Annotated in this window: 41 protein-coding genes, 4 pseudogenes and 1 CRISPR repeat array; of the genes and pseudogenes, 30 read left to right on the plus strand and 15 right to left on the minus strand. The window is 59.3% G+C overall.

Translation table 11 applies throughout. The features are described from left to right. Positions 1-330: pseudogene (locus GUI70_RS18430) on the plus strand (secretion protein HlyD); the annotation flags it as partial. Positions 331-464: 134 nt separating this feature from the next. Next, complete coding sequence (locus tag GUI70_RS18435; RefSeq protein ID WP_161883785.1) at positions 465-1232, plus strand: IS701 family transposase; 768 nt, start codon at positions 465-467, stop codon at positions 1230-1232. A gap of 250 nt (positions 1233-1482) precedes the next feature. On the opposite strand, the pseudogene GUI70_RS18440 reads toward GUI70_RS18435, so the two are convergent. From GUI70_RS18440 to GUI70_RS25065, 3 genes and pseudogenes are all read right to left on the minus strand, one after another. Next, positions 1483-2190 (minus strand): annotated as a pseudogene (locus GUI70_RS18440) (IS6 family transposase). A gap of 1123 nt (positions 2191-3313) precedes the next feature. Continuing rightward, a complete protein-coding gene (locus GUI70_RS18445; RefSeq protein WP_161883786.1) occupies positions 3314-3574 on the minus strand; it encodes a hypothetical protein in 261 nt (86 codons plus the stop codon). A gap of 642 nt (positions 3575-4216) precedes the next feature. Further along, positions 4217-4423, minus strand: a pseudogene (locus tag GUI70_RS25065) (DUF3761 domain-containing protein); the annotation flags it as partial. Between the two features lie 311 nt (positions 4424-4734). On the opposite strand from GUI70_RS25065, the gene GUI70_RS18455 reads away from it, so the two are divergent. Continuing rightward, positions 4735-5397, plus strand: coding sequence for an SGNH/GDSL hydrolase family protein (locus tag GUI70_RS18455; protein WP_368733638.1), 663 nt, complete (start codon positions 4735-4737; stop codon positions 5395-5397). On the opposite strand, the gene GUI70_RS18460 is transcribed toward GUI70_RS18455, so the two are convergent. Then, positions 5394-5678: an SH3 domain-containing protein gene (locus GUI70_RS18460; RefSeq protein WP_161883788.1), complete on the minus strand. Its 285-nt coding sequence runs from the start codon at positions 5676-5678 to the stop codon at positions 5394-5396. The genes GUI70_RS18455 and GUI70_RS18460 overlap by 4 nt on opposite strands. 423 nt (positions 5679-6101) lie before the next feature. On the opposite strand from GUI70_RS18460, the gene GUI70_RS18465 reads away from it, so the two are divergent. After that, the gene (locus GUI70_RS18465; RefSeq protein WP_161883789.1) at positions 6102-6467 is read left to right on the plus strand and encodes a hypothetical protein; all 366 of its coding nucleotides are present in this window, start codon (positions 6102-6104) and stop codon (positions 6465-6467) included. A 408-nt stretch (positions 6468-6875) separates the two neighbouring features. Here the strand turns inward: GUI70_RS18465 and GUI70_RS24510 are convergent, their stop codons facing one another. Further along, the gene (locus tag GUI70_RS24510) at positions 6876-7073 is read right to left on the minus strand and encodes an HD-GYP domain-containing protein (protein WP_161883790.1); all 198 of its coding nucleotides are present in this window, start codon (positions 7071-7073) and stop codon (positions 6876-6878) included. On the opposite strand from GUI70_RS24510, the pseudogene GUI70_RS18475 reads away from it, so the two are divergent. Together GUI70_RS18475 and GUI70_RS18480 are read left to right on the plus strand one after the other, a co-directional pair. Beyond that, positions 7053-7190 (plus strand): annotated as a pseudogene (locus GUI70_RS18475) (IS6 family transposase); the annotation flags it as partial. The gene GUI70_RS24510 and the pseudogene GUI70_RS18475 sit on opposite strands and share 21 nt — an antisense overlap. Positions 7191-7557: 367 nt before the next feature. Beyond that, positions 7558-7701 (plus strand): hypothetical protein, encoded by a 144-nt coding sequence (locus GUI70_RS18480; RefSeq protein ID WP_161883791.1) that lies wholly within the window; start codon positions 7558-7560, stop codon positions 7699-7701. Between the two features lie 24 nt (positions 7702-7725). Here GUI70_RS18480 and GUI70_RS18485 read toward each other — a convergent pair whose 3' ends face one another. Beyond that, positions 7726-8976, minus strand: a complete 1251-nt coding sequence (locus GUI70_RS18485) for an MFS transporter (RefSeq protein WP_161883792.1) — start codon at positions 8974-8976, stop codon at positions 7726-7728. A gap of 111 nt (positions 8977-9087) precedes the next feature. After that, positions 9088-9966 (minus strand): AraC family transcriptional regulator, encoded by an 879-nt coding sequence (locus tag GUI70_RS18490; RefSeq protein WP_161883793.1) that lies wholly within the window; start codon positions 9964-9966, stop codon positions 9088-9090. A gap of 157 nt (positions 9967-10123) precedes the next feature. Here GUI70_RS18490 and GUI70_RS18495 point away from each other — a divergent pair. Together GUI70_RS18495 and GUI70_RS18500 are read left to right on the plus strand one after the other, a co-directional pair. Continuing rightward, positions 10124-11133 (plus strand): IS630 family transposase gene (locus GUI70_RS18495; protein ID WP_161883794.1). Its coding sequence is split into 2 segments (ribosomal slippage): positions 10124-10610 and positions 10610-11133, totalling 1011 coding nucleotides; the frame shifts between segments, so codons are not numbered across the junction. Between the two features lie 1033 nt (positions 11134-12166). Beyond that, a complete protein-coding gene (locus GUI70_RS18500) occupies positions 12167-12625 on the plus strand; it encodes a response regulator (protein WP_237725027.1) in 459 nt (152 codons plus the stop codon). Between the two features lie 130 nt (positions 12626-12755). Here GUI70_RS18500 and GUI70_RS18505 read toward each other — a convergent pair whose 3' ends face one another. Both GUI70_RS18505 and GUI70_RS18510 read right to left on the minus strand, forming a co-directional pair. After that, positions 12756-14909, minus strand: a complete 2154-nt coding sequence (locus tag GUI70_RS18505) for a PAS domain-containing sensor histidine kinase (RefSeq protein WP_161883795.1) — start codon at positions 14907-14909, stop codon at positions 12756-12758. A 57-nt stretch (positions 14910-14966) separates the two neighbouring features. Continuing rightward, a complete protein-coding gene (locus tag GUI70_RS18510; protein WP_161883796.1) occupies positions 14967-16808 on the minus strand; it encodes a GAF domain-containing protein in 1842 nt (613 codons plus the stop codon). 148 nt (positions 16809-16956) lie between these two features. Between GUI70_RS18510 and GUI70_RS18515 the strand changes: the two genes are divergently transcribed. From GUI70_RS18515 to GUI70_RS25270, 12 genes are all read left to right on the plus strand, one after another. Further along, positions 16957-17667, plus strand: a complete 711-nt coding sequence (locus GUI70_RS18515; RefSeq protein WP_161883797.1) for an IS6 family transposase — start codon at positions 16957-16959, stop codon at positions 17665-17667. A gap of 227 nt (positions 17668-17894) precedes the next feature. Continuing rightward, on the plus strand, positions 17895-18935 hold the full coding sequence (locus GUI70_RS18520; RefSeq protein ID WP_161883798.1) for an ABC transporter permease: 1041 nt from the start codon (positions 17895-17897) through the stop codon (positions 18933-18935). 27 nt (positions 18936-18962) lie between these two features. Continuing rightward, on the plus strand, positions 18963-19973 hold the full coding sequence (locus GUI70_RS18525) for a sugar ABC transporter substrate-binding protein (RefSeq protein WP_161883799.1): 1011 nt from the start codon (positions 18963-18965) through the stop codon (positions 19971-19973). Positions 19974-19991: 18 nt separating this feature from the next. Continuing rightward, on the plus strand, positions 19992-21545 hold the full coding sequence (locus GUI70_RS18530) for a sugar ABC transporter ATP-binding protein (RefSeq protein WP_161883800.1): 1554 nt from the start codon (positions 19992-19994) through the stop codon (positions 21543-21545). Next, the gene (locus GUI70_RS18535) at positions 21542-22516 is read left to right on the plus strand and encodes a catechol 2,3-dioxygenase (RefSeq protein WP_161883801.1); all 975 of its coding nucleotides are present in this window, start codon (positions 21542-21544) and stop codon (positions 22514-22516) included. The genes GUI70_RS18530 and GUI70_RS18535 overlap by 4 nt, the downstream gene beginning before the upstream one ends. Positions 22517-22539: 23 nt before the next feature. Beyond that, positions 22540-23211, plus strand: coding sequence for a GntR family transcriptional regulator (locus GUI70_RS18540; protein WP_161883802.1), 672 nt, complete (start codon positions 22540-22542; stop codon positions 23209-23211). A gap of 55 nt (positions 23212-23266) precedes the next feature. After that, positions 23267-24202, plus strand: a complete 936-nt coding sequence (locus GUI70_RS18545) for a DUF6282 family protein (RefSeq protein ID WP_161883803.1) — start codon at positions 23267-23269, stop codon at positions 24200-24202. Further along, positions 24199-24909: a PIG-L deacetylase family protein gene (locus GUI70_RS18550; RefSeq protein WP_161883804.1), complete on the plus strand. Its 711-nt coding sequence runs from the start codon at positions 24199-24201 to the stop codon at positions 24907-24909. The genes GUI70_RS18545 and GUI70_RS18550 overlap by 4 nt, the downstream gene beginning before the upstream one ends. Further along, complete coding sequence (locus GUI70_RS18555) at positions 24903-25535, plus strand: 4-carboxy-4-hydroxy-2-oxoadipate aldolase/oxaloacetate decarboxylase (protein ID WP_161883805.1); 633 nt, start codon at positions 24903-24905, stop codon at positions 25533-25535. The genes GUI70_RS18550 and GUI70_RS18555 overlap by 7 nt, the downstream gene beginning before the upstream one ends. A 2-nt stretch (positions 25536-25537) precedes the next feature. Further along, positions 25538-26329 (plus strand): DUF1932 domain-containing protein, encoded by a 792-nt coding sequence (locus GUI70_RS18560; RefSeq protein WP_161883806.1) that lies wholly within the window; start codon positions 25538-25540, stop codon positions 26327-26329. Positions 26330-26542: 213 nt separating this feature from the next. Next, positions 26543-28252 carry a tannase/feruloyl esterase family alpha/beta hydrolase gene (locus GUI70_RS18565; protein WP_161883807.1) on the plus strand — a complete coding sequence of 570 codons (1710 nt, stop codon included), beginning with the start codon at positions 26543-26545 and terminating at the stop codon, positions 28250-28252. Positions 28253-28324: 72 nt separating this feature from the next. Further along, the gene (locus tag GUI70_RS25270; protein ID WP_161883822.1) at positions 28325-28450 is read left to right on the plus strand and encodes a DUF3500 domain-containing protein; all 126 of its coding nucleotides are present in this window, start codon (positions 28325-28327) and stop codon (positions 28448-28450) included. A 132-nt stretch (positions 28451-28582) separates the two neighbouring features. Here GUI70_RS25270 and GUI70_RS18575 read toward each other — a convergent pair whose 3' ends face one another. Genes GUI70_RS18575 through GUI70_RS18585 form a run of 3 tightly spaced genes read right to left on the minus strand, consistent with a single transcriptional unit; the run spans position 28583 to position 31516 of the window. After that, the gene (locus GUI70_RS18575) at positions 28583-29557 is read right to left on the minus strand and encodes a helix-turn-helix transcriptional regulator (RefSeq protein ID WP_161883808.1); all 975 of its coding nucleotides are present in this window, start codon (positions 29555-29557) and stop codon (positions 28583-28585) included. Then, positions 29554-30507 (minus strand): CRISPR system precrRNA processing endoribonuclease RAMP protein Cas6, encoded by a 954-nt coding sequence (gene cas6 / locus GUI70_RS18580; RefSeq protein ID WP_161883809.1) that lies wholly within the window; start codon positions 30505-30507, stop codon positions 29554-29556. Before cas6 ends, GUI70_RS18575 begins: the two co-directional genes overlap by 4 nt. A gap of 25 nt (positions 30508-30532) precedes the next feature. Further along, a complete protein-coding gene (locus GUI70_RS18585; RefSeq protein WP_161883810.1) occupies positions 30533-31516 on the minus strand; it encodes a Fic family protein in 984 nt (327 codons plus the stop codon). A 216-nt stretch (positions 31517-31732) separates the two neighbouring features. Here GUI70_RS18585 and cas3 point away from each other — a divergent pair, with 216 nt between their 5' ends. The 10 genes from cas3 (at position 31733) to GUI70_RS18635 (ending at position 43882) form a co-directional block, all read left to right on the plus strand. Further along, positions 31733-34282, plus strand: a complete 2550-nt coding sequence (gene cas3, locus GUI70_RS18590; protein ID WP_161883811.1) for a CRISPR-associated helicase Cas3' — start codon at positions 31733-31735, stop codon at positions 34280-34282. After that, on the plus strand, positions 34279-36003 hold the full coding sequence (locus GUI70_RS18595) for a hypothetical protein (RefSeq protein WP_237725028.1): 1725 nt from the start codon (positions 34279-34281) through the stop codon (positions 36001-36003). The genes cas3 and GUI70_RS18595 overlap by 4 nt, the downstream gene beginning before the upstream one ends. After that, a complete protein-coding gene (locus GUI70_RS18600; protein WP_161883812.1) occupies positions 36000-36929 on the plus strand; it encodes a DevR family CRISPR-associated autoregulator in 930 nt (309 codons plus the stop codon). The genes GUI70_RS18595 and GUI70_RS18600 overlap by 4 nt, the downstream gene beginning before the upstream one ends. Then, on the plus strand, positions 36926-37609 hold the full coding sequence (locus GUI70_RS18605; protein ID WP_161883813.1) for a hypothetical protein: 684 nt from the start codon (positions 36926-36928) through the stop codon (positions 37607-37609). The genes GUI70_RS18600 and GUI70_RS18605 overlap by 4 nt, the downstream gene beginning before the upstream one ends. Positions 37610-37716: 107 nt before the next feature. After that, a complete protein-coding gene (gene cas1, locus GUI70_RS18610; RefSeq protein ID WP_161883814.1) occupies positions 37717-38727 on the plus strand; it encodes a CRISPR-associated endonuclease Cas1 in 1011 nt (336 codons plus the stop codon). Between the two features lie 4 nt (positions 38728-38731). After that, the gene (gene cas2, locus GUI70_RS18615) at positions 38732-39028 is read left to right on the plus strand and encodes a CRISPR-associated endonuclease Cas2 (RefSeq protein WP_161883815.1); all 297 of its coding nucleotides are present in this window, start codon (positions 38732-38734) and stop codon (positions 39026-39028) included. Next, on the plus strand, positions 39018-39602 hold the full coding sequence (cas4, locus tag GUI70_RS18620) for a CRISPR-associated protein Cas4 (RefSeq protein ID WP_161883816.1): 585 nt from the start codon (positions 39018-39020) through the stop codon (positions 39600-39602). The genes cas2 and cas4 overlap by 11 nt, the downstream gene beginning before the upstream one ends. Before the next feature lie 267 nt (positions 39603-39869). After that, positions 39870-41897: a CRISPR direct-repeat array (repeat unit 37 nt; unit sequence GCTCCACCGACTTCCCCGAACGTTAGGGGACTGAAAC). Positions 41898-42308: 411 nt separating this feature from the next. Next, positions 42309-42578, plus strand: coding sequence for a helix-turn-helix domain-containing protein (locus GUI70_RS18625; protein WP_161883817.1), 270 nt, complete (start codon positions 42309-42311; stop codon positions 42576-42578). Positions 42579-42592: 14 nt separating this feature from the next. Then, positions 42593-43252 carry an IS630 family transposase gene (locus GUI70_RS18630; protein ID WP_237725030.1) on the plus strand — a complete coding sequence of 220 codons (660 nt, stop codon included), beginning with the start codon at positions 42593-42595 and terminating at the stop codon, positions 43250-43252. A gap of 402 nt (positions 43253-43654) precedes the next feature. Then, entirely contained in the window at positions 43655-43882 is a 228-nt protein-coding gene (locus GUI70_RS18635) for a hypothetical protein (RefSeq protein WP_237725029.1), read from the plus strand. A gap of 385 nt (positions 43883-44267) precedes the next feature. On the opposite strand, the gene GUI70_RS18640 is transcribed toward GUI70_RS18635, so the two are convergent. The 3 genes from GUI70_RS18640 to GUI70_RS18650 are packed head-to-tail and all read right to left on the minus strand — an operon-like array spanning position 44268 to position 48279. Then, positions 44268-44819: a hypothetical protein gene (locus tag GUI70_RS18640; protein WP_161883818.1), complete on the minus strand. Its 552-nt coding sequence runs from the start codon at positions 44817-44819 to the stop codon at positions 44268-44270. Further along, positions 44816-47776, minus strand: coding sequence for a site-specific integrase (locus GUI70_RS18645; RefSeq protein ID WP_161883819.1), 2961 nt, complete (start codon positions 47774-47776; stop codon positions 44816-44818). Before GUI70_RS18645 ends, GUI70_RS18640 begins: the two co-directional genes overlap by 4 nt. Positions 47777-47781: 5 nt before the next feature. Beyond that, positions 47782-48279 carry a hypothetical protein gene (locus tag GUI70_RS18650; RefSeq protein ID WP_161883820.1) on the minus strand — a complete coding sequence of 166 codons (498 nt, stop codon included), beginning with the start codon at positions 48277-48279 and terminating at the stop codon, positions 47782-47784. Positions 48280-48412 lie beyond the last annotated feature (133 nt).

The raw sequence follows: 48412 nt of genomic DNA on the forward strand, positions 1-48412 counted from the left end.
GAGAAGTTGCCCCCGCTCGGCGCAGTGGGCACGGTGCAGTACATCTCCACGGTGGGCAAGGGCACGCTGGTGCCCACCACCGCCCTGCAAATCGACAACGCCACGACCTCGGTGTATGTGGTTACGGGCGGCAAGGCCAAAATTCAGAACGTAACGGTGATCGGCCAGACGGGTGACACCGCCGTGGTCAGCGGGCTGAAGGCGGGGTCACAGGTCATCACCCAGCCGCCCGCCGGACTCATCGACGGCGCGAGCGTGAGCACCGATGCGGCGTTCGGCGGGGGCCAGGGTGCTCCGGGCGGCTTCGGCGGCCCCCCGGGTGGACCGTGAGCGGGGAAGGCAAATCAATCCCGGGACACGCTGGAGACCATCGTCGGCGACTTCGGGAAAAGGCATGATTCTGCAATTTTACCCTTGACTCTCAATGGCTCAGCTGGACTTTGGCCATTGACAGGGGGAGCAGCATGCTGCTTCCCCTGTCAGACTTGAGCATGACACTGCTCCCAAAATGGTTTACTGGAGTGTTGGAAGGATTTGCTCCACTGTTTTCGGCGCGCATCTGGCCGCGGGTCCAACTCCTGGTCGTCGGGGCGCTGCTCTCTCCTGGAAAACGGACAGTGACAGCGGCGTTACGGGTGCTCGGGTTGGCGGACGATCCGAGGTTCGGGAGGTTTCACCGCCTGTTGAGTCGGGCGCGCTGGTCGAGTCTGCAAGCCAGTCGGGTGCTCCTTGGCCTGCTCCTCGTCGCCTTCGTTCCCTTTGGGCCGTTGGTTCTCGGCCTGGACGACACGATTGAACGACGAACCGGCAAAAAGGTCAGCGCCCGAGGCATCTACCGCGACCCGGTGCGGTCCAGCCATGGACACGTTGTGAAGGCCGGCGGTCTGCGCTGGCTGAGCCTGATGCTGCTGACGCCCATCCCCTGGGCCAATCGCATCTGGGCGTGTCCGTTCTTGACGGCACTCGTGCCGTCACAGCGCGACAACGAAGAACGCAACCACCCACACAAGACCTTGACGGACTGGGCCCGGCAGATGCTGCGTGTGGTGCAGCGTTGGTGTCCCGCAAGAGCGTTGATCGTGGTCGCGGACAGCGCGTACTCGGTCATCACCTGGCTCCACGCCCTCCAGCAGGGCCGTCCAATCACCGTGATCATCAGACTCCGCCTGGATGCTGCACGCTACGAGCCTGCCCCTGAACGACAGGCCGGCCAGAAAGGCCGGCCCAAATGAAGGGCCAGCGCCTCCCGTCCCTGGCATCCGTGGTCGAAAAGAAAAGGACCGTGCCAATGAACTGCTGGCACAGTTGTATCTGACCCGGGAACGACACCGCCTAGGTCAAGACTCCTCAGGATTCGAACACTTGATGACAGAGGTCAAGGCCTTGGCAGAGCCGGGCGTGCTCCTGGCAGCCAGCAAGATCCAACAGGTTCTGGCAACTTAACCACGAGCAGGCCAACTCTCCCCAGCGGCGGTCTGAACTTCAGATCGGCGCACTAACGGCGTGCTGCCAGGCCAGATGAGCCTTGGACTGATTCCTTCTTCGATTGCGCGCAGTGACAGTGGTTCGGGTGTGCTGGTGAAGGTTCGAAACGCGGGCATGCAGGGCCAGAAATTCTTGTGCCCGTCTTGGCTTCTTGAAGCCTGGCTGACTTCGCTCCTGTTCCCGGGTCGGGCGATGCGATTGTCTAGGGCAGAACGGCACCCGTATGGGGCCTGCCCGCTGTTCAATCAGGTTATTGCAGCGCGCAGAAGAGATCACCTGGAGCTGCTCCACGCCGTGGAGCACAGGAAGAGCTCGAATAGCCGCCCCGTAACTCCACAGCTTGTCAGTGTAAATGACGTCTGGAACGTCGTAATTCACCAACAGCCTTTCGAAAAAGGTCTTGGCTGCGTCCGTATCCCGGTGAGGCTGCAAAAGGATATCCAGCACCGCGCCGGTTTCATCGACGGCCCTCCACAACCAGTATTTCCTGCCACCGATCTCGACGCACATCTCATCCAGGAACCACCGGGAACCCCGTCGGGGTTCCCGGTGGCGCAATTCCTACGTGAGGAGCGGCGCGAACTTGATGTTCCACTGACGGAGGGTTTCATGGCTGACCTCAATGCCGCGTTGGTGCAGCAATTCCTGGACATCGCGCTCACTGAGGGGAAACCGGTGGTAAAGCCAGAGGGCATGCTGAATGATGCTGAGCGGAAAACGGTGTCGGTCACACGTCGTACAGTGCCGCGTCTTCCGGTAAACACCACTTTCCCCACCTCGGCCAGCGAAGCCCAGCCAGGTCACGCGGCCCGCCCGCCGCAGGGACCGCAGCGCCCGGCGGGTACTTTCGCTGCTGGTCCCGGCGGGCAGGGACAGAGTGAAGGTATCGAGCGCCGCAACGCTCAGCACGTCCAGAATGACGCGCTGCATCCGCCCCGGTCCTCGGCTTATGGCCTGAGCCTAGCTGCCCGCCGGAACCCCATGACAGTTGGGTGTTTCCGCAGCAGCGGAACACTTAAAGGGAAAGTCAGCGCAGGGCCACAACGGCAAGAATTGGCCCATCCGCACAGCTTCGAAGCCTGGCAGACGTGGGGCCAGTGGGCCGCATTCCAGCATCTTCCTTCGTCGGAGCCGGGGCGCAGGATTCAGTAAGCGGTTGGAAAAAATAGGAAAGCTGCGCCCAGACATGATCTAAGCCAGGTCAAGGGAGTGAAAAGAGCCTCAAACGTTCCGATTTTTTCCAGGCTTTCTGACCCTTTCCACGTTGGCCACACCGCGCCGTCCGCCGGAACCCCATGCAAACTGCATCCTTTCGCAGCAACGGAACACTTAAGCGGGGCAGAGAATCTCTAAATATCCCGTCTGGGCGGCCCTGTAGACGTGAGGAAGCTCCCCCGTGCAGGCACTCGCCCTTCGCCGAAGGGCGAGTGCCGGTGGGCGAAAGTTACGAAAAAAGGGAAAGCCCGCACCCAGACAGACTCAAGGCCAGGTCAGACGCGGAAAAAGAGCCTTCAACCTTCGCGACTCTTCGCCGCGTTTTTCTTGCTTTACAGCGCGGCGTCTTCGAGCAGCACGCGGGCCAGCGCCGCATACAGCGCCCAGGCTGCCCGCACGTGGGAAACTGGCTCTTCTTTCGCGGCTTGATCTGTTTATTCAGCGTCATCCCTTTTCTCGTCATGGATGCACTCATTGCCGGGTTGCCGAGCAGCGGCAGACCGTTTCAAGAAGGTGACCCAACTGGTTTTTCATGCCCTCAAGGTCCCATGCATGGACTGACAATGGGCTTTCAGCAACTATTAATTAAGCATTCCAGACCGCCAGCATGCGCTCACGCTTCTTCCCAGCCGAGCGGCTCGTATGGCGTGATCTCGACGTGGATCGTGTAGGTCTTGGTGCTGGTGTCCTCTAGTGTCTGGTACACCAGATCGAGGTTTTTGTTGAGGCGGAACAAAGGCAGCGGCATTTGAACCGTCAAGGTCACCTCGTTGAAATAACCTTCTTGTTCGACCTTGACGACAGGGTCGCCCACGATGAGCAACTGTTCTTGCAGGTCCAGGATGGCCTGAAGGGTCCCTTCAGTCAGGATCATGCTGCTTGCCTCCTTGGCGCTCTTCACGCCCCCTCCCATCAAAGAGAATCATCCGTCACCCGCTTGCCCTGCTCGGGACGTTCGAAAGTAAGGACCATCGGGCACGAGCAGCAAGGTGAGTACGGGCTGCTCAGTGAGTCCTTGAGGGCACCGCTACCCTGGTAGCCCTCGCCGTTGAGCAATCCTCTTCCCAGATCACTTGAGGTCGTCAGCTGCAGGAAGTTTGGGGAATCAAGGTGTACGACACGACCTGGTACGGCAAGTGCTCTGGCAGCGTGGGATTCGCTTCCCGTCGACGTATGGTTGCCTCTTCCGCGAGACGGTGGACGGCCTGACTGACTTTACCGATCCAGAGTTCGCCACGATATTCAAACGAGGTGTGGAAGCCATCCTCCCAGCGCACTCGTACCCGCCAGGTGCGCGGTCGGGGAGCGCATTTTGGTGGATGATTGCACACGATTTCCTCCTTTCTGGTAAAGGGCCAGGAGATTTTACCTCGCCTACCTCTAGTATCGGCGCAGATTGTCAAAGTATTGAGTAACAAAATACATATGACTCCACCAAGTGATCAGTCCTTGATCAGGCGTGAGCGGGATGGATTTCGTCCGTAGAGCATGGCCCTGCAGTGTCTATCCAGACGCCTCAGTGAACGCAACGCTCTGCCACAGGACAGGAGAAGGGTCGGCAAAAGCAGGCGAGACAGCATCGCCTTTGAGCCTTTGGATGCAGGGATAGTGCAGACACGGGAGAGCCTGGGCTTGCGCTTCCTGAGTACCAGTTCGCTACGCCGCCGTGGTGTGAGCAGGTGCCGCGCCGGTGGGTGCTGAAGCTGTCGCTGCCATCGCGGCACTGGGCGAGCGTCGGCCATGACGGAACGTTGGATGTGGCACCAAATACCCAGACAGCTGCAAAATGGGGAGAGCGGCAGACGCTTTCTCAGATGAAAGCATGTCGTGTTTCTACAAGAACCCGGTGAGGTCGGCATCTTACCCTGAGTCCATGACCGACGCATTTCATGTTTTCAAACGCCCACCAATGGTTTTCACAACCTCTTTGTCCCCAGTGGTCACTGTAAAGATGATCGACGCTGTGCCCGACCGGTACCGTAAGCTCAGTGAGCCTTTCTTGGCCGAGGCCGCATCTTTCTTCTGTGTCGGGTTGTGTCAGAGCGTGGGGCAACGCGGATGACGCCACCACACCTGGCGCGTAAATGGGTGGTTAATGCTGGAATCCCAGGCCAGAACAGCTCGGACGGGCGCGCCCGTTTCGTACGCGACGTCCTGGATGCTCGGCCCTCGGTGCTGCTGCTCTACTTTGGCGGCAATGACGCCCTGAATCCGGGTGCGTTCGTTGCGTTGAGCGATTACGCGGCGAACATGGCCTGGATGATTGATCAGGCCCTCGCACACGGCATCGTTCCTATCGTGGCCACGGTGTTGCACGTCGATACGGCCCGCCTGAGGGCGCAGCACCAGACGAGTGGGGCAGAGGAGCCGAATGACCTGATCGACCGCTACAACCGGGCACTGCTCGCGGTGGCCCGGGAAAGACAGGTGACGGTCGCGGACTTCGCGCGGGCGCTCGACGCGGCGGGCGGCCCGACGCCGGAAATGAGCACCGATGGATTGCACCTGACGGCCACGGGCAACCGGCTGCTGGCTCAGACTTTCTTTCAAGCCATGCCGCCGGGGATCGTCGGGGGTGTGGTCTGTCTGGGAGACAGCCTGACGTACGGCGTACCACTCCGGACAGCGGAGCAGGATTCAGATGAGACGTACCCAGCGCAGTTGGAACGGGACTTCCTGCCTATGAAGGGCAATTAAGCGCCCAGTGCATCGGCCATGACGGGGCGCTGGATCCGCTGGCCGTCCACATTGGTAGAGGTGCCGCTGGTGGTAAGCGCAAGGGCAGGGGAGGACGTCGCCTTCAGCGCCAGGATCGTCTTTGAGACGTAGCCCTTCTTGCCGCCGTAAGTGACCGGGCACCAGGCAGTGCAGGTCCTGACGTTTACCAGGGTGTTTTTGGGGATGACCGTCAGCACCTTCTTCGGCTGGAGCGGCGGCAGGGGCGGGCGAAACTCACGGAGTATAAGTAGTTTTTCCAAGGCGACGCGCTAGGTTCACCGGAACGGGTCAGGGCTGGCGCGGGCTGCAAAAGCACCATGTGCTCGAACACCTGCTCCGACCGCTCCTGAGCGAAGAGGGCAAGGCGCAGCTCGTCGAGCAACTCAGGAACGCCAAACCAGAATGAAAGATCTCCTCCTCAAAAAGAAAAGAGGAGGAGATCTCTTGGCCAGGAAGCGACTCGCCTGGGCAGGGCGTGGGCCGTTCTCAGCTCGTGAGGGGCACCAGCAGGTCATGCAGGTGATCCCACGCCGGGGACTGAGCGCAGGTTACTCAGCAGCCCGGCGCGGCGCATCCGGCGAGTGGCCTAAGCCACCTGGGCCGCAGGCCCGGACAGCCCTCGGCGAGTGACCGACCTCGCCTCCCCTCACGGCCTATTTCCTTGGGAGGTATTAAGGTGAGTCATGCCTGACCAAACTGGAAATGAACTTGCCGCGCTCGTCCTCGAAGCTGGCCGCCACCCTGAGAAGCAGAAGTTCCTGGAAACCAACGTCGACAATGGCCGTCACTATTATCTTTTCGATCTGCCGGAGCTTGGGCAGAAGGTCGAGCTTTCCTGGACAGGTATCAATGCCTGGTGGTTCAAGATTTATGACCGGGCTGTTGAAATCGAGCAACTTGCCCCCAGTCGCACATTCATCAAGTCGAACGGAGTCGCCGACACTTATCGCGTTAGTGGTGGCGCGCTCGCTGGGCTGTACGTCATCGTCAACACCTGGAGAGAGCTTTTTATCAGTACCCCTGAAGGTGCCCTCACCGATCTGGCATAGCTCGCAGCTTTAGCAAATGAACCACCTTCCCTGAGAAAAAGGAAGGTGGTTTGCTGAGCAGGAGCTAGGCAATTCGGAAGGGGTTAGTCATGGGGAGCCTCCAGCGCTTGGTAGAGCACCGTAAGAGCGCGCTCCGGCGTGTGGATCACAGGGCCATCGACCATCGTTTCCCCTGCACACAACCGGCACTTCCACTCACCCGGTCGAGCGTTATCAGGGACCATAAACCGATCGGCGACTTGGTTGAATGCTCTCAACATCTCGCGTTGTTCTTCAGTGGTCATCATGTTCCCTCGAACAGCAGGCAGCCGGTCCAGTGACTTCCGGCGCGGCCGCAGAGGCGGCAAACCTGGCCGGGAGCGGCTAGGGGTTTCTGGACAACCTGGCACTGGTCCAGGCCTGCCTGCGTCAGTGCGTACAGGCGGCAGCTGCGCGGGCCGATGCGGGTGGCCAGGCTGCCTTGTATGGCCGCTGACTCACCAGCGCATCGTATACATCTACAACCGCGAAGAGCCACGCCAATACCGGAACCTGTTCTCTCGCCAATCCGTCCGGATAACCCTGCCCATCCCAGCGTTCGTGGCGCAAGAACTTCTGGCCCTGCATGCCCGCGTTTCGAACCTCCACCAGCACACCCGAACCACTGTCACCGCGCGCAATCGAAGAAGGAACCAGTCCAAGGCTCACCTGGCCTGGCAACACGCCGTTGATGCGGCGGTCTGAATTTCAGACTGCCACTGGCTAGATTTGCCCTGCTCAATGTTAAGTTGCCAGAACCCCGCCTGATCTTACCCTCACCAGCTCTGAGGTTGCTGGTCCAGGTCTACTGGCTGCTGGATGAGGACCAGCCGCAGGTGGGACATCATGCCTCCCTACGAAAGCAGCTTGCGCATCTGACCTTTTCCTCTGGTCGTTCGTGGGTGGTAGGCGAGGGTGGTCTGCACACCCTCATGCCGCAGGTCACCCTGAACGGACTGCTCACTGCACCCAGGCAACTCTATTCCGAGGAGCCAGTGCGAGCGCTCCGGGTGGAACTTGTATCTCTGGGCTGTGCGGCAGCTGTTCGGCTGGCGCCCCCTTAACCCGGCGCTTGACCTCCTGGCCGGCGCTGCTGGCCGCGAGGCGGCGAGCTCAGGCAGCGCTGATTACCCACGACGACGAAACAGCAGTGGGCCTGCTGGAGACCTGGCTGCTCGCCCTCGCTTCCGGTAAGCAAGCAGCACGGGATCAATAAGTTACAGTTACCAGGCCCGGTTTTTCAGCCTGAAGTGTCCATCTGTGGTCCGTCGCTCCTGGGAATGTGGATACTGGTAAGGGCTGCCAGGGCCACCGCAACGACCACCGCGCCTGCGGTGAAGGTGAGGGTGCCACCAATTTGCCCGTAGAGCGTACCACCGGCCAACGGACCGGCCACCTGTGCCAGCGACTGGAAACCCTTGGTTCCGCCCTGCACCTGCCCTTGCACTCCCGCAGGGGCCGCATTGGAAAGCAGGGCGGCGAGAGACGCGTTGAAGACACCCTCGCCCAGCGAGAACATCACCACACCCAAGTACAGCAGCGGCGCAAAGTGCAAGAGCGGCACCAGTGCGATCAGCGACAGGCCGACCACGCCCATGCTGAGTCCCAGACGCGTGACGCCGTGTTCACCCCATCGACTCAGCAGGGACGGAAGCAGCAGGCCCTGCCCCACGATGTCGCACAGGCCCACCGCGATGAACAGCGTGCTGACCTGCGTCGGCCCCCATCCGAGCGCGTCACGACCCAGCAGCGAGATGATGACCTGCATCAGTGAGAACGGCAAGACGAACAGCATGCTGACCGTGATTAGTCGCCGCACCGGCGGGTAAGACCATACGCCCCGAAGCTGAGTGAGCGGGTTGAGGTGGGCAGCGTCAAAGTGTTTGCTGCGCCGCGACGCGGGCAGGCTTTCAGGCAGAATGAAGAAGCCCCACAGCAAGTTGAGCACACTGACGGCAGCAGCGGCGTAGAAGGGTGCGCTCAGCCCCAGGTGCGAGAGCAGCCCCCCAATAGCCGGGCCGATGATGAACCCTGCGCCGATGGCCGCCCCAATCTGCCCGAAGACCTTGCCGCGGTCCTCTTCTGGGGTGGTATCGGCCACATAGCCGAAAAGCGCACTCAGCCCGCCTGCAGTAAGCCCATCAATGCTGCGTCCCAGAAAGAGCATGACGAGGCTGCCTCCCAGGCCGAACATCAGGTAGCCGATGGCCGACCCGGCGAGCGTGAGCATCAGCACGGGGCGGCGTCCATAGGCATCGCTGAGCGCTCCCAGCACCGGTGAAAAGAAGAAGGTCAGCAGCGCGTAGATGGCGCCGAGCCAACCGATCACGATGGCTTGATGCTGGACGCCCGCGACATACTTCGCCACGATGAACGGCAGGACTGGGAATACCAGGGAGATGCCCATCGAGAACAGAAAAGCGGTGAACATCAGGAACAGGATGGGGGGACGGCTCGGGGCTGACAGGTTGAGGGAGGGTTCTACGGTCATGCAGCCAAGGTAAACGCTGTACCCGGCTGAAGGCTTGTAGAAAAACGACAGACGGTCTCGTCCAGTTAAATGAGAGTACAGCCGAGCCAAATCTGTTCAGCTCCTGCCTTCTTAAGGCAACTGGGGCAGCAGGAGGCGGGGGTTGTCATGCCGGAAGTCGAGCCACTGGACCTCCTGGTGCCGTGTCTCGATCATCCTGATGAAACTGCCGGGAGTAACGCCGCCCAGGATGCGGAACTCATGGGTCAGGTGCGCCTGATCAGCAAAACCCAGATCATAGGCGAGGGCGGCGAGCGGCGTCCCTGGGGCGCTGGCCAGGAGATTATGGGCCGTCTCGAAGCGGATGAGGCGCGCGAGGGTCTTGGCGCTGATCCCCACTTCGTGCAAAAACTGACGCTCTAATGTCCGTAGACTCACGTCCAGACTGCCGGCCAGTTCGGTCAACCGCCGCTGGCCGCCACGGTGGTACAGTTCAATTGCAGCCCGGACACCTGCGCCCGCCGTCCACTCGCGGCCCGCTCCGCCCGCCCGTTGCTCACCGGAGGCGAGCGCCAGTAGCCAGTCATTGAGTAACCCCAGCGCTGTTTCGTCGTCGCAGGTCGTCAAGGCGGCTGTAATTTCGTGTGCCGTTTGTGCTGCCCCCGACCCCGCCGCGCCGCCCAACAGATCCAACGCTGCGGCTGGATAGCTCCAGCCAAACAACTGCCGGGCAGCCCAGGGGTATAGCTCAGCGCGTAGTGTCCGCGTCACACCTTCCGAGATCAGGTGTGAGCTCGTGGTAACTAGGCCTTCCAGAGTGGCTTGCGGCACCGGTGTGAGCAGGCCACCCTCGCCTATCGACCACCTCCGGCCAGAGGAGAAGGTAAGGTGCGCCAGTTGTTCCGGCATGAAGATGTGCGCCTCAGCCCCAACGTGGTACTCGTCCAGCATCATGTAGGCCTGCACCAGTGGCCTTAAAGCGGGCGGGGGCTCAATCAGTTGGTGCGGCACACTTCACTGTGCCATAGGTGCAGCTTGAACAGCTATGGCGTCTGAACCGGCCGGTTGTGGCAAGTTGTTGTTTCCTCAGCACCTGAAGAGCGTCAGTATCGCAGGTGGCCTGAGGTTTATTGATCTCAGCTGAAGTTGGAGATCGTAGGTTGGAGAGATGACTGACCGTTGGCTACCCTCGCACCTGACACGAACTCAACTTGAAGAACGTCGGCTGCACTTCCTCGAGCTCCTCGAGACTCAAGCGCACAGTACCCAGGAACTTGCTGAGTTCCTAGGCGTCAAGGCGAGTACCATCAGCACCTGGAAACATCGCCTGCGGCACCAGGGTTCAGACGCGCTGCAGGCCACGGTGACTACAGGCAGAGCACCGGCGCTCTGCGGGGAACAGCGGGAGACGCTCAAGCGTCTCCTGTGCGAAGGCGCGCAGGTCCACGGCTTTCCTGATGCCAGTTGGAGCACCTTGCGGGTCAGAGACGTCATCGGTCGTCACTTCGATATCTGGCATCACCGCGATCACGTCCGCAGCATCCTGCACCAGCTGGGCTTCTCCCGTCAGAAGCCCGACAAACGCGCCCTGGAACAGAACCCGGAAGCTGTGGCAACCTGGATTCAGACCACCCTTCCCGAGATCAAAAAAAAGGAGCTGCCGGTGCGACCCTGGTGTTCCTGGATGAAGTGGGCTTCAGTCTCAAAGGCACGGTGAAGCAGACCTGGGCACTGCGCGGCCAGACCCCCGTGGTCTTCGGGAAAGCGAGCTGGGATAAGATCTCAACCATCGGTGCGGTGAGCACTGCTGGCCAGTTTTTCCAACAGACCCAGCACGGGGCCTTCAAAGGCCCCGATGTCATTCGCTTCCTGCAGCACGTGTTGACGCACGTCCCAGGAGAGGTCGTATTAGTGCTGGACAATGCCGGCATTCACAAGACGAAGGCCGTCACGGCCTTCGTCGCGGGTGAATCCCGGTTGTCCCTGCAGTACCTCCCACCGTATGCTCCAGAGCTCAATCCCATCGAGCTCGTGTGGGCGTACATCAAGCGGAACATCCTGGGGAACTTCTGTGCCCGCACCTTGGAGGAACTGAAGGCACGCCTCCGGGTTGGGTGGCAGCGCGTTCGGTATGTCCGACTCCCTGCTCGCCTCCTGCACAGCTATCTCCCATCTTGAACTTCAGCCGACATCAATAAGGCAACACAACCGTACAAACTCCGCATGGTCCGCACCTGCCGAGCATTCAGCCCCAGCAGCGGACTGCTGGTCATCTCCTGGACCGTCCCGAACGCCAAGGGCACGCTGACCTGGCCGTGCAACCGAATCCCTTCGGGGCACCAAATCTTGAACTGAGTACAGCAGTGGGGATAGGGTGTCTTGACGTGCGGGGAAAGTGGCCTTAAAGTTTGTGCCAGTGGAAGCTAGCGCCGCTGCTGGACTTTACCAAGACGTTGAGCTGAAGTTAGAAGTGAGCTCGAACCTGAACGAGCTAGACGGACAGGCGCAATTGCAGTAACCGTTGTATTTTAGTACCGCAGAAACCGCTGTATGTCAGTAATCGCATTACCGCAGTACAGAAGCAGGGCGTCTCTCTTAAGACGCCCTGCTTCTGTGTATTTCCCCTCTTTCATGACGTCGCGTATAGGTGGTTGGCCAGTCGAACGTTTTGTGCCACTGCCGGCTCCGGTTGATGTACCTCATGCCTTCACTTATCGTCGCGCCTGGCGGTCGGTCGTCCGTTCCCTTTCCTTCTCTCGAACTTCTTCCTGGCGTTCAGCGTGTTCGATTCCGCCCGGCTCAGCGGCGGCGTCGGCCGCTTGTCGAGCCGCCGCCAATTTGTGCTCTAGATCCTCAATGCGCGCGCGAGGAAGGCCAGCTCGGCGCGCCGAGGCCAATTCATACGTTAGGGCGCCTGAATCATCCTCCAGACGTTGCAGCGCCCGCTTAGCCTCATTTCGAGTAGACATGGGTACAGAATAACGAGCTTGGATTCGTGAGGGGCCAAGTTTTCGCCGTAATAAGTTTTGTTGTAGATCCTAATCAGCCGGTTCTGCTAAGCGGCAAATATGACTCAGGGACATGTATCCCTTCACGGGCACTCCGATATGCGATGTAACACCGAAGCACCTTTAGAGTCATCTCACTTCGTTAAGGCTATCGGTAGCGTCGGGAACAGGTAGAGCCTGAGGCGTGGTGTACAAAACGAAGCATGCGAACAACCCCTGAACACTCGGGAGGCAAGAACGAAAACAGGCCACTGCGGTTGATGTTGATTGACGACGATCCCGCCGACCTCCTGCTGGTAGGAGATGGTTTTGCCGCTTTTGGAACGCATGGGGTGGTTACCGGATATCAGAGCGGAGCGAGTGCCATCGAAGCGATGCAGCAACCAAGCGCTGTCCTCCCGGATGTCATCTTGCTCGACCTCAACATGCCTATGATGAACGGCTTTGACGTCCTTAGGCTCTTGAAAGCAGACGAGAAGCTGAGCTTTATCCCTGTCGTGATGTTGACCGCATCCGCTCAGGCACAGGATGTGACGCAGGCGTACTCCCTCTTTGCGAGTTCTTACATCGTCAAAGCGGACAGCTTCGCAGGATTGATCGAACAGGTAGAAACATTCATAGGTTTTTGGACAAGAATGCGGCGGGTGGGCGACCAGAGTTGATTCTCTAGCCGATGGGAGCCAAGATTTCTCCTCGTCTCGACCTCGCCAATTTCAGCGCCCGTCACCCTAAACACCCCCATATGCTCTGGCCGAGCATCAAGGTCGCTTTTGATCAGAGCGGTTGGCCGTATCAAAATTTGGCTTTGGGTAATGTAAAACCGAAGGTGGCACCCTGGTCCACCTGACCTTCAGCGGTCATCAGGCCACCGTGCCGCACCATGATGCGCCGCGCATTGGCCAAGCTCATCCCGGCACCTTCGAAGTCGGTCTGATGGTGAAGGCGCTGGAACATGGTGAATAGCTTGTCCTGGTAGCGCTGATCGAAGCCGACCCCGTTGTCGCGTACGAACACGGCCCAAGTCTGTCCACGATCCTCAGGCCACACTTCGATCAAGGCTTCCTGGCGCGGCCGTGTGTACTTCACCGCGTTGTCCAGCAGGGCCCTGATCACTCGGCGTAGCAACACGATGTCGCCCATGACCGTCGGTAAGGCCGTCATCTGCCAGCGGATCTGGCGTGCCGGCTCAGCGGCTGCCACTTCGTTCCGGGCCGCTTCGAACAGACGGCCCAGATCGACGGGTTCTGGGTGAAACGGCTCGCGAGACGTGCGGGAGAGTTCGAGCATGCCGTCGATCAGCTGACTTAGGTGCTGAGCGGCCTCCTCCACGATGGCGAAGTAGCGCGCGGCCTTCCCGGTGAGCGGTGTTGGGAGTGCTCGGCGCAACAAGCCGCCAAAACTGATGATGTGCCGAACCGGGGTTCTGAGGTCGTGCGAGACCGAGTAGGTGAAGGCCTCGAGTTCCTCGTTGCTGGCCTTGAGCATGTCGCGCTGGGCCGTGAGCTCCTGGGCCTGCTCGGCGCGCTCCAAGGCCAGATCCAGACCGCGACCTACCGCCTGGAAGATCTTCTTGTCCCGCTCGGTCCAGGTGGCCGAAGTCTGGGACCCAATGAGCAACACACTTTCGAGTTCATCCGCCACGAAGTAGGGATAGCCAGCCAAGGCCTGGAAGAGCCCCGATTCTTCAATGAACAGCCAGGTGGTGTTCCATTGGTCGATGAAGGCGGCTGTCTTCTGGAGCAGGATCTTGGCGATGTTGGAGTGTTGAAGTGGGAAGCCATGGTGCAAGAACTGCAGGAGCGTGGGATCATACTCGGGACTCCAGGCTGAGGGCTTGAACAGCTCGCCCTCCCGCTCGACATAGACAACGTCCACCCCACAGGTCTCCATCAACAGGGTGATGGCCTGCCGGACCAGCGCCTGAACATCGGTCTCGCTGCCGACTGCTTCGGTAAACGCCACGAAGGCGCCCAGTGCGGCCCGTTCCTCTTCCAGTTGCTGGGTGCGTTCCCGCAACTGCTGGGTCTGGTCGGCGCGTTCCAGGGCCAGGCCCAGACCATCACTGACCGACTCGAGGATAGCCCGCTCCTGCGGCGACCAACTCGGCCGGTCAATGCCCGTGGTGAACAAAGCATACGGCTGGCCTTCCCGGAAGTACGGCGTGATGCTCAGGGCACTCGCGTAGTTTACCGATTGCCAATGGGCCTGATCGTGCTCGGCGAAGGCCGTGCAGCGCTGTTCCAGGGCCTGCACGATCAAGGGGAATTCGAGGGACAGCCCGGACCGCCGCAGCGCCTGGACTTCCGGCGGGGTATTGCTGGAGAAGATCAATGGATACGCCTGGTCGCCCTGAAGCAGGTAAAACCCGCTCATGGCTCCGGCGATCACTTCCCGCACCACGTCTGACGCAGCGGTGGCGAGCCGCTCGAGGTCGGTGCTGCTGGCCACGTTGGTGGTGAAGCGTACGAAGGCGTTTAGGGCCTGTTCGTTCTGGGTGGCTTGGTGCTCCAGCAGCTCTGCCTGACCCCGCAGTCGCTGCTCACTCGCCTGAAGATGCTGTTCAGCCGTTTTACGATCGGTCACGTCGCGGGAGATCGCCAGCAACTGGGTGACGCTGCCGTCCTCATCCCTGATAGGAGAGACCCGGACTTCCCACCACTTGAGCGTGCCAGCAAAGGTGCGTGCCGGACCCTCGAAGGTCCGCGTTTCCCCAGCCCTGGCCCCTTCGAGCGCAGCTTCGACCTGAAGCCGCGCTTCACCTTCCCAGAAGGTTGGCCAGAAGGCCTGCTGGCAGCTGCTGAAGTCGTCGAGCTCCATGGTGACCATCCCACCGGCATTCATCGACAGCAGGTGGGCGTCCAGATCGAGCACCTTGATGCAGTCTGCGCTGGCGTCAATGATGCTCTGAAGCTTGTGCAGTTCCTGGCGCCTGGCTGAATCACTCATCGGCGGAGCTCCAGTGCCGCGTCTCGGCTGTGGCGGTGCCGGTCATGTTCCTCTGGGTCATGTTATCAACTGAAGTGTAGGGCCGCTTTTGGGCAGGATAAAGCCGAAGGTGGCGCCCTGATCCACCTGGCCTTCAGCGAACACCTCACCGCCATGTTTGAGGATCAGCCGGCGGACGCTAGCCAGACCCACACCCGTCCCGGGCACCTCCTGATCGCTGTGGAGCCGCTGGAACACGTTGAACAGTCGCTCCTGGTAGCGCGGATCGAAGCCCAGACCGTTGTCCTGCACGTACACCTTCCAGGTCTCGCCCTGCTCCTGTGCCCAGATGCGGATGATGGCCGGGTCACGGGTCCGGGTGAACTTCAGCGCGTTCTCGGTCAGTTGGATGAGTACCTGTTTGAGAGCGTCCCAGTCACCTTGCACAAGTGGGAGGGGGACAACCTCCCACTGGACGTTCCGGGTGAGGAGATCTGGGAGGAGTCCCTTCCAGATCTCCTCCATGAGCGTGTTCAGATCGACCAATTGCGGCCTCAAGGGCTGCTGTGCGGCGTGCGACAGGTCGAGCAGAGCATCGATCATACTATTCATCTGCCTGCCGGCTTGTTCCACCACGTCGAGGTAACGGGTACTTTTCTCGTCGAGCCGATCATTCAGTGTAGTCCGGGTCAGTTGCAGGAAGCCAAGCATGTGCCGCACTGGGGTTCGGAGGTCATGTGAGACCGAGTAGGAGAAGGCCGCGAGTTCTTCGTTGGCGAACGAGAGCGCCTGAGTGCGGGCCTGCAACTCCGCGTTCTGGGTCATCAACTGGCGGGCCATCTCGGTGCGTTCCAGCGCCAAGTTCAGGCTCCGACCGACGGCCCGGAACAGGGCCCGGTCCGCATCGTTCCAGGTGTGGGTCTTGCGAAGACCGATGGACAGGATCGAGCGCAGCTCACCGCCGATCAGGAGTGGGTAGTTGGCCGCGGCGTGGTAGTCCTCGCTCGAGGCCACGCGCTCGCGCTGAGGATCCCACCCGTCGGTGAACACAGGCTGCTTACTCTGGATCACCTGGGCAAAGAGCGGTGTGTCACTCGGCAGGCCCACGGAGATCACTTCGATCAGCGCCGAGCGCATGTTGTCAGACCAGACGTGCCCTTTCCAGAGGGTCTGCTCTTCTTCGTAGTAGACGGCGCTGGCTCCGGGGAACCGTCCCTGCAGCACCTTGATCGCTTCCCGAGCCAGCGTGAGCAGTTCGGCCTGACTTCCGACCGCTTCGGCAAAGGTCACGAAGGCTGCTTGTGCGGCCCGCTCCTCTTCCAGTTGACGGGTGCGCTCTTCGAGGTCGCGGGTGCGGTTCTCAACCCGGGTCTCCAGTGCTCGGGTCGCTTCTGCTCGGCCGAGGGCCACCGCGCACTGGTTCGAGAGAATCGTCAGGAAGCGGCGTTCAGCGGGGGTAAAGTCGTGCGGCTCGCTGAAGTCCAGCACGATCACCCCGAGCGGCTGCTGGTCCAGGAACATCGGCAAGGTGGCGTTGGCCACAGCAGCCAGGGCCCCTGTGCGGCTCTCGATCTCTGGATAGGCGGCTTTCAGGGCGCCAGCATGCTCGAAGTACAGGGCTTCATGCATGCGCAGGATGTCAGCAATGAGTTGATTGTCGGTGAGAGACCCTTCCTGCCAGATGGTGCGGGTGACATCTTCATAGCCCTGGCTGCCGGCGATCTTCATCTGCTGATCGTTCTGATTCGCCAGCAGCACAATGCCAGCGACAGCACCAAGGGCTTGCACGGCGGGTGTGAGCACAATCTCGATGACCTCCCGCTCCGTGCTGGCTGCTGCGAGTGACTGGGTGATCTCTTGGATGTAATCCGCGAGCGTAGAGAACGACTCTGAATCCGTGCTACCCAGCGGCGAAATCATCCTTCAAACTACTGGCTTGCGCCTCTGCTTACTCTTGTCCGACTCTTGAGATTGCGCTGTGGTCTGCTCAAGGTGACAAGGCCAAAATGTGGAAAACGCGTTTGATAAGGTTGTGTTGCCTTAATCGGATTTGGGTAGGCTGATCAGCGTGACCGATGGAAAGCCCTACCGCCACCGCTTCCCGATGTCTATCATCCAGCACGCCGTGTGGCTGTACCACCGTTTTCCCCTGAGCTATCGGGACGTCCAGGAATTGCTGCACCAGCGCGGCATCCAGGTCAGTCATGAGACCCTCCGCGAGTGGTGCATTAAGTTTGGTCCCCTCTTCGCTGAACATCTTCGCCATCGGGAACCCCGGCGGGGTTCCCGATGGTATCTCGACGAGGTTTGCACGACGGTCGATGGCATCCGACACTGGCTCTGGAGAGCAGTAGACGAGTACGGTTTCGTGCTCGACATCCTCCTCCAGCGTCACCGCGATACCGACGCCGCGAAGACATTTTTGATTCGTCTGCTCGGTGAATACGACGTTCCAGAGGTTATTCATACTGATCAGCTCCAGAGTTACGGGGCGGCCATCCGGGAGCTTCCAAGCCTGACTGACGTCGACCATCAGCACGTCATTTCCACAGCCCGTTGCAACAATATTCTTGAGCAAGAACACCGATCCACACGACGACAAGAGCGAAGTCAGCAGGGCTTCAGACGACAGAAACGCGCTCAAGAATTCCTGAGTTTGCATGCCCGGATCACCAATCTCCACCGTCATTCCCGTACCAGCGTTTGTGCCGCAGTGAGAAGACGCAATCAGCAACAAGCGTTCCAGACGTGGTTAACCGTCGCGGCAGGGGTGGCCTGAGGTTCAGGCCACCCCTGCCATCCATCTGCCGTGGGGCAAGTTAAGGCAACACAACCATCTCAGACACGCTTCAGGCCCTCCGATGGTCACCAAGGCTAAACGGACCTGCGTCCTTCCATACTGGAGCACCAGTCCTTGTTAGCGAGTTCGTTCACCAGATTGTTGACAATCTGGTGAAGCCTCGCTATCGTGAGACCGTCAATCCGACATTCAACTTGGAGGTTGCTATGAGTCAGCCGCATGGCGAACCGGTCCTGCCGGATCTCGCCCTCTCCTCGCCTGTGGACCCGCCCCGGCGCTCCCTGGCCTCCCGCTTCCTGCGGGCCAATGAAGCCAGCGTCATCCTGGCCACCGTCGGGCTGGTCTTGTTCATCGGGCTTCTGCACCCGTCCTTTCTTCAGCCCAGTCAATTGATCAACATCGTGCAGCAGGCCGTATTCGTCGGCATCCTCGCGGCAGGCCTGAGTTTCCTGATGAGCATGCGCGAGATCGACCTGTCGGTGGAGTCCACCTTCGCGCTTACGCTGGTGTCGGCGGCCCTGCTGATGAAGGCGGGTCTTAACCCCTGGCTGGCAGCTCTTGCGGCCCTGGTTCTGGGCGCGCTGCTTGGCGGCATCAACGCGGCGGCGGTGCAGTACTTCAAGATTCCCTCGCTGATCGCCACCCTCGCCACGCTGTCGATGTTTCGCGGCCTGGTGTTTGCGCTGAGCAACGGCCAGCAGGTGACCGGTCTGCCCCTGGACCACCCCTTCTTCAGTGTGCTGAGTGGCAACTTCCTGGGCCTACCGCTGCCCATCTGGTGCCTGATCATCCTGATTGCTGTCCTCAGCCTGATCATGGGCCGCACGCCCTACGGCTACCGGGTTCGCCAGATCGGTTCCAACCCGGCGGCCGCCTCGTTCTCCGGCATTCCGGTGGCCCGGGTCCGCGTGCAGTCGTTTATGCTCGCCGGTCTGTTGGCCGCGGTCGCTGGTCTCCTGGGCCTGAGCTACTTCACTAGTGCCGACCCCAACATCGGTGGGGGGTTCAGCCTCAGCGCTGTCGCGGCCGTCGTCATCGGCGGAACGCCTCTACGCGGCGGCGTCGGGACCGTCCCCGGGGCTGTTCTGGGCGCCGTCCTGCTGACCGTCGTGACCAGCGGCCTGGTGTACTTCAATGTTCCCGCCAACTGGAGCCAGTTCGCCACCGGCCTCGTCATCCTGATTGCCGTCTCGCTCGACAGCGTCGTCCGCAACCGTAACCGGGGCAGCGACGCGTCCGAATCCTGACCCTGCTCCCTTACTGGAGGTTTGACCATGCGTAAACTGCTCACCCTGTCCGCTGCCCTCACTGTTACTTTGGCCTCCGCCCAGACCACCAACGTGGCCTTCGTGTACTGGAATACTGCCAACGCTGCCTTCCAGGAAATGGCCATGGGCGTCAAGCAGGCCATCAAGGAAAGCAAAGGCACCAAACTCACCTCCACGGCACCCAACGGGACCAACCCGTCCCAGGTGGTCTCGATGTTCCAGTCGTCCGCCCAGACCTCCAAGGACGGCATCGTCCTTCAGGCGCTGACCCCGGACCTGTTCTTCCGTCCGCTCAAGACGGCCACCGATGCGGGCATTCCCGTGATTTCCATCGACGCTCCGCCGCCCAAAAATGCCGGCGTGGACTTGTTCGTCAGCAACGACAACGTGGAACTTGGCCGGCAGCTGGCCCGCGAGATTCTGAAGAAAATTCCCGCGAATGCCAAGGGCAAAATCGTGATCGGCAACAGCAACCCCGGTACACCGCCCATCGAGGCGCGTGTCCAGGGCATGATCGAGGTCATTAAGGCCACCCGGCCCAACCTGACGATCGTCGGGCCGCTGGAAACCAAAGGGCCCACCGGTTCACCGTCGGACGTCTTCACCGTGTGGAACGGCATCGTGCGCGCCAACCCCGACGCCCTGGCCTTCCTGGCCCCCACCAATGCCGATCCAGGTGCCTTGGCACTGATTGAACGGCAGACCGGCAAGAAGCTGCTCGTGGGCGGCTGCGACCTGGAACCCACAGCGCTCGAGGGCGTGAAGAATGGCTACATCGACGTGCTGATCTCGCCGGAGCATTGGCTCAAAGGCTATATCGCCATGAAACAGCTGCTGGCCCATGCCCAGTCGGGCACCAAGATTCCGACCGGGTTCTGGAACACGGGCAGCCTGGTCGTCACGCAGGCCAACGTCGACAAGATCATTGCCCGGCAGAAGACCGAAGCGAGCCGCGCGCTGGTGCTGGTGCCAATCGCCAAGAAGCAACTGGCCAATCCCGACGCCTATCTCAAGTAATGACAGGAGCGAAGGACAATGGCGACGTTTGAAGCACTTGGCATCCGCAAATCCTACGGCGGCACCCACGCCCTGAAAGGGGTGGACTTCCGGGTCCGGTCGGGCAGCGTCCACGCCCTGCTCGGCGAGAACGGTGCGGGCAAAAGCACCCTGGTCAAAATCCTGACGGGCGCTCAACGTCCCGATGCTGGGGAAGTGCAACTCGACGGCCGGGTGGTGCACTTTGCCAACACCGCCGAGGCTGGCAAGCACGGTGTGGCCGTGGTGTCTCAGGAACTCAGTCTCTTTCCCGACATGGACGTGCTGAGCAACCTCTACCCCATGCGTGAGCGCCGCCGCGGACCGCTGGTGGACCGCACGGAAATGCGGCGTCTCGCGCTCCCCGTCCTGCACAGCTTGGGGCTCAACCCGGACCTGAATGCCCCACTGGCCGACCTCAGCCTAGCCGAACGGCAGCTGATCGAAATCGCCCGCGCGCTGATCACCCAGCCGCAGGTCCTGGTGCTCGACGAGCCGACCTCCGCACTGGAAGCCAGCAGCTCCGCACGGCTGCTCTCCGCGCTGAAGGTACTGCGCGAGCGGCAGGTGGCCGTGGTGTTCGTCTCGCACATCCTCCAGGAAGTGATGGACCTGTGTGACGAAGTTACGGTGTTGCGTGACGGTGAGGTGGTGCTCGCCAGCGCGCCCGTGAAGTCGCTGGGCGTTTCCGGGATCGTCTCGACCATGTTGGGGGACCGGGCAAAGCTGCGCCGGGTCGAGGAAGACGCCGAGTCCCGTGCGGGCGTGCAGGCCCTGGCACAGCAGGTCACCAGTACCCACGCCGGCCCACTGACGGTCAGCGGGCTCAAGGTGCAGGGCGGCGCTCAGGATGTGAATCTCGAAGTTCGTCCCGGTGAAGTCATCGGCTTGACGGGCCTGATGGGCGCGGGGCACCAGAGCGTGCTGGAAGCGGTCGCCGGATTACGCCGCACCGACGCCGGCAGCGTTACCTTCCCGGATGGCCGGCCGGGGCCGCGCGACCTGCGCGCCGGCATTGCCCGGGGGCTGGCCTACGTCACCGGTGACCGCAAGCGGCTGGGCCTGATGCTCGACAAATCCATCTGGGAAAACGTGGCGGCCGTGCAGTCGGTCGGTCTCGGCCGGACCGGCCTCTGGTTGAGTGTGCCGGCCCTGCGCCAGCGGGCTCAGGACTACGTGAAGAGCATCGGCATCCGGGTAGGCTCGGTGGATCACCCCGTCAGCAGCCTCTCGGGCGGTAACCAGCAGAAGGTTGTCTTGGCCAAATGGCTGGAGACCCAGCCCGGGCTTCTACTGTTGGACGATCCGACCCGCGGAGTGGATGTGGGCGCCAAAGCCGAAATGCACGGCATGGTGCGCGCCCTGGCCGACGGAGGCGCACCGACCCTGGTGTGCTCGACCGATCTCGAGGAACTCACGGGCCTGTGCGACCGGGTGCTGGTGTTCTACGCTGGCCATATGTGCGCGGAACTGAGTGGTGAGGCTCTGAATTCCCAGACACTGCTGGAAGCGATGAACACAGGCCGGGGACCCTCGGCGGAGGTGGCGGCATGACCCACAACGGACCTGGGCGCAGCCACGATATCGCCCACCTCGCCCACGTGGAACTCCTCACACCACACCCGGAGGAGAGCCTCCACTTCTTCACCGAAGTGATGGGCCTGACCATCAGCGGCCGGGAAGGCGACAGCGTGTACCTGCGGGGATGGGACGATTACGAGTATCACACCTTGAAACTCACGGCCGCGAAGACGAACGGCATGCGCCATTTTGCCTTCCGCGCCAACAATCCCGAGGCGCTGGAGCGCCGGGTGTCTGCCCTCAAGGCCCAGGGCCTGGGGATCGGCTGGAATGACGGGGATCAGGGCCACGGCCCCGCCTACGCTTTTCACACCCCGGACGGGCATCCTGGAGAGCTGTACTACGAGACCCGCTGGTACCAGCCCGACGAGCAGACCCGGCCGGCCCTCAAGAACCAAGCTTCACGCTTTCCGGGACGCGGCGCGAATCTGCGGCGCATCGATCACCTGAACCTGCTGGCCTCCCGCATCGCTCCGGTGCGCGAGTTTTTTGTGGACACGCTGGGTGCTCTGCTCTCCGAACAGATTGTCTTCGACGACGGCAGCGAGAAGGGTGCGTGGTTCAGCGTGAACAACAAAAGCTACGACCTGGCGGTCACCGAAGATCACGCCGGGCGGCGCGGGCGGCTGCATCACCTTACCTACGCCGTGGACAGCCGCGAGGACGTGCTGCGGGCGGCCGACATCTGCCTGGAGCACGGCGTTCACATCGAAACGGGTCCCCACAAACACGCGGTGCAGCAGACCTTCTTTCTCTACCTCTACGAACCGGGCGGCAACCGCTTCGAGATTGCTAATGCCGGAGCACGGCTGATTCTGGCCCCGGACTGGGAAACGGTCGTGTGGACTGAGACCGAGCGCCGCAAGGGACAGGCCTGGGGCCTGCAGACGATTCAGTCCTTTCATACACACGGCACGCCGGATACCCCCGAGGGCACGTCATGACGACAGGCTATGCTGGCACGGTGATGTCGAAGGGGCGAACGACGGACAAGCAGACCGAAGCGGACGAGGCTTACGCCGTGATGCGGCAGTCCATTCTCGGCGGCGGGTTGATGCCGGGTGAGCGCCTGGTGGAAACCGAACTCGCCGAGCGTCTCGGCCTGGGCCGCAATGCGGTGCGCACCTCCCTGGCCCGGCTGGAACAGGACGGGCTGGTGGAACGCTCTCCCTTCCGCGGCGCCCGCGTCCGGATCATCAGTGAGGCTGAGGCGGCCGAGATTCTCGAGGCCCGCTCCGTGCTCGAAGGCCTCGCGGCCCGGCACGCTGCCGAGTACATGACTCCCGAACAGGTCCAGGAACTGCGGGGCCTGCTCGGCCAGATGGAGCAGCAGCACCAGGCAGGGGACCTGCTTGCCACATCTGAACTCAACAGCGTGCTGCACCGGCGCATCGTGGAACTCGCCGCGCTGCCGATGGTCGCCAAACTGATCGACGGTCTGCATGCACAGAATGTGCGCCACCAGTTCCGTACCGTCCTGGCCCCAGGCCGCGCCGCACAGTCCCTTGCCGAGCACCGCGCCATCGTGGACGCTCTGGCCACTGGAGACGGTGAACTCGCCGAGGCGGCCATGCGCCACCATCTGGCGCACGTCCTCAGGACGCTGCGTTCGCTTCAGAAAAACACGACCCGGTCCTGAGGCGTGTTTTTTTCCGGCATTGTGTCAACAATCTTGTCAACTTTTGGAGGACATCATGACCACGACCGACCATCCCACGCCCAGCCGTGAAGCGCTGGACCTGACGCGAGGCGCCTTCGACCTGCACATCCATATCGACCCGGACGTCATCCGGCGCCGTGTCACCGATCTCGAACTGGCGCCCCGCTTTCTTGAACGTGGTCTGCGCGGCTTCGTCCTCAAGTCGCATTACACCTCCACCGCTGAGCGCGCCGCCGTGGTGCGGGCCGCGGTTCCCGGCATCAAAGCCCTGGGCTCCCTGACCCTGAACAGTGCGGTCGGCGGCCTGAATCCGCTCGCCGTGGAAATCGCCGCCCGTGAAGGTGCCCGGATCATCTGGCTGCCCACCGTGGACGCCGAGAACGAAGAGAAAGAACACGCCTCAAGGCCCGCCGGCGCGAAGCTGCCCCTCTGGGCGAAACTTCAGGAGGACCTGCGGGCCCGTGGCCTGCCGGTGCCGAGCGTGCCGGTCGTCGACGGAAAAGGTGAGGTGCTGCACGCTCTGCGGCAGGTCTTGCAGGTCGTCGCCACCCATGGCCTGGTGCTGGCAACCGGCCACCTGTCCCGCAACGAGATCTTCAAGGTGGTGGCTGCGGCCTGCGAAGAAGGCGTCGAGCACATCGTCGTGACCCATCCCGACTACCCCACCCAGAACCTCAGTGTCGCCGACCAGTTGGAACTGGCCCACATGGGCGCCTGGATGGAGCGCTGCGCCGCGCCGTCCTACAGTGGAAAAGTGGCGTGGGAGCGGCTGTTCGAAGCCACCCGGGCGGTGGGGCCGGAACGGACCATCTTCTCCACCGATTTCGGCCAGCCGGCCAATCCGCCCGTCGAGGACGGCTTGCCCATCATGGTCGACCAGTTCCTCCGCGCGGGCTTCAGCGAACAGGACCTACACTGCATGACCGTCACCAATTCCGTGCTGCTCGCCGGTGCGGCGGTGAAGGCATGACCCGGCTGCTGGTGGTCAGCGCCCACGCCGCCGACTTCGTGTGGCGCGCCGGGGGCGCCATCGCGTCCGTGACGGCCGCTGGCGGCACCGCGCACATCGTGGCCCTCTCCTACGGCGAGCGCGGCGAGTCCGGCGAGTTGTGGAAGACGCCCGACCAGACCGAAGAGAACGTCAAACGCATCCGGCATGAGGAAGCCAGTCGCGCCGCCGCACATCTCGGCGCCACCTTCGAGGGGTTTGATCTGGGTGATTATCCACTCGTGATGGACGACTCGGCCATCAACCGGCTGGTCAAGGCCATGACCGACTTCGCACCGGACGTGCTGCTGACCCACGCGGAAAAGGATCCGTTCAACCCGGACCACCCGGTCGCCTACGCCGCCACCGAACGGGCGCGGCAACTGGCCAGCGGGGCGGGGGTGGCCAGTGCCTTTCCCACCATCAAGCCCCCTCAGTTTCTGCTGTTCGAGCCGCACCAACCGGAACTGTGCGGCTTTGTTCCCACCACCTTCCTCGACATCACGGCCGTGTTCGGGCAGAAGGAAGCCGCCATGGGCGAGATGGGTGCCCAGGGTTACCTGAAGACGTACTACACCGAACGCGCTGCCCACCGGGCCAACCACGCTCGGCGGATCAGCGGCCGCAGCGAAATCAAACACGCTGAAGCCTTCATGCGCGTCATGCCGCAGGTGATCTCGTCATGGTAAACCCGCAGGAGTTTCTGCCATTTGGAGTGTCCACCGTGTATGAAGCGTCCGGGCGCCAAGGCCTAGTGGACACCGAGCTGCACCAAGTCATCCCCGGCAGCCGGGTGTGCGGTGCCGCCCGCACCGTGATGTGTGCGCAGGACGACAACCTGATGGTCCACGCCGCGATGGGTGTAGTAAGGCCCGGCGAGGTGCTGGTGCTGGTCATGCCAGAGGAAACGCCCGTGGCCCTGGTGGGCGACCTGCTGGCCACCCAAGCTCAGGGGCGCGGTGTGGCAGCCATGCTGATCGGCGCGGCCGTGCGGGATATCGAGACCCTCCGGGAGATGGGCCTGCCCATCTGGACGCGCTATGTACGTAGTCGAGGTGCCCGCCGGGTGGAGCAGGGCCAGCTCAACGTGCCGGTCACGCTTGGGGGCGCACCGATCCGCACCGGTGACTACGTCCTGATGGACGCCGACGGCGCGGTCGTGATCCCGCGCGAGCGGCTCTCAGACGTCCTGGACGCCTCGCGAGTCCGCGAGCAGAAGGAAGCCGCCAACCGCGAGAAATTCCAGTCGGGCACGCTCTCGATCGACCTGTATGGACTGCGCGGCGAGCTGGCGGCTCATCTGCGAGAGCCTTGAGTATGGAACTGCAGCGCGTCACACTGCTGGGCCTCGGCGAAGCGGGCAGCGCCATGGCCCGAGACCTGCTGGACGCCGGCGTCCAGGTTCACGCCTACGATCCCAACCCGGACCGCCGGGTCGAGGGCGTGGTGTACGGCCAGGATGAGGCGAACGCGGTTCAGGGCGCTCAGATCATCTTCAGCGTGAACTGGTCGCGCGTGTCGCTCGACGTCGCCCGGCGTGTGGGCTCCACACTTCAGTCGGGGCAGGTGTACGCCGAGCTGAACACGTCCTCTCCGGATAAGAAGACGGCCGTGGCTGACGTGCTCGGCTCGGCTGCGCTGGTGGCCGACGTGGCCCTGATGAGCCCAGTGCCGGGCAAAGGCATTCGCACGCCGATGCTGATCTCGGGCCCGGGTGCGGCCCGCTACGCTGAGCTGCTGGGGCCACTGGGCGGGCCGCTGACCGTGCTGGACGGTCCGGTCGGGCTGGCCGCCTCACGCAAGCTGGCCCGCAGCGTCTTCTTCAAGGGCCTGGCCGCGGCGGTCGGCGAAGCGCTGGAGGCCGCCGCGTTGATGGGCCCGGCCGCCGAAGCTGCCCTAAAAGACGACATTGCCCAGACCCTGATTGAAGCGGACGCCAAGACCGTCGAAAGGCTTCAAGAAGGCAGCCGCCTGCACGCCGTCCGCCGCGAAGAAGAAATGGCCGCCGCCGCAGAAATGCTGCGCGCGCTCCACCTCGAGCCTTTAATGGCCGAGGCCACCCGGGCGTGGCTGGCCCGCCTAGCCGAAGAGTCCGCAAAGAGACCCTGAGCTTCGGGAGCCTGCTGCACTGAAGAGCGGCACTCCACCCGACCCTTACCAATTCACTCCCTGCCAGCCGTGACTACCACGGCGGACGGCGTGTCGTTGCTGCGTACTTTCCCGTGTTCCCGCCAGGAGGTGCGGGCCATTCATTCGTTTGCTCATGGCCACCAGCCGTATTTCCCGCCCCTCTTTCTTCACTGAATGAACAAGGAGTTCTGCATGAAACCCACCATTGTCTTGCTGACCGCCTCCCTCAGCCTCTTTGTCAGCTGCGCGTCCACGCTGACCACCAATCGGTCCAGCCTGACCAGCGTTCCCCCACAAGTCGCCTGCGCAAGCCTAGTGGGCCTGACGATCCCCGCCAGTGCCATCGGTCTTCCGACCAGCGGGGCGAGCATCCTCACGGCTGAGGACGTCAGCGACACCGATCCGGCCGGGCAGGTACGTGCGTACTGCAAAACGACTGGCAACATCCGGGCCGTGGACCCGGCCGCCAGCCCTATCCGGTTCGAAGTGAACCTCCCAAAATCTTGGAATCAGCGGGCCTTGCAGTTCGGTGGGGGCGGAACGAATGGGAGCGTCGTCACCGGTCTGGGTCAGTTCAGTGAGGGTCCAGCGAGTATCGCCACCCCGCTGGCGCGCGGGTACGTCACCTTGGGCAGCGACTCGGGCCACAACACAGAGGGCAAACCGCCCTTCGACACCAGCTTCGCCCTCAACCACGAAGAACTGATGAACTTCGCCCAGTGGCAGGTGAAGAAGACCGTAGACGTCGCGAAGTATCTCACGCAGAAGGTGTACGGGCAAAAGCCGCGCTACACCTACTTTGCGGGCGGCTCTCAGGGCGGGCATGAAGCCTTCGACGCCGCGCAGCGTTACCCGAATGACTACAACGGCGTGATCGCCAACTACCCGGCCTACAACCTTCAGAACATGTGGCAGGGTGCGCTGGCTCAGGCCAAAGCGGTGTACGGCAACGCGTCGGGGGTGCCCAGTACAGCGTGGAGCAACCCGGCCAAGATCGCGAATCTGGTCAGCGCGGTGTACTCGACCTGCGACGGGCTCGACCGCCTGCAGGACGGCATCATCAGCAACGTGAAGGCCTGCAATCAGAAGTTCACCTTTGAGACGATCAAGGCCACCCTGCGGTGCCCGGAGGGGGCTGACACGGGTGACACCTGCTTCTCCGATGCGCAAATTGCCGCTCTCGAGAAAATCGGCTCGCCGGTGCAGTTCACGTTCGCCTTCGCTGGCGGGAGCACCACCTACCCGAAATGGCCGATTCTTGAAGGAGCGACCTTTACAGGCAACCACCTGGGCCTCACCAACACGGCGGACCCGAGCAAGATCCCGTTCGTTCCCGGTGGCACGGCCTTCCAGTACTTCCCCGGCAAGGGGGATGTGACGGGCTTTATCACCGGCAACATGAATACTGATCCACTGGCCTTCGATCCCACGCAGTGGGTCAGCCGTCTCCAGGAAGTGTCGAGCTGGACCGACGCTGTGAGCGTCGACTACAGCCGCTTCACCAGGCACGGCGGCAAGCTGCTGCTCACCCACGGCACCATTGATGACTCCATCACGCCGTACAACACCATCGCCTACTGGCAGAAACTGGTGGCCGCCAATGGTCAAGCGGCCGTCGATAAGTTCGCGCGGTTTTACCTGATTCCCGGCAAGGGCCACGGCGCGGGCCTGTTCAATGCCAAGGCCGATCTGCTGTCTGCGCTTGAGGCCTGGGTCGAACGGGGGCAGGCACCTGGAGCACTGGTGGCCGTGGACGGCAACACGACAGCCGGCAGTGCGGCAACGAACGGCCGCACGCGGCCCCTGTGCCAGTACGGTTCCTTCCCCAAATACACCGGTCCGGCCAACCCGTCGCAGGCCCAGGCCAACGACGCCGCCAACTTCAGCTGCACAGCCGAGTAAGCAGCTGAGCGGTTATCAGGGTCCTGATCCGGGACTGCACCTTAGCCGTGGTCAACGGTCGAGGTAGGCCGCATTGACGGACCAAGTGTTTGGATTGAGCTCGTGTGCCAGAACGGAATTGTGTACCACAGTCAGATCCACTACCACTCCATCTGGCGCGACCACACCCGCGACTATGGCGCGAACTTCTCCTTCTGAGTGATGCTGGGGAGGGCGAGACGACAGCCTGATGAGGTTGTCGTCCCGCCTCATCAAGGGCGCCGCCTCAACATGACGAACGCAGCTAACGCACATCAGCAACGCTGTATTTAGACTGGAGAGCTATTGCAGTCAGATCCCGTAGCGCTCGCCGACCTCTCTCGCTTCAGCCAACCATTGCTGCCGGAGCCAGTGAGGAGCGCGCACTTCCACCCTCGGTCCCCAGCCACGAATCCACGCCATGACCTCTACAGGAAGGTTATGGCGGTCAAGGGGAGCGTTCAGGCGCAAGAGGTAATGGCCATCGTCTTGCCGTTGCCCTTCAATCTGGCCCGGCCAGCGGCGGTAATTCACGTAAGGTGCGGCGTCCGCTGTAAAGCGGAGCGTGATCTCACAGTGCTGCTGGCCGCCAATAATTCCCCATGCACCGTCCAGCTCGTTTCGGGGATCGAAGATGAGGTCAGGACTGGACTGAGCGGTCAGTCGCCGGACATCCTGAAAACGGGAGAGGTGAAACGTCTTGATCTTTGTTTCACCCCGCCGTTGGGCGAACACATACCAGTCGAGGTTGCTGCGGTTGATCTCCATGAAGGCGATGTCGGCCACGCTCCACTTCGGCGCACTCTCTGTTGGCTTCTGGTACAGGAATTCGATGGCTTCCCCATAACACCAAGCGGCGGCTACTGTTTCCAGAATCCTGGGCGTACTGCCCTGGGGTGGTGCTAGTGTTCGTCGCGTCACCGCCTGCAAGCGCGGGGGTAATTGTTCGGTCAGGTGAAGGAGGGCCTCGTGGTAGATCCGGCTGGGGGTAGGCGCATGGTGGCGTAAGAGCCGGAGCAGGGCGTGGGTAATCACGGCCCGAACGGGTTCAGGACTGCCGGTCATGGCCCGCCACGGGTGCTGGAGACCGTAGCGGGCAGGCCGCTCCTCGGTCTGCCAGATGGCGTGGCCCTCGGCACGCAGCAGGCGGCGGTCACGTTGCACTTCCTGCATCTGACAGTCCAAATGCTGGGCCAACTCTGCAGTGGTCAGTGGTCCTTCCTCACTCAGTAACCGGATATGCCGCAGCAACCGCTGGCCCTGACTGCGGTTGCGGGTCACGGTCACGGTACTGCTGCGAGGGTATACAGCCCCGCCCCAAAATGCGCCCACTTGCCCACGCCGAGCTGCTCTCCATAGCGCAACAGGGCCGTGAACGGTGACAGGTCACCCTGGTACTCCACGGTGCCCATCAACCCGTCCATGCTGCTCTTCTGTTCGGGCCGACTCCCTTTACGAAGCTGCGAAACCTGAGAGGTGTGCTGAGCCACCGTCTCAATGTCGCGCGCCAGCAGCGGCAACTGAGCGAAATCCGCCCCCACACTCTGAGCGCCTCCATACAGCTGTTCCAGATTACTGACACGCCGCTGCAGTGCCCGCACCAGAACTGGAAAATGCAGGTGCTGAGCCATCTGACCATCCACTTTGAGATGGAGGGGCGAGCGCAGCTGCAGTTGGAGGCTTGTGGCCGAAACGGGCGGCAGGTCGGCTCGCCCCAGCACGATAGGAGCGAGATTGACGCCCAGCGCTGCCCCTTGGAGCAGCAACGCCTCGGCTCCGGAGTAAGGCTGGACACTGCGAACCTCAGTCATCTCGAGCTGTCCACCCGTCCGTCCCAGGCCGCGCTGGCCCACCTCACGCAGCGCTGCGAGCAAATACGCCAGTTGCGTCACGGCGTGGCCGACCACCACCATACCGAAGGTCAAAACGTCGCCGGGTTCCAGTCTTTGCTTCTCGCCGTAAGCCACCCGGAAGACCACAGGACGGGGTGGCGTGGCCAGCGAGGCCACGGCCAGCGTACCGGGCCGCCTGGGAGCATAAGTCAGCCCGTACGGACAGATGGCTTGCAGGGGGCAGCCCTGGCACGTTTCGCGGTGCGGCTGCGTGCAGGCCAGGTTGTAGAGGGCGTGTCCGAAGGCCCCTTCCAGTTTGGAACCGGGGAAAGGCGGCAGCTCAACTCGCTCCACAGCTTGCAAGGTCACACTGAGCACGACGAAGGTTAGATCCAGGGGCAACATGGGACGAGTGTAGAGGGATGGGGCGTCACTGAAAGCCGTTATCGGATTCCACCTTTTCGTCCCGCAGCCGCAGCAGGGAATGACTGTAAAGCTTCCGCCCACGCTTGACGGCCACAAGCTGTCCTCGCGTGACCCACTGGCGGAGGGTCGCTTCCTGAACCCCGAAGCCCTGTGCCAGCTCACTCAGGGGTTGCAAGGGAGACGTAGCCTCCACCGCCGCTGCCAGCAAAATGTCCAGTTGCGGTAAGACACCGTCGGCCAGCAGATCTTGCATGGGGCCGAAGTCGCCTTCATCCAGCGCGCGCTCCATGGCCGTGCGGCTCGGCCTCGGAAAGCTGCTCTGAAAGCCCAGATCTCCAGCCTCCAGTGCAGCGTAGTAGCGCGCTCTGTCGCTGGCTTCCGTCCCCTTGATGATGATCGGCGGCCAACCCAGGCTGATGGCAAGGTAATTCAGCAGGATACGCCCCACACGCCCGTTCCCATCTCGGAAAGGGTGGATGGCCTCGAACGACACATGCAGACGTGCAAATGCCTCCAGGGCCGTGAACCGGCCTAAGACGAAGGGAATCAACTCCAGCCAGGTCCGCACATACGCCTCCGCATCATGTTCGGGCGGACGCACTTTCGCTCCGCTGATCTGGATGCCACCAGTGCGAAACAGACCGCGCCGCTCGTCGAGTTCGCGGAACAGTTCACTGTGAATGTGCCGGATCATGGCGAGATTGACCAGCACCTCGCCTTCCCGGTGATACTGCAAGGCCAGATCGTATAACCCCTGCGCGGCGCGGAAGTAATTTAGGATTTCCGGCCCGCTGCGCCGCCCACCCAGTACCGCTTTGAGCTGGGCGTCGGTGGCGAAATACCCCTCGATGCTCAGCGACTGGCGGGTTTCTTCCTGGAGCATGTACAGCCACTCGTCATTGCGAACGCCCACCGGCGGCAGACCCCCCAGCTCGACCAGCTTAGCAAGCCGCCGGGTCAGGTCTGGGCGCGGATGAGGTGGGGTCATGTCACAGGTGGGTAGGGCCGCAAATGCATGTACAGGCGACAAGGAGGGATGTTAGAGTGGACACCATGTCACAGTAAAATTAACCTGGGGAGCAGAAATGACGTCTGGGCACAGGATTCTCGTCTGTCACAGTATGGCATACACGGGTGAAGTGTGACAGGCTTGATAATCGTGTCGGCGTCACTCTATGACGTGCCGTTCGATCAGAGTGAGGCTATGGACAACCGCACGGAACTTCAGGCACTCTTCAAGAATAGACCCTACGCGTATCAGGAGCGCGTCTGTGCCGAGTTGCTGGCAGGCCATAATGTGATTCTTTGCGCACCCACCGGGGCTGGGAAAACGGAGGCGGCGCTTGGCCCCTACCTGCTGGCCCGGCAGCGAGAAGATCAACACTTCCCCCGGCGCTGCATCTTCGCCTCGCCGATGCGGACGCTGGCAAAAGACCTGCACAAGCGGGCCAAGAAGGTCAACAAGGACAATGACCTTGGTCTGGATGTGCGCCTGCATACCGGAGAAGACCCTACCTCGCCGGAATTAGAGGGCGATATCATCATTACCACCGTCGATCAGTTGCTCAGCAATTACCTGCATGTGCCGTACTCCACAAGCTGGGGTGGGCGCAATATCGGCGCAGGCGGTGTGATCGCCAGTTACGTGGTGCTGGACGAGTTTCACCTGTTCGATCCAGAGCGGGCCTTTCGCACAGCGCTGGCAATGGCAACAGCCCTGAAAGGCATTACCCCTTTCCTGTTCATGACCGCCACCTTTTCGAAAGATCTGACCCAAAAACTCGCCGCTGAAACTGGGGCTGTCGTCATTTCCCCCACGCCCGACGAGCTTGCCACCATGCACAGCCAGCAAAAAACGCGCACCATCCAGCGGGTGGATGCCACACTGAGCGCAAGGGCGGTGGTGCAGGCACATCAGCGGCGGAGCATCGCTATTGCCAACACGGTAGATCGGGTGCAAACTCTTTACGCCGATCTCCAACGCCTTCAGACCGGAACTGAGCTGAGTGAAGGCGAACACGTTCTGCACGAGCGGTTGCAGGGCGTGACACTGGAGATACTGCACTCACGTTACTTTCCGGCGCACCGCAACGAACGGGAAGAACGGCTTGCTGAACTGCTGGGCGAGAAGTCCACAAAGGATGTCATTTTGGTGGCTTCCCAGGCCGTTGAAGTTGGCCTGAACATCAGCTCCGAGCAGCTCCATACTGAGGTTTGCCCTGCCAATAGTTTGCTTCAGCGTGCCGGACGCAATGCCCGATTTGCAGACGAACATGGTGTGGTTAGCGTGTATGCCCTGCCCACCGACGAAAAGGGCGAATGGCAGACCTTGCCCTATAAGGGGCAGGAGAAGGTGATCCGGGCCACCTGGAAAGCGCTGGAACATCTGCCAGAGCCCATCACGACAGAGGCCGAGAGAGCGCTGATTGATGCCGTTCATACAGCGGGCGACGCCGAGAACTGGCGAGCCTACGAAGCGGCTCGGCACTCGACGTTCCGCGACAAAATGCTGCAAGCATTTGAAGGAGACCGCTCCAAACGTCCCGATCTGATCCGCGATATTCAGAATGTCAGCCTGCTTCTAACTGACTCAGACGCCGATCTCCAAACCTGGGATGAGGTCAACTGTCATGAACGTATTGGAGTGACATGGGTAAATTTCATAGCTCTGGAAGCCAACCGCAAAACACTTGATCCCAACTTTGATAGCAGTGTGGACTGGCTGGCGAAAGTTCCCAGGGAAGTGGAACGGGAGAAAGCAAAGGCCGAGGATATTCGGCAGCCCACGTTGTTAGACTGGGTGGCCGTGACCTCGCCGGAGCAACTGAAACACGAAACACTGGTGCTGATCAATCCCAAATTCGTGTTTTATAACCGCCAGGAAGGCTTCCGCTGGGAGGCCACAGACGGGGGCACACTTGGCATAGCCAAAGTCGACAGGCCACCCATCCACCCCAGACGCAACGCCAGTGATCGACCTGATTACTGGTACACCTACGAGACCTACCAAGAGCATATCGAGCGCGTAATGGCCGCCTCTAGACGCGTCGCCCATGATGTCTGGCATATTTGCCCCAAAGTAGACACGAGATTTGGCCTGCCCAGTGGAATGATGGAGTTGGCCCTAAAAGCGGCTATCGCAGGTCACGATATCGGCAAGCTTTCGGTAGGTTGGCAGGAATGGACGCGGGCCTGGCAGGCGGAGCAAATCAGGACGTACACAGGCTGGCTTTGGAACGACGGTGAAAGCAAATTCAAGGCCAAAGCGCAGGGTAAGGGAGAATACTGCGCCCACACCGACTATCACCCGGCCTATGACAAGGCACGCAACAGGAAGATGGGGCCGCGCCCGCCACACGCTGGCGAATCGGCTGCTGTTATCGACGAATGCTTGGGAAATTCGCTCATGGACATGCTGGGCGATAAAAAAGGCCTGTCTGTCCTGAAGGGAATTCTAGGTGCCATTCGCCGTCATCACGGGGCCAACGCGACAGGAACAATTAAAGATTGGAAGCTGGATAAAGGGGCGGCATACGAAGCCCAACGGGTTTTCAAACTCCTGACGGGAACTCAGCTTGAGGCCCAACGCCTGGAGGAATTGCAACAACACGGTATTGAGGCCATCACTGAGCCGGAGTTGCCGACGCCGGACAATGACTTGGCTTGGATCGTCTACACCTTGACCTCCCGTGCTTTGCGCCTGGGCGACACGCGCTCATTCGAACTATTCCGAGACAAGGAGGCCACTTCTTGACCACCTACACCGTGCCACGTGGACAGGGGACTTACGCAGATACGCTTATGGCGCTGGGGCTGGGGCGCTTGCTGAAAACCCTGAACAGCCAAGGGGAAGTCAGAATCCACCTGGCCGCCGATCAGGATGCTTTCACACTGGACATCAGCCAACCTGTCCTTATAGAAGCAGGAACAGCCATAGAGCTCTACGATTACATCAAGACTGAAAGAGACAACACCTCTCTTGCGAGCGCATTTGACTATGAACGCGAGAAGGAACGACGGCAGCAATTTTTCAAATGGCGTGAAAACAACAAGAAAACTCCAATGACTGAAGTACCGGAATCAGTCTTTCCACGTCCTGACTATTCGCTGTACTCCAGCTTGGTAGACATGCTCAAGCCGATGGACACCAGTGGATACGCCACTGCCCACCGTGAACTTGCGTCAGAACGCTTCTGCGAACACGTAAAAATTGCACTGGACGCCTTTGATGGTGACGGCTCACCGCTGAGCAAGGCGGACGCTGGCCTCAAAATCCGGCTCAAGGGCAACAAATTCAATGAAGTCTCAGTGGTGCAGATCTTCAACCCGGTGACAGGCAAGGGCATGAACGCACCCAAGCCAAACAGTATCGGCATGGGTCAGGAGAAAGCGCCGCTGATTCTCGAAGCCCTCAAGTACACGGGCTGGTTCATAGGGGCAGTCGCCGTAACCCCTAAAGGCAGCAAAGACCTGAAGGTGCTGGTTGTCCAACCCGCCGATATAGAACTGGAAACCTTGCGTCAAATAATGACCGAGTTTCGGCAGGAATTCATGGGCGGTGGGGCCATTCAGCTAGATATTCTGGCGGCCCTGACTCTTACTGAGACCCTGCTCAGGCATGATGAACATAAGACCCTAAAGCGCGGACGGCCCAAAGACATCCTCTCTGGTTTCCAAACCGCCTACTTCCAGAATCTCGGCAGTGCCAAGGGCGTCACCAATATTTCGTTTATCGCCCTGCCTTCTTGGGTAAGGCTGGCCGATGAAAATACTGAAGGACAGCGGAAAACCTGGCTGGCTGTTCTAGAGGAACACCGCCGGGTCATTCGCAATTTGGATGAAAGCCACTCGGAAGAACGCCACCTGCTTGAGCAGTACCGGGACTTTTTGAGTGGACAGGATGTTCATGCGTTTCTTGAGTTTCTATCGAACTACGGGCCGCATGCTCTACGCCTGGCAGACCGGGGCAAATTCGTGTTGTGGATGACCACAGAGAATCTGGGGAGGGTACTAGGAAATATGGAACACGCCGAACGAAACAACATTCATAGGATTATCACTGACGCTGGCTTTCAGAGTGTGGCAGGTGCAATTCGGCGGGCCACCCGCTCTTCCCTGTATGCAAAGAAGCTCCAGAATGACCGCACCTATGATATCCACTATGGCTTGGCCCAAGATCTCAAGCGCAGTGCGGTAACCAAAACCAAGTTTATGGCGGCGCTCTCAGATTTTGTTGCCGAGTACATGAACGAAAATCTGCGGGCCGCTGACCGAGGAAAACGCGGACGCGCCGCCGTGACCACTGAGGATTTACTCAGCGTAGGCATACTTCTGGACAACAACGATCCACAGATGGTTGCCATGCTGTTGATTGCCTATGGCTACGCCAAAGAGCCGAAAGAAGAAACGGGCGAAGCTGAGCCAACACCTGCCGACGATGTGAGCCCTGAATCCAACCAGGAGGAACAAGCATGATCCTGCGCACCCTGTCTATCTCTGGCCTCGCCACACTGAACCTGCATTCCCTTAACAACGAGGGTGGCGAGGGCAACCACATTCAAACCCGCATGGTGGACGTGGTAACCAAAGACGGTGAGTTGCATCCTGTCAATGCCGTGTCGGGCGATATGTTCAAGCATATCTTCGCAGATCATTTCCAAACCATCGCCAAGGAAATGGGATTGACACTGTGCGCGGGCTGCCAGACACTGAATGCTAACCGCCTGAACGCGGACAGCACTTTTGAGGAAGCCATTAAGGGCAAGAGCAATACGGAAGTGCTTGACTTGCTTCCAAATTCTTGTGCTCTGGACGATGTGGCAGGGATCTTGATCACGCAAGGCAACCGGAGCCTGGGCCGCAAGAGCGTTGTCGAGTTCTCATGGGTCCCAGGCGTGCCAGAGAAGGTCAAAACGGGCAGTTACTTTCATGTCAAATACGATCCGCAGGGGCGCGGCAAAACAGGAGCCGATGATGGCAGCAATCGGGGCCAGGCCATCTTTCACCGTCCGGCGTCCAGTGGGCAGTATGCGTTGGTGGCGCATGTGGAGGCGCACCGCATCGGCTTGAACGACATCACCCGCGAGTACGCCATTGACGAGTCCGAGCGGTCCAAACGCCTGCAAGCGGTCCTCCGCGCCCTGACGCTGACCTTCCTACACCCCAGCGGGGCCATGCGAAACACCCAGAGTCCTCACCTGACCGATTTCCGGGGTGTCGTGACCACCAGTGACCATAGCGTTCCCGCCCCTACCGTCAGCGCTCTCAATCCTGAATTTGAGACGCAGATCAAGCAGATTGCTGGGGCAATGGAAAAGATGAGCGGCAAGCCAGTGAACGTCATCAACTTTGACTCGCTGGGAGCCTTCGCCGAGGCCATGAGCGGCGTCTTACCCGCATGACCTGGCTGGCAGCGTCGTATCTCCCCACCGCCATGTTCAGCCTGAAGGACAGCCAAGCCACCAGCGCGGCGGGTAAGTCCCTGTTGGTGCCGAGTCCCTACGCCGTCAAGACTGCGCTGATTGACGTGGCAGTGAACTGGCAGGGCGTGGCATTCGCTCAGACGGTGTTCAAATGGCTTGGCAGCTTACAGGTGCGGAGCAGCCCGCCTCAATGGGCATGCGTGACGAATGCGTTTATCAAGGTACAGCGCCCTCCCAAGAATGCAGAACCCGGCAATCCGTTCAAGCCGACGGTGGCTTTCCGTGAATACATCCAGTTTGAAGGCGAACTTCGGGTGGCCTTTGAAGTCTCTAGTCTGGCTAAAACTGAGCGGCAAACGCTGGCGAACCTGCTAATGCGATTGAACATGCTGGGCAAGCGGGGCGGGTTCATGCAGTGGTGCGGCCAGGCCAATCTGGACGTGCTGGACGCCGCCTTCGTAACTCATACAGGTGATGATCGCCAGACCTTAAGTGGAGCCGTGATGCACTATCTGGACGATTATGGCTCCAAAATGACCTGGGAAAAGCTCAGCACTTTTGACACAGCCAAGCCTGACCGAATGGTGGTTTCTGCCCTCGTGCCGTACCGAATGGTGCGCTCTAGCAAGCGTTCGACGCTCTATCAGCGCACAGGGTAAAGCTGATCACTGGATACCTGCTGTCAAATGATCTGACAGCAGGTATCCAATTTTGATTTTGTTTCCACCACGTCACTCAAAGACGCTACTCTCTGTCACTCTGGCCCATGAACCTTACAATTTCTGAGCGCGGCACCTTCCTAGCCCTTCGCAGCGAACGCTTGCAGCTCCGGCATCCCCAGCAGGAGCTTCAGGAAGTGGCCCTGCGTGACCTGGAAAGCGTCACCGTGACCACCACCGCCTGTACCCTGAGTGCCGAGGCCATTCGCGCCTGCGCCAAGTTCGGAGTGCAAATTGATCTGGTTGATGCGCTGGGCGCACCCTACGCCAAGTTCTCCAGCCCTTACCTGGTCGGGACAGTCAGTACGCGCCGCGCCCAGATGGGGGCGTACCTCACCCCGCTTGGCATCGAGGTGGGCAGGCATGCCATCCGCGCCCGGCTGCGAAACCAGGGCAGCCTCCTCAAATATTTCGGTAAGTACCGCAAGACGGCGGACCCGGCAGCCTACGCCGCCATCGGGCGGGCGCTGCCGAGACTGACGGCGCTGGAGGCCGAGCTGGACGCCGTGACGGGTGAATGCATCGACGAGGTACGAGATTTCCTGCTGGGCATCGAAGGGCGCGGCGGCGTGGCGTACTGGGGTGCTGTGGCAGCCATGCTCCCGGTGGATCTGGCCTTTCCAGGCAGGCTGGGGCGTGGGGCCACCGACGCGACCAACATGACCCTCAATTACGGCTACGGCATCCTGTATGCACGGACGGCGGGCGTGCTGACCACCGCTGGGCTGGAGCCATTCGCAGGCTTCCTGCACACGGACCGCCCCGGCAAACCCAGTCTGGTACTAGATTTCGTGGAGGGCTTCCGGGCCGTCTGTGTGGACCGTCCCGTACTGGCCTTGCTAGGGCGCGGCTGGCGGCCCGAAACCGACGAACACGGCAAACTCACCCCGGACACCCGCAAACGCATCGCGCAAGCTGTGAATGACCGTCTGGACACTCGTGACACGGTGGGTGGCAAACGCTTCCGGCTCCAGAACATCATGGTGATGCAGGCGCGCCGCCTCGCCACTTTTCTGCGCGGTGAGGGCGAATATCCCGTATACGTGGCAGGCTGGTGAGCGGGTGGCGAGATTGCTGCAAGATCCGCGTAAAGCCGGCCAACCCACGCTGGTGCTGTACGACGTGCGCGATGATAAGCGGCGCAGTCGGGTGATGAATGCCTGCAAGGATTATGGTCTGGCCCGCTGGCAGTACAGTGCCTACCAGGGCAAGCTAACAGGCACCGCCCGTCGTGAACTAGAAACGCGATTGCAACGGGCGCTAGGCGACAGCGCTGGACTCATCGCCATTCTGCAACTGGAGCAGTGGCAGGTTGACGATGCCACTATCATCGTTCAGGAGGCCGAGGATGACAGCTGAGCGGCTGATCACGCCTACCGAACTCCGGCAGCATCATTACTGTCCGCGCGTGGTGTTCTTCGAGCGCTGTACCCCGGTTAGGCGGCGTGAGACTGTGCTCATGATGCAGGGGCGAGAAAAGCATCAGGCTGAGTTGAAACGTGAGCGGCGGCGCACGCTCGCTCGCTATGCCCTGGCCGAAGGGGAACGTCGCTACGACGTGCGGCTGACCAACTTGGCGCTGGGCCTGACGGGCGAACTCGATTTGTTAATCGTGAACGGTCGTATGGCCTACCCGGTGGAACTCAAACACACCTCCCGTCCACCTGACCCTGGTCATAAGTTGCAACTCTGCGCTTATGCCCTGCTCATTGAAGCTGAACTGGGGCTGAGCTGTCCGCACGGACTGTGGCATTCCAGCCGGACGCGGCAAACCCATGAGATCGTGTTCGATGCCCGCCTGCGCAACCGAACGCGCGCCGCCATTCAGACCATCGTTGATTTCATCGTGGCCGAGCGCTGCCCGCCCCCCAGCACCCAGACCAACAAATGCCTGGAATGCGAACTGCGGAATTTTTGTGGGGATACCCTGTAATTCGCAAAGGGGCCGCCTGTTCTGGACGGCAGCCGATTTGCGAGGCGTCCAGGTGGAGGTTCAGCCAGTTTGGGATGCTCCTGCTCAGGAACCAGAGAGTGTCCGGCAGATTCTCACCGTGCTGAACGCTTCGCAACTGGGGTAGTCATGGCGATCCGAACTCAATTTGCGAGCCCCCCTGCTGAAGTACACTGGAAGCTGCTGCCCGCGGGCTGCGCGTAGCATGAAAATCGTTGTATCAGCTCCAGAAAGTGCGTAAAATAGGCAGCTCCACCGACTTCCCCGAACGTTAGGGGACTGAAACTGACAACCGCCGCCCCTGCGCGTGCTGCGGGCAACCCGGCTCCACCGACTTCCCCGAACGTTAGGGGACTGAAACACGAAGGTCAGCAGGCCGGAGGTGTTCGTGACGATGCTCCACCGACTTCCCCGAACGTTAGGGGACTGAAACGTCGCGGTCAAAGGCCGTGCCGGTTCGGAGCAGGTGGCTCCACCGACTTCCCCGAACGTTAGGGGACTGAAACTGACGACCCGTTCATCGGTGCCGGGTGCAGCGCGGCGCAGCTCCACCGACTTCCCCGAACGTTAGGGGACTGAAACGTGGCGTGCGCCGAGTTCCTCGGTCAGCCCGAAGCTGCTCCACCGACTTCCCCGAACGTTAGGGGACTGAAACATCACGGCAAATACGCCACGCTCAACAGCGTTTACGGCTCCACCGACTTCCCCGAACGTTAGGGGACTGAAACCTTCAGCAGCAACGCAAACGGCAGGTTGAGTGTCAGGCTCCACCGACTTCCCCGAACGTTAGGGGACTGAAACGGCAACTGGCGCACCGATGAGCTGGGGCAGAAGGTGTGCTCCACCGACTTCCCCGAACGTTAGGGGACTGAAACGACCACCGCCCAGAGTTTGTACGGAATGTTCAGACCGCTCCACCGACTTCCCCGAACGTTAGGGGACTGAAACCTGCATGGCTGTGAGCGCTTGGGTGAGATTGGCCGTGCTCCACCGACTTCCCCGAACGTTAGGGGACTGAAACATCGAGGCCGCCCACGCTTACGACGCTGCGGCCCGTGGCTCCACCGACTTCCCCGAACGTTAGGGGACTGAAACACTGGGTGCAGCGTGCCATGGCGGGGTTGTAGCCATGCTCCACCGACTTCCCCGAACGTTAGGGGACTGAAACGTCGAGGAATCGGCTCCAGTCCAGCTTGATCACGCGCTCCACCGACTTCCCCGAACGTTAGGGGACTGAAACACCTCGCCCAGCACCTTGAGGATTTGCCGCTCCAGCTCCACCGACTTCCCCGAACGTTAGGGGACTGAAACTTGAGTTGCACCTGAAAGTCGCAGGCATCCTGCACGCTCCACCGACTTCCCCGAACGTTAGGGGACTGAAACATCACGGGCAAGCTGCTAGACCTCCGCCACCCTGAGCTCCACCGACTTCCCCGAACGTTAGGGGACTGAAACATGAGTACGGCGTGCTGCCCGGCACCTCGACGAGCCGCTCCACCGACTTCCCCGAACGTTAGGGGACTGAAACACGAACACGGTCGCGCCGCTGTTGTTGAACAGGGTCGGCTCCACCGACTTCCCCGAACGTTAGGGGACTGAAACTCTAAGCTGCCTTCCTCGTCGATCATCCAGTAGCGCGCTCCACCGACTTCCCCGAACGTTAGGGGACTGAAACACCGAAGCGGGCGAAAGGTGCTTCACTGACTGCTCAGGCTCCACCGACTTCCCCGAACGTTAGGGGACTGAAACTTGCTGTTCTTGTTCTTCATTCGCGGCTTGCGAATGCTCCACCGACTTCCCCGAACGTTAGGGGACTGAAACTGGTCGGCGCTCGATCTGCCGGGCGCGCGGGCCACCGTGCGCGGCAAGCTCCACCGACTTCCCCGAACGTTAGGGGACTGAAACCGGCAGTGGCCCCGGCTGAGGCGGTGGCAGAACTGGGCTCCACCGACTTCCCCGAACGTTAGGGGACTGAAACCCGCTCGGATTCAGCGGGGGCAGATGGGAGAGCGGGTGCTCCACCGACTTCCCCGAACGTTAGGGGACTGAAACGTCTCGGCGTAGCGAACGACCACGATAATCAGCGCAGGCTCCACCGACTTCCCCGAACGTTAGGGGACTGAAACAGCCGGTAACGGAAGGCGCTCTCACTCAAGCCACGCTGCTCCACCGACTTCCCCGAACGTTAGGGGACTGAAACTCGCTGCTGAGCGTGATGCGGCGCTGGCGAGAGCGGAGCGACTCCACCGACTTCCCCAAACGTTAGGGGACTGAAACAGCTTCCCGCTCTCGTAGGCGCTGAGCGAAGAGGCGGCTCCATCGACTTCCCCAAACGTGGCCACAGAAGAGACAGGCCTGGAACGTGCACGGCTGAAGCCGTGCGCGTCAACCTCTAGCAGTGCCGTTCGTCACGTTGCCCTCCTGACGAGAACGTGCTGTGCAGACGTGGAGGTGACTCAGAGTCTACGTACATAGTTATTTATCGTACTGAACGTAATAAATTTCAGTCTATGCGCTAAAGTCAGAAACGATAGATAGCTAACTGTGCACCTTATAGCCGCTTTTGCTTGTGCTGCTGCAGGTTGCATTATGTACAGACTGACTTCCAGCTCTACCGACTCAGCCCACGAGAAAGTCGGTTTATATGGCGTATTTTCGCCCATAAAAAGCTGAACTATTACAGCGTCAGTGGAAGAAAATCGGAGACGCTACGTTGAGGACGGCCTGGAGGCCGTCCTCAACCGCAGACCCCGCAAAGATAAGGGCGTCCCGGTCAAAGTCGATGGTCGGGTCGAAGCCCAACTGACGCGTCTGGCGTGCAGCCAGACGCCCAATGATGAACCGAGCTGGACGCTGTCGATGTTGGGGGACCACCTGGTGCAATTGGGTGTGGTAGACAGCATTTCCCGCGAAACAGTGCGAAAAACGCTGAAAAAAATTGCCTCAAACCGCATCTGAACTCCCAGTGGTGCATTCCACCCGAACAGAACGCGGCGTTCGTCTGTGCCATGGAAGACATGCTGGACGTCTACGAACGGCCACTCGATGTGGCCCGCCCGGTCGTGTGTCTCGATGAAAAACTGTGTCAGCTCATCAAGGACGTGCTGCAACCAATCCAGCCGAAACCTGGACAGGTGAAACGTGAGGACAGTGAATACGAGCGCTGTGGGACGGCGAATCTCTTCGGGTGGGTGGAACCGCTCACCGGGAGGCGTGATGTGTGGGTGACGGACCGCCGTGCCAGCGTTCATGACGCGCATTCGCTCGAACGGCTGGCGGCCGCGTATCCACATGCTGAAAAGATTGTCCTGGTGCAGGACAACCTCTCCACGCACAGCAAAGCAGCGCTGTATCAGGCCTTCTCCCCGGAGAAGGCCCACACGCTCGCGCAGCGCTTCGAATTCCACTTCCCCCCCAGACACGGCTCCTGGCTGAACATTCAGGAGCTGGAGTGGTCAGCGCTCGCCCGGCAGGCCTTGAAGGAGCGTGTGGGTGACAAAGAGGCACTGATCAAGGTGGTCGGTCATTGGCTGACCCGGCGACAGCAGAACGCTGTGTGCATCCGCTGGCAGTTCACCACCCCGGACGCCCGTCGGAAACTTAGCCGCCTCTACCCCGTTCAGAGCGATTGACGCTGTACTAGCTGACCTCCTTACACCACCTTGCAACCGTACGAATCTCCACACTATTCATCTGGTTGTTCACTACGTTTATGTGCGCCTGCACTATCGACCAAGAATTGCCTGCTAAACACGTAAACAACTGGAAGGAACACCAACAGGACGCCGCGCTTCGGCCAGGCTAAATCTTGCGGTTCCACTCTCGGCAAGCGCTATGCCACCTTATACCGAGTTTTGGCTGACCCCCAAATACACGCCTTCTTCTCGGGCGACGTGCTCTCTGACTGCTGTTAGGTTTGGAACTCGTGGTACAGTCGCGGCGTGAGGCGGCCGAGTGCCATCCGTAGACAAAGCAGTCACGCGAAGCGGAGTAACATCATTGGAGACCGCCTCCGGGCCGCCCGGCATCTTCATATGCCTGTGATGACGTTGCAGCAGACGAGCCAGCGGGCAAGTACTTTGAGCGGATTTGCTCTTTCATTGAGTACGGTGGCAAAGATTGAGCAGGGTGTCCGGTCTGTTTATGATTTTGAAGTGATGGCCTTGGCTCTTGCCACTGGCGTTGATGCCCGCTGGCTCCTTGGCCTAGTGGACGATCCTGGTCCTGTCTCACTGCTTCCTGCTGGAGTGACTGAGTTGTAGGAAGCTCACATGTCTCAAGTCACGCGTCATCACAGCGTTTCATAATGTGAACCCCGCAATGACGACTCGGATTTGAAACGGCGTGAGGCTGTCCACACCAAACAGTGCTCACGTGACCAGCGATAACAGGCAACTGCACTGCGCCTAGAACTGAACCGCAGAGCGTTTGGCCAGACAGGCATAGAATTCTATGTGCCACCTTTACGTTGATGTCTGCAGGTCATGTCGGCTGCAGGACTCCTGCCAGCAGGCAAACGGGACTCAGGAGATATATCTGTACATCACCTGTAGTCCCCCAGCCGAGTGACAGACGGTGAAATCTCGTTGTGTTGTTGAGGACGATGAGAAATTGTTAGCCAGTGAGATTGAACTGCCTTTTTGCCGCTCATTCTCTCGAAGGATTTGAAAGGAGGCTGAGGGCCTGTGTTAGCAGCTCCGAGATATCTTTGGGTGAGGTTTGTGGAGTGGTCAATTGTTGATTCATTCTCTGCAGCAGCTGTTGATCATGAGCGGCAAGTCGTTGTTCGAGGCTGATCACCCGCTCTTCAAGTCCAACCACTCGGCGTGCGAGATCGGCATTGCCCCATTCTCGTAAGTAGCGTCGATAGGCGGCATTCAAATCTCTGCCAGCTTTGAGATATGCGGTATTCACTCTAAAGTCCTGGAAGCGAAATTTCCATTTCCGTGCTTGATACACAAGCATTTGGTTATCAGGATAGCGATTAGACCAATACGTAGGATTGAGACCCTTCCCCTCAGGATCAAGGGATTTCGAAACTTGTACAATATTTTTATTGGAATAGCGTTTCTTCAGAGGCAGGTGTGCATCATTGGCTTCAATGGCTTGAAGCGTTTCTAAAAACAGATTATGTTTCTTATTATGCGACTTCATATAGTGAGCAGCCATCTTATCTGTTGGTGAAAATTGCTTGTTCAAGACCCATCCTCTTTTTGTATGATGGAAGTTATCAAGTCTTTTGATGCATCCACTCCTTTCCGGAATGATTCAAGCACTTCTAGAGCATCCATCACCTCTAATTCTTGATGCGCGACGACGATACGTAATTTATGACGATGCACCTCGATTGAGTTCATCTCATGTGCATCGCGTAAATCTATTTCGGCTTTTGCAAGCTCATGTTCCACTTCATGTCTTTGTTGTGGGTTAATAACTTTGTGTCCGCATCCAACACATGTATATGTGTTTGGACAACTGTAAAGCGCTGTACACTCACCGCCTGGGACATTGCCCAATGCACCGTAAGTGTCACGTGCGCGCTGCAGACGTATTCGAGTTGGTTCCGAGATTGAAGGATCATGAATCAACCGATCTACATCAATAACCGGCATCTTTTGTTCAAGCAGATCAAGAAGCACAGCTTGATCCTCAATGATAGATTGTCCATAGTAATTTGTGACTTCTTCGCTAGAATGTCCAAGCATTTTTCCTACCTTTCTAGGATCCCCTACAGAATTAAGACTCCTCCGAGTAAAATTATGCCGTAGGAGATGTGATGCAGCCGTTACGATTTTTCCTTCATCGTCTTTTATAATTACGTCGTTAAACATGAATCTCATTCCAGCAGTTATGCTATCAGATGTTAAGCCTTTCGCCTTGTTTTGAAATAAATATGGTGCTTCGCCGACACGGTACAAGTCCCCATCAGACATTTTGACGCGTGGAATTTTGCCTTGATGATGACCTTGAACTCTTCTAGCGAGTTTCATCATTGAATCCCAGACCACTTGAGGAACAAGACGCACCGACAGTTCGTCTGCAGAACCTTTAAGCCCTTTGAGTCGAATCCGAACCACTGGTCTTTTCTTCCCGTTTACAAAAAATTTGTCTGTGTATGGTGCATCAAGTCGGATCTGCTGGTATTCGTGCATTCTCAGACCAAGATGGTAACCGATCAAGAGAGCTGTTGATCCAATCAACGTTCCTGTGTAGAGTGCGTCAAAATCAAATATCACGCTGGGTTCTAAAGATAATTTACGCTCAGTCGCTGCCAAGGTCCGCAATACTGCAATAGATTCGCGTGGGCCTTTAAGAAGGTTAGAATCCCAGTGTTGCAAATTGGTAAAATCATAACCCCATTCTTTTTCAAATTGATCTCTTGTGATCTTGTCGTGCAAACACTTGATGTAATTTATAAAAAAAGGAGGTGCGCCTCTTTCTCCACCATCGGCAATGCTATTAATATATTCTAAGTAAACTGGATTTGTGTCCAAGATTCTAGGATGGCAAGAAGGTTTAAGCTTTTTCAGTCTCTTAAGGACCAGCTCTCTATTCGTTATAGCGAAATTCCATGTTAGTCCAGATATTTTTAAGGAAAATTCAACTGGAAACACTTCTTTATTCTTGAGAGCGGAGTTCAGTCTGGCTGTGTAGGCGTCTTGAAGCCTATCGAGCATTATTTGTCTTGCCATAAAAATCTGATAAATTTCAAGATCATTCCTCCCAAAAGCCGCGGCTTCTTTTTTGCGTTTGTGACGCTGTTTTTTCCCTATAGGGCCGAAGCTGACTAGTTCTCGACCAGTGTAAGTAAATACAGGAAATAAGTGCGAGGTAATTAAAGCAGAAAGCTGTGGTTTGCTTGAGATCAATAGCTTCTGATATGAAACTATAGCTGAGTATACTATACGCATATTATATCTCGATCCATCGCTCATTTCACCAATATTATGGTGAGACGTCAAATATTCTTTAAGGTGTTTGTTTGGGTCGAATTCAGAGAACTCTTTGAGCTCGTAATATTCGAATATTTTTCTTAAGCTTGGGAGGAGAACTGAGATATATTGTTTTATAGATAGGGGAGACAGCGGCTCGTTATCTGCCTTTTTTGCACCTAGAAGAATTGCACCAGCTAGTACAAGGGCGGGAAGATAGGGTTTGTCGAGTGCTGATTTGTATATTAAATTTATAAATCTTCTGAAAACCGCATCACTATGATGCTGGCAGCTCAAGCGTATCTCTTCCGCTAAACTTACAATCTCCTCTGGAATTTTGCCCCTAAAGTTTTGCCAATAGAATTCAGGGATATAGATATGATCAGTGTTAGTGAATTTTAATGAAGAAAATTCGATATCCTTAATCTGCCTACGAATGATCCACTGCATCGTCTCCCTAGGCAGCAGATTTAGCACTTCCATATCGTGTCTTCTTAAAAGAGGCAGTGGAGCATCTTTTGATATTGCCTTAAGGCGAGAAATCTCTTTGGTTACACTGAAACCATTAATGAAATGACGAACATACATGTCGATGAGTTCTATGGATTTATTGCTTTGTATTGCGAAGAGAGTGTAGACGGTCAGGAAATTCCGCAAATCAGGATCCTGGTACAAAATCTTTTTTATTGTGTCTTCGCGAGGACTTTTTTCTGGGCTATTTGAATTGATCCATGTGTCTTGTATTTTTAAAATAGATTCAGGTAAGGTTGTAATCAGCTCGTCGGCAAAAGAAAGAATCTTAAATCTGAGAGTATGGTGATTTGAACTACCTCCCAAAGATTCTCTATCGTCCCCATCAGCCGATATAAATTGGCATGCATCCTCATAATTTTTAATAATTAAAATCGCATATTTGCCATTGGTTTCCTGTGATAGCTTACCTATAAGATCGGTACGAGGTAAAACAGCAGATCTCTCCCCGAGATCACTCAATAGTTCTTTAATAGCTTTTATGCACTTAATTATGTTAATAACATATAGGTGCACTGTCTTAATATGACAAGTTTCCGCAATATGAAGAGCATAAGCCTTGATGCCGTCATTCCAGCTACCGTCTTGGAAATACTCATCTATAACTTTAATCGTTATAGGGAGGAGCTCTGTATCACGTCTCTTTGCTTGCGCCGTCTCCAGTGTGTTCATAGAAGCATAAGTTGAAGACATATGACTCATTTCGTCGCCTCCGCCAGCTCGTCGAGATCGTCATCCAAAGATACTCTTGCTTCTGTGGGTTCTCTTGCTTTAACCAATTCAGCAGAAAGTGCCACATGGGCCTGAGATAAAGGTTCTGCTGTCAGTTTTGCGTAAAGCTTCTGTTGAAAATCAATTAATTCAGCTTCAAATGAAAGGCGTTCTTCTTCAAGAGGCTTACGGCGGTAAATATCCAGCATTCGCCTGCCACTGGTAGGTGACCACAAACTTTCAATAAGAAACTGCTCTGTGCGCCTATGCATTGCTGGATCATGCTTATAACGATCGTCAATTGCTGCAATTGAAGCATTGATCTTGAAGCGGCGCATCTGATGTGGACTGCTTTTCCACTGGCCAAGTTGTCGTGCGGGATACCAGGCTGTTTGCCGGTACGCACCAGCGGTATACGGATTTTTATAATCTGAATAGAACAACGGCACATGATCAGGATCAATGCCGTTCTCGACGTAGAACATTAATAAGTGCTCTGGAGTGTAGACTCGTCCGCGAGCCCCTCAGTACCTGACAACTTTGGTTTGAGGCTGTCCTAGACGGGGAAACTGTCAATTCCCTCTTGTCCCTCGACAAGGACGGCGAAAAGCGGTGAGT

It is taken from the genome of Deinococcus alpinitundrae, assembly GCF_009982895.1.
GTDB lineage: Bacteria > Deinococcota > Deinococci > Deinococcales > Deinococcaceae > Deinococcus > Deinococcus alpinitundrae.

Excerpts from the sequence above, each read along its gene's own strand:
- GUI70_RS18500 (WP_237725027.1), top strand. The coding sequence starts at position 12,167 with ATGCGAACAACCCCTGAACACTCGGGAGGCAAGAACGAAAACAGGCCA.
- GUI70_RS18445 (WP_161883786.1), bottom strand. The coding sequence starts at position 3,574 with ATGATCCTGACTGAAGGGACCCTTCAGGCCATCCTGGACCTGCAAGAA.
- GUI70_RS18555 (WP_161883805.1), top strand. The coding sequence starts at position 24,903 with ATGGTAAACCCGCAGGAGTTTCTGCCATTTGGAGTGTCCACCGTGTAT.
- GUI70_RS24510 (WP_161883790.1), bottom strand. The coding sequence starts at position 7,073 with ATGCAGGGCCAGAAGTTCTTGCGCCACGAACGCTGGGATGGGCAGGGT.
- cas3 (WP_161883811.1), top strand. The coding sequence starts at position 31,733 with ATGGACAACCGCACGGAACTTCAGGCACTCTTCAAGAATAGACCCTAC.
- cas6 (WP_161883809.1), bottom strand. The coding sequence starts at position 30,507 with ATGTTGCCCCTGGATCTAACCTTCGTCGTGCTCAGTGTGACCTTGCAA.
- GUI70_RS18435 (WP_161883785.1), top strand. The coding sequence starts at position 465 with ATGCTGCTTCCCCTGTCAGACTTGAGCATGACACTGCTCCCAAAATGG.
- GUI70_RS18635 (WP_237725029.1), top strand. The coding sequence starts at position 43,655 with ATGCCTGTGATGACGTTGCAGCAGACGAGCCAGCGGGCAAGTACTTTG.
- GUI70_RS18645 (WP_161883819.1), bottom strand. The coding sequence starts at position 47,776 with ATGTCTTCAACTTATGCTTCTATGAACACACTGGAGACGGCGCAAGCA.
- GUI70_RS18600 (WP_161883812.1), top strand. The coding sequence starts at position 36,000 with ATGATCCTGCGCACCCTGTCTATCTCTGGCCTCGCCACACTGAACCTG.
- GUI70_RS18520 (WP_161883798.1), top strand. The coding sequence starts at position 17,895 with ATGAGTCAGCCGCATGGCGAACCGGTCCTGCCGGATCTCGCCCTCTCC.
- GUI70_RS18510 (WP_161883796.1), bottom strand. The coding sequence starts at position 16,808 with ATGATTTCGCCGCTGGGTAGCACGGATTCAGAGTCGTTCTCTACGCTC.
- GUI70_RS18485 (WP_161883792.1), bottom strand. The coding sequence starts at position 8,976 with ATGACCGTAGAACCCTCCCTCAACCTGTCAGCCCCGAGCCGTCCCCCC.
- GUI70_RS18650 (WP_161883820.1), bottom strand. The coding sequence starts at position 48,279 with ATGTTCTACGTCGAGAACGGCATTGATCCTGATCATGTGCCGTTGTTC.
- GUI70_RS18525 (WP_161883799.1), top strand. The coding sequence starts at position 18,963 with ATGCGTAAACTGCTCACCCTGTCCGCTGCCCTCACTGTTACTTTGGCC.
- GUI70_RS18535 (WP_161883801.1), top strand. The coding sequence starts at position 21,542 with ATGACCCACAACGGACCTGGGCGCAGCCACGATATCGCCCACCTCGCC.
- GUI70_RS18545 (WP_161883803.1), top strand. The coding sequence starts at position 23,267 with ATGACCACGACCGACCATCCCACGCCCAGCCGTGAAGCGCTGGACCTG.
- GUI70_RS18540 (WP_161883802.1), top strand. The coding sequence starts at position 22,540 with ATGTCGAAGGGGCGAACGACGGACAAGCAGACCGAAGCGGACGAGGCT.
- GUI70_RS18465 (WP_161883789.1), top strand. The coding sequence starts at position 6,102 with ATGCCTGACCAAACTGGAAATGAACTTGCCGCGCTCGTCCTCGAAGCT.
- GUI70_RS18560 (WP_161883806.1), top strand. The coding sequence starts at position 25,538 with ATGGAACTGCAGCGCGTCACACTGCTGGGCCTCGGCGAAGCGGGCAGC.
- GUI70_RS18550 (WP_161883804.1), top strand. The coding sequence starts at position 24,199 with ATGACCCGGCTGCTGGTGGTCAGCGCCCACGCCGCCGACTTCGTGTGG.
- GUI70_RS18530 (WP_161883800.1), top strand. The coding sequence starts at position 19,992 with ATGGCGACGTTTGAAGCACTTGGCATCCGCAAATCCTACGGCGGCACC.
- GUI70_RS18585 (WP_161883810.1), bottom strand. The coding sequence starts at position 31,516 with ATGACCCCACCTCATCCGCGCCCAGACCTGACCCGGCGGCTTGCTAAG.
- GUI70_RS18505 (WP_161883795.1), bottom strand. The coding sequence starts at position 14,909 with ATGAGTGATTCAGCCAGGCGCCAGGAACTGCACAAGCTTCAGAGCATC.
- cas1 (WP_161883814.1), top strand. The coding sequence starts at position 37,717 with ATGAACCTTACAATTTCTGAGCGCGGCACCTTCCTAGCCCTTCGCAGC.
- GUI70_RS18565 (WP_161883807.1), top strand. The coding sequence starts at position 26,543 with ATGAAACCCACCATTGTCTTGCTGACCGCCTCCCTCAGCCTCTTTGTC.
- GUI70_RS18605 (WP_161883813.1), top strand. The coding sequence starts at position 36,926 with ATGACCTGGCTGGCAGCGTCGTATCTCCCCACCGCCATGTTCAGCCTG.
- cas4 (WP_161883816.1), top strand. The coding sequence starts at position 39,018 with ATGACAGCTGAGCGGCTGATCACGCCTACCGAACTCCGGCAGCATCAT.